Raw genomic sequence first — 43,951 nt, forward strand, 5'->3', positions numbered from 1 at the left:
CTCCACCCTTCCCCTCCCCCCCCCCCCCCCCCCCCCCCCCTCCCCCCCCCCCTCCCCCCCCCCCCCCCCCCCCCCCCCCCCCCACCACGCACCGAGGCCAGCGCCGGTCCGGGGTCGGCCATGACCGTGTATATCTCGCGGTATGCCGCGACCGGTGAACTGTCCCGGGACCTCACGGATCGCGATCAACCGGTGGAACGGCCGGTGGCCGATCTGCCGCTGCTGACGCACGTCTGGCGAATCGTGTTCGAGCAGCAGGCGCGGAAGCGCGACCGCTGATGATCGGCAACGGAGCAAGACCGGCGGAACTGGGCCGGGCAGTACCGACGGAGCATCTGCCGCTGCGTCCGCTCTGGCTGTGCCGCCGTTGCGGGCAGCCGTGGCCCTGCGGACAAGCGCGGCTGGCACTGATCGCCGAGTACCGCGACAACGCTATCGGTCTCTTCCTCCATATGGCCGGCCGGCTCTATGAGGCCATCGACGACCTGCACCGGCTCAACCCGAGCGCTACCGGCGACGCCACGGACCTGTTCGACCGGTTCCTCGGCTGGCCCGTCCGACACCACGGCGGGGCCAGATCCACCACGCCGCCCTGAGCGCGCCCTTCCACACCATTCACCGCTCCTTTCCCGCCGCTGTCACAGGGCTGGCGACGCATGCCCATGCCCAACCCCTGTTCGTCACGGAGGTGTTCCATGCGCGACCTGCTCCCGTCCGTACACGACCGGCTGTTGTACGCCTCAGGGCCAGACTCACCGACATCGGCGCGAAACCCGCCGAGCCCACCCGACAGGTCGACGCCTACTACAACGCCCCGCACCGCGACTTTCTCGCTCCGACGGTGATCTCTGAGTGGCTGCGTATCCGCAACGAAGACCACGGAGCGTCGATCAACTTCAAGCGCTGGCACCCCGTTGATGCCATCGTCAAGACCCATGCCGACGAGTACGAGACCCGTGTCGGGGATGCCGAGGCCGTCCGCCTCCTGCTGGAATCTCTGGACTTCCAACCTCTCGTGACTGTCGACAAGACCCGCGAGGCGTGGACCCTGCCCGACGTGGAGATCGTCCTCGACCACGTGGTGGACGCTGGCGACTTCGTCGAGTTCGAGTTCAAGGGTGAGGCCGTGGACGTCGGCGACGCCACGCAGCGCCTGAACGCGTTCATCGCCTCCCTTGATATCGAACTGGGCCAACCGGTCAACAAGGGCTATCCACACATCCTTCTCGGCCGCGACCACTGACCGCCAGGACCTGCGGTGGCCACCCACGCCGAGCTCGCCGCCCACGCCTTCTTCTGATGAGCCGGTTCGTCGAACGCGCCGCCGCCCTCGCGACCAGCCGGGCTGCTCTTCCGGGGAGCTACGCGGCCGACTCGTTGTGCCTGCGTACCAGCTCGGGCAGCTCGGCTAGCGAGTCGAGATGGAAGAGGCAGCGGCCGCTGATGGTCTGGTCGTCGAGGATATGTGCCCAAGGTCCGCGTCGTACCAGGGCGGTCGCGAGCCCGGCCGCTTGTGCAGGTCGGATGTCGTTGTCCAGCCGGTCGCCGACGTACAGCACCTGGGCGGCGGGGCAGCCGGCCTGCGCGACGATGCGATCGAAGAACGCGGCCGAGGGTTTCTCGACATTCCAGCCGTCCGAGGTGCCGATCACGTCGACCGGCAGGTCCAGCGCGCGCAGGATGGTCTCGGCCCGGGCGGTCTGGTTGCCGGCCAGGCCGACCTGCACGCCCAGCTTCCGAAGAGCCGCCAGGCAGGGCCGGGCATCGGGGTACAGGTTCTCCTCGGAGAAATGCTCCGGCTGCCCGGCATCGGCCCGGCGCTGCCGCTCCTCGGCGAGGTCGAACCCGGGCCGGAACACCTGGAACGTATCCCGGTAGTCCAAACCACGGGCGATGACCGCGCCGAAGACGGCCGAGAAGGTGTGCCGCGGGACGCCGAGCCAGTCCGCCCAGGTCCCGTACTCACGGGACTCGTCGACGATGGTCTCGCCCACATCGAAGAACACGCTCGCGATCACCTGGCGATTGTGCCTGGCGCGTCCAGCCGGATCAACGTGCATCGCGAGTTGGACCAGCAACGCGGCGATAGGGTGCGGTACATGGGAGCCGGTGCTCGGCGGGCGAGTGAGTGGACGATCCACGACGAGCGGGTCATCGACGACACGAGGCGTGCCGTGCTGAGCGTCGCGGACGTCGAGCTACCCGACGGCGTCCGGTTCGAGCAGTACGTACTCAGGGTGCCGTCCGCCGCGATGGTGATCGTGCTGGACGAGGCCGACCGCGTGCTGATGATGTGGCGGCACCGGTTCATCATCGACCGGTGGGTCTGGGAGTTGCCGGGTGGCTACCTTGACCGCGACGAGGACCCCGTCGTCTGTGCGGCGCGGGAGGTCGAGGAGGAGACCGGCTGGCGGCCCAGAAGCATGGAGCCGCTGCTGGGCTTCCAGCCCATGGTCGGCACCATCGACCAGCAGAACATCATCTACCTGTCCCGAGGGGCCGACCCCACGGGCGCCGCGCCTGACATCAACGAGACCGCGCGAATCGGTTGGATCCCGCTGGCCGAGGTAGAGCAACGGATCCACGCCGGGGAGATCGTCGGTGCGGGGTCTGTCGCCGGTCTGCTCGCTGTGCTGCTGGCCAGAGCGACAGGGCGAATTTAGGCGGCTTGGAGTAGCGGCCGTACGCGCGCGGAGACTCCTGCGCCGTCGGCAGCCCGGCGTACGGCGTGAGGCGGTCCGCGAGAGTGGCGAGGTATGCGTGCGCCCGTTCGGAGCTCAGACTCTCAGCGGCTTGTGCTGCCTGCACCCCCACCGCGTCGGCTTGCTCCGGCTCACCGGACTGCACGTGGGCAAGCGCCAACGATGCCAGGTTGAACTGCTTGCCGCGGGCGTGCCTTAGCCGAGCGCGGCGAAGCAGCGTCCGAACTTGGCCGAGAGATTCGCTTCGTGGAAGTAGCCGATCCACTGTGGGTTGCTCGTGTTGTCCGCGCGGTCGAAGGTGCGTCCAGCGCGGGCGAGCGCTGCCGGCCCGGCGTCGGTGCAAGCCGGATGAACTTCGCCGACGAATCGACATCTCACATATTGAGACAAGAGTTCATGCGTGTCAAGACTTTCTCGCCTTTCCGGGCGGCATCTCCGTCCTGGCCAATGCGGATCCGAGTCGCCCGGTCCGGGGGAGTCCTGCCGGGTCCGGAGGGGCCGTGATCTCGGGCTGGCGATGGTGGTTGACGGGGTGCTGCTGGTGGGGCGTACTGGGATGCGTGCGACCGTTCGGTGGTCTGCCTGCCGGGTTCGATCGGCTGGTCTGGTGGTGCTCCTTCGCTGGGCGTCGTCGATCGTTGTGAGCCGGGTGTGGGTAGGCCGTCGATGGTCATGAGCGACAGGGGGACCGTCATGAAGGATCTTCTCCCGGCTGGGTGAGCCGGTGGGTGGCCAGCGCCGTTGGTGACTGACCGCGTCGGTGTTGCCCTGTCTCTGAACTGTGCTCGACCAGTCCCTGCCAAAACCGGCGGCGTGTCGGTTCGGCTGCTCGTCGCGCATGTCTTCCTGCACGTCTGCGTTGCCGCATGGTCGTCCCTGCTTCGGGACGGCTCGTTCCTTGGCATGTCCACAGTGGTGTTCGTGCTGCCTTGCCCTCGGAGTGGGGGCGTTCCGCCGCTACCGCTGCCCGTCGGGAGCCGCCTGCCGCCCGGCGGGCGCGGTCTGCGGCTTTCATCCATCCGGTGCCGGATCCGCTGGCGTCGGTGTCGTCTTCGACAAGGAGTTTCTGTTGTTGTTCCCCCATGATTCCGGCCGCTGCCGTGGCTGGTGGCGGTGACAGTTTCCGGCTTGACCCCCGTTCGGGGGTCGGGCTTGCCGTCCGGGTTGGGGTCGGTCTTGGACCGGTCCCCCGGACGGACGCCTGGTGTGGTCTCACACCGCAGGTCGGGCGGTCTGCCGGCGAGGGCTGGTTGTCCTGCGACAGACCTGTGCTGGTCTCGGGTCTCTCCCCCTGGAGTCGTATGCGTATCGGAGAGGAGGTGATGGTGTATGGATGATCCGGTTCTGCGGGTGCAGTCGCAGTTGACTGCCCGGGATCGGGTGTTGCTGGGCTGGCTCTACGACCACGGGGTGCTGACCACGTTCCAGATCGCGTACGCCCTGTTCCCGTCGCTGGATTTCTGTCAGCGCCGGTTGCTGACGTTGTACCGGTTGCGGCTGGTGGGGCGGTTCCGGCCGCAGCGCGCCGACGGCGGCTCGTACCCGTATCACTACGTCATCGACCAGCTCGGCGCGGAGGTCGTGGCCGCTGGCCGTGATGAGCGGCCACCGCGTCGGGATCATGCCCGGGTGGAGCGGCGCCGGTGGACGTCGAGCCGGACCTTGGAGCACCGGCTCGGCGTGAACGGTTTCTTCACCGACCTCGCCGGCTACGCCCGCATCCACCCTGAGGCCCGTCTGGTGCGGTGGTTGTCGGAGGCGGCGTGCCAACGCTCGGGGGCGTTCACGCGGCCGGAGGATCCGGGTCTGGTGCGCGCCTTTCAGCCTCGGGTACGCCCGGACGGCTACGGCTTGTGGACGGTGCGGGGTGTCGGGGCGCCGTTCTTCGTGGAGTTCGATACTGGTGGTGAGCAGTTGTCGGTGCTGACCCGCAAGCTGGCCGGCTACGAGGAGTTGTTCGGCAGGCTGGGGCGGGTGTGGCCGGTGCTGTTCTGGCTGCACTCCGCCGCCCGGGAACGCAACCTGCGCCTGCTGTTGGCCGACACACCGCCGCTGGTGCCGGTCGCCACCGGAGCCCGCGACCACGCCACCAGCGCGGGCCTGAGCCCCGCCGGGGCGGTGTGGGCCGTGGCCGGCGGCGACGGACAACGACAGACGCTCGCCGACCTGGCGGTGTGGGTCGTTGACGACCGTAAGTATCGACGCTTGGTCACTCTCGGCTGATACCCGAGACCTAAACGGTGGCACATCCGGCTGCTCGGCGCGCGGGAGCCGCTGGACCGGTTGCCCTTCGACGGGACCGTAGCCGCCCCGGTGGACGCCACCGGCGCAGCCCTCGGGGTGGTTCTCACCTTGTCGTCGGCGGGTGGGCGACGATCGCGGCGTCGGGGCGGTGAGCCATGACATGGCCAGACGAGATCAGGGCTCGGCGGCGCCGAGGGAACCCACACAGTTGTCCCGGCGCCGATCTGACGACAACGACGGTTCCCTTGACGGCCGGATCAACGTACGAACTGGAGCGGGCCGACGGCGAACTCGCCGTGGCCAGCCGCATCCGGGTGACGGAGCTGCTCGGACAGTTCGGTAGCCACCTGCTCCGGTTCGGCCAGACAACGCCACGCGGGCACCCGGCGGACGGTGCCGTGGTGGGCGGCGACGTCGAGGCGGGCAAGGACCTTGCGCAGGGCGCGGCCGGACGGATCGCCGGCCGGGTCGTCGACGTACACGGCGATTTCCCGACCGGCCTGCCGGATGACGAGATCGGCGGTCTGCCCGGCCACGGCGATGTCCCGCTGTACGGCGACTCCGGCCTCGCGCAGGGCACGGTGCAGCTGATCGGCGGGCCCTGGGACGGCGTCCGGCAGCGCTGCGGTCGACCTGTGGCCGAGGGCCACGGCGGTGAGCAGGCCCCGTTGGCCCGACCACCACGACCGGTCGCCGACGACGACGAGCTGGGATCGGGCCCGGGTGATGGCGACGTTCCACAGGTTCGTCTGGTGGGCGAGCCAGTCCCGGGTGCGGTCACCGATGCCGTGGGCACCGACCGGTGAAACGACCATGATGTCGCGTTCGCTGCCCTGGAACCGGTGGATGGTCGCGCAGAGCAGGTTCTCGGACAGGCCGGCGGCCTGGAGCGCGGACTTCAGGCCGCGCTGCTGCGCGGCGAGCGGTGTGACCACTCCGATGGACGCCTCCGGGAAGGCCGCGCGAAGTTCGGCCACCTCGGTCACCACCGCCGCGATCTCGACGTCGTTGCGTCCGGATCCGGTCGGTCCGTAGTTGTACGTACCCGGCACGTCGCGCCACCGTACGGCCGGTTCGGCGGGCGCGGTCAGTCGGGCCGGATCGGTCAACACGGTGAGCCGGCCCTGGTACACCTCCCGGTTCGGAGCGTCGACGATGTCCGGGTGGCAGCGGTAGTGCTCGTCGAGCAGATAGGCCGAGCCAGCCGCTGCGGCGAACGCGTCGTACGCCGAATGGCGTGCGTAGCGCAGCCGTCGGGTGTTCAACCATCCGGTGCCGAGCCCGGCCTTGGCCTGCTCGGCGAGATCGTCGGCGTCGGCAAGCTCGACGACGGGTGGCAGCTGCCGGGGGTCACCGATGATCAGTGCCCGTTTGGCGCGGTACAGCATGGGCAGGATCGCCGGCACGGTGCACTGCGCGGCCTCGTCGATCACGACGAGGTCGTACATGGCCGGTTCCCGCCGTATCCATCGCACGGACAGCGCCGTGACGGCCCAGCCCGGCAGCACCCGGAGCAGCTCCGGGAAGTAGGCCCAGCTGTCCGGCTTGGCCTTGGCCATCTCGTCGGCCCGGTTCTGCAGCAGCCGGCCTCCCGACGTCACCCGACGGGCGATCTGGGCGCGCAGCAGGTCGATGCTGCGCCGGGGCCGCTCGACGCCGATGAGTTCGGTCAACCGTTGCCAGGACGTCTCGGCGGCGGGCAGCGCGTCGGCCTGTCGCCGGCAATCCCGCCACCGCAGCTCGATGACGGCACGTTCACCGAGGGCCCGGATGGTGTCCGGGTCGCCGGTGCCGTGCCGACGCAGCCGCCAGCGATACCACCAGCCGAGCCACCGGCTGGTCAGCGCACGGTCGGTGAGTCGGTACAGCCGCGCGAGCGCCGCGTCGTCGTCCGGCAGCCCGGCAGTTGCGGCATCGCGGCCGGCACGGTGTTCGTGGCGCGGCCCCGGTCGGCGCTCGGCCGCGAGGTCGGCCAGATCGCGTTCGAGTAGCCGCTGATCGTCCAGGCTCTGCCGCAGGCCGTTGATCTCGTCGGCGATCAGGCGGAGTTCGTACAGCGGTGTCCGATCGTCGGGCGCCAGGTGGCTTTCGGCCGACGGGTACGCGGCGATCAGGTCGGCGATGTGCTTCGGCTCCTGCAGCCGGTGCTCCTTGTTTCCGGTGCGCAGCACCAGCCCGGGACCGACCAGCTCGCCGACCCGGCCGAACACCGCGTCCACCGCCTGGTTGCTGGTGGAGCCGATCAGCACACTCTGGCCGGCGGCGGTGGCGGTAGCGAGCAGCGCGGTGACCAGTTGACTCTTACCCGTCCCCGGTGGACCCTGCGCGACGGTCAATGGCTGCGACATCGCGGCGCGGATGATCTCCTCCTGCGCCTCGTTGGCCGGAGCCAGCGCGACGGTCGCGATCGGCACCGGAGCCTCCTCGCCCGGGCCCGCCGCGAGGGTTGCCAACGCCGTCCGGTCGATGAGCCGGGGATTCTTGATCATGCCCTGGAGGTCGACGACGAGCTGCTGCTGTGGCGAGGCCTTGGCGTCGACGGAGTAGAGCAGTGCGGCGTTCTGCACCCGGTCCAGTGGCCCGGGACGCGGTGGGCCGACCAGCGCCATCGGGTCGATGTCCGCCACCGGAGTCAGACCGAACGTCTTCATCAGCAGGTCGACGGTGGCGGTGAGGGCCGCCGCGTCACCGGGTACGAAGACCTGTCCGACCCGTTGCAGCAGTTCATCGGACTCCACGTCGGACAGCTGCAGCAGGTCGAGCAGCGCCGGGCCGGGCCGTGGCGGGAAGGAGGCGTGCACGACGTCGTCGGTGCCCACCGTGACGTCGCAGATCAGCAGCGGCGTCAACCGTACCGGCTGCTGCCTGGCGGGTCGGACCGCGACGACCGGATAGCCGTACTGCAACTCCTTGCCGTCGGCGCGGGCCCGGGTGGCCAGCGCGGCGGCCCGGCCGGTCAGCCGGACCGGGGAGGCCGCCGTGAACACCGCCTCGGCACCGGTCGGTGCCGGAGCGTACGTGCTGACCGCCTGTGGGTCGATGAAGGACCGCAGGGCGGCCGAGCGCTCCATGCAGTTGACGTAGTAGGTGACCAGGCGGCGCCACTGGTCGGCGTCGAACGGGGCGTCGTCGGCGGGGCTGGTCGGGCCGGCGTCAGGTCGCGCCCGGGCGGCCGCCGAGTCCGGCGCGGTGACCAGCCGGATGGGTTCGGTCACCCCCTCGCTCGATTCGACCGGCGAGTGCTGCCGACGTCGGGCCATCTCGGTCATCGCGTAACGGGCGAGGTCGTTGGTGGTGACCCAGCCGTCGGCGGACCCGTCGGCTGCGCCGCGCAACCCCTCGAGCAGCACCTCGGTGAACACCGACGGCCGATCGGACCCCTGCGCCTTCGACGCCTTCATGTGCGTGCTGGAGGTCAGGACGAAGGTGCCTCGTTCGCGCTTGCCCCGGCGAGGTTCCTCCCGTACGCCGCCCCGGAACCGGTGCCGTGCGGTGAAGGCTCCGGAGAAGCAACAGTCCAGCAGGACGACCTTCTGACTGGCCTTGGTGCTGTTCAGCAGATGCCGCAGGGTGCCGTCGACATCGAAGGCGGTGGCGTGCAGCTGCCCGGCGTGGGCATCCGTGGCGGTGAGAAACAGCGACTCCCGGTCCTCGTGCAGCACGCCGTGCCCGGAGTAGTACAGCAGGGCCAGGTCGTCTCTGCCGCACCGGCCGTAGAACTCCTCAACGACCTGGCGTAGGTGTGCGACCGGCAGGTCCAGTTTGGCGTCGACGGTGTCGAAGCCGCCGCTGCCGTCGAGTAGCGTCTTGAGCTGGGTGACGTCCTGGCGTACCGAGGGCAGCGCCGGGAGTCGCCGATCGGCGTGGTAGCTGGCTGTGCCGAGCAGCAGCGCGTGCCGACCCATCAGCGGTGGCCCGCTTCGATCGCGACCCGTACCGTCTCGATCAGTTCGGCGGTCTCTCCCCGCGTGGGCTGGTCGATCGTCAACTCGACGTCGCCGACGCGTAGCTGGATGCGGCGGCCGGTGTGGCGTTGCAGGAACGCCACGATCACATCGACCAGCGACTGTACGTATGAGGGGTCGACGCTGGTCAGTACGGTGACGGCTGCCAGGGCCAGCTCCGCGATGCCTTTGCTCGCCGGATCGGGGGCGAGCGGGATGCGCCGTACCTCCCCGACCTCACGAAGATCGCCTGCCAGCTCCTCGGTGAGCTGGTCGAGCACGAAATCGTCATCGCCGGTCAGCGGTGTGAAAGCGACCTCGACACGTACCTGCGACACGCAGCCTCCTCCTGTTTCGCGACGAGAAGGCTACGGAGTCGCCGATGCGGCCGGGCGCGTCTGTCGGCTATCCGATCGTACCGACAAACCAGTCAATGCCCGCCGTCGATGATTTCATCGACCTTGGTCGAATAACTGTTGGTTCAAGGACAGAAGTCTCGCCAGCGAGGAGGAGACGATGAAGATTCACCTATGGGAGTACGTCCGAGTAGAGGCCATCGGACACCCACCTCATCATCGGGAGGTTCCATGGAAAACAGGGCGCGCCGGACGCTCGGTGTCCTCGTCGCGACGGCGGCGTTGGCGCTGGCTGCCGCGGCGACACCCGCCGCGGCCACACCCACCAGCACCGTCGACATGGTCACCCCGGTCTCCGACACGGGCGGAACGATCAACCCGGCGGTCCTCGCCGAGCGGATCGACGAGACGATGGTACGGGCCACCCGTCCTGCGGCGCGGCGCGGCGCTGACGGGACGGACCGAGGGCCCGCCGCTGAGGTCGAAGGCAAGACCGAGCCGGGCGAGATCGGCATCAGCAGCATCATCGGTACGGACAACCGTTACCAGACGACCCCGGCGGACTGGTGGCCGGCGAGCTCCACGGTCCAGATCACCCGTACCTCCGGTGGGGTCACCCGGGGACACTGCACCGGTTGGATGATCGGTGCCGACACGCTGATCACCGCCGGGCACTGCGTCTATCCCCGTAACGGCACCGCGTGGTACCCGCGCAACGAGTTCACCGTCTGGCCGGGACGCGACGGCGGTTCCACGCCGTACGGCTCGTGCAGCGTAGCCAGCCTGCACTCGGTTGCGGGATGGGTGAACAGCTTCATCAACGGCTACGACTACGGTGCGATGAAGCTCAACTGTACGGTCGGCAACAGCACCGGAACCTTCGGGTTCATGTGGACCTCCGCCAGTCAGAATGGCACGTCGACCTACAACCGGGGCTACAGCGGGGACAAGTCCTTCGGCACCCAGTGGGCCAGCTCCGACCAGATCCGGGTGACCCAGTCCACCGAGCTGTTCTACCACCACGACACGGTCGGCGGTAACAGTGGCGGACCCGTCTACACGTACTCCGTGACCGACTGCGGCCCCTGTGCCGTGGCGGTGCACGCGCACGGCCTACACGGCAGCGGTGCGCCGAACAACAACCACAACAGCGGACCGCGGATCACCGAGTCCGCGTTCAACAACTTCATCTACTGGCGGGACCTGTAGTACGAAGTCGACAGCCGTCCGGTGACCGCACAACCCGGTCGCCGGGCGGGGGTCGGCGCGGCGCGACGAGCCGCACCTCACCCAGAGTTCTGATACTCTATGTGATCAAACAATGACGTGATTCGAGGACTGGCCATGAAACGAGGACTGGCCATGAAGTCAGTACGACGTGCGCTTCTGCCGGTGCTGATCGTCAGCTTGCTGGTGGCGGGCTGCGCGACTGAATCATCGAATTCGCCCGGACCGTCGGTGCCGACCGGCCCGGACACCCCCGTCTCCGACCAGCGATCGCCTGAGGGGCCCTCGGCATCGCCGGGTACGGTAGCTGGTCGCGGTACGGCGATCATCGAGGTACGGAACCCGGCGGGGGAACCGTTACCGGTGATCCCGGTGGAGGTCCGTACGGTCGGCTGGCCGATGCCCGCAGAACTGTCCGAGGACATCGCCCGGATGACCGACGCGCGTGGCGAGTACGCCTGGACCGACCTGCCACCGGGGGAGTACGAGTTCACCGTACGGGTTCCGGGCGAGGACGTCGCCGCAGCCCAGCGGGTGGCGGTGGTGGCGGACGAAACCAGCCGGGTGCCGATGACCCTCGGCTGAGCGGGAGCGCGGTGACGCCGTGCCGGGGTGCCCGCCCGTCCCACCCGGCGAGCGGTGCTGTGATCGATAACACCATTGGCCAGCCGGTCCGGCGCGGATGGTGATCACCGGTAGGTTCCTGCCGGTGCCGGCCAGCTGTTCACTAGGAATCTACCTCGATTATCGCTGCCTCCATTCGTCCACACGTATCATGCGAGCGATCCACCATGAGCACTCCGTGCCCTTGCGTCGGGCTCGGACGGTGCCTCTACCTGGTGCTGGCTGAAAGGTGTGGGACCGGTGTCGAACAAGGCGTGCCAATGAGTATCTCGATGAGGAGTCAGGTCCGGGTCCTCGCGGGGGCAGTCATGGGCCTGGTCACGATGGTTGCCCTGACCGCCTCGGTGGCACCCAGCCCGGCCGACGCCGGTGAGCCGCTGCCCGGCACCAGGGTGTCCGACGCGGATCTCCGGCTGCTGACCGAGGCCGCCAAGTCGTGTCCGACCTTGACCCCGGCGCGACTGGCCGGTCAGGTGATGGTCGCGTCCCGGTTCTCGGGGTTGCCGGTCGAGGCGGTGCGCTCGGTCGGCGGGCAGGGCGTCGCCGGGTTGGTGCCGACCGTGTGGCAGAAATGGGCGCCGTGGGAGGAAGCGCTGCCGGCTGACCGGGAAGCCAGCGTCGCCGCCCTCGCCCACCACATGTGCCAGCTGGTCGGCCAGCTTCGGGTGCTGCAGATCGACGGCGACCGGTGGCAGTTGGCGTTGGCGGCACACTGGGTCGGTATCGAGCCGGTCGTCGACGCCGGGGACGTCCCGGCCGGTGCCCAGGAGTACATCGATACCGTGGAGCGGTACGCCACCTGGTACGCGTTGCAGCCGGACTTCGGCGGCAGTGGTGACGCGGCACCCGAGACGTTCATGCCGGCCGTCGTGCGACTCTCCACCGATACCGCGCCGTTGCCGGTGCCCGATGCGTACCTCGAACTGATCCAGACTGCTGGTGCCGTCTGCCCGCAGCTGCCTCCGGCTCGGGTCGCCGCGCAGCTGATGGCGACCTCGGCGTTCGATCCGCAGCGGCTCGGCCCGTTGGGCGAGCAGGGCATCGCGCAGTTCCTCCCCCAGGTGTGGGTGACCTACGTGCGGCCGTCGGCGACGGCGTCGCCGTGGGTCCCGGCCTCGGCCGTTCCTGCTCTCGGCGAGGCCATGTGCGCGCTCCTGGAGGCCATACCCGGAACCGGGTCAGACGACTACCCGCTGGCACTGGCGGCGTTTCTCCGCGGCGACCCGACGGTACGCAACCTGGCCGACGTGCCGGGCGGCGACGGGATTTCAGCCCTCGCCGAGCAGGTGAGCCGATTCGAGACCGAGTACGCCAAGGACTCGCGGCTGACCCCGCCTGCCGGTGCCTCCCCATCGGCGAGCCCGACCACCGAGCCCAAGGCCGAGCCCAAGACCGAGCCGACCACCGGTGCCACGACCGCACCACCTGAGCAGCCGGCGCCGACGAAGCAGCCGACGAAGCCGAGCAGCCCGGCGCCGAGCGCCTCCGACCAGCCACCGGTCAAGGCCAAGGACGCCGACGGGACCAACCGTCCGTACGGCCCGTTCTTCGTCTACAACCTGGGCACCGAGATGTGCCTGGACATCCCGGGGACCGGCCCCGGGCCACGCGACGGAGCGGTTCAGCAGAACCTCTGCTACGTGCACAGCCAGGACAACCAGGAGTACGCCTTCGTCCCGCGCCGGGTCGATTCCGCCGGCAACCAGCTGTACTGGGTCCGTAGCGTCACCTCCCAGTACTGCCTGGACCTGCCCGGCCTCGGCTCGGTTCCGGCGGGAACCAGGGTGTACGAGACCGGCTGCTTCGACGACGAGAACCAGTACTGGCGGCTGCAGCCGACGGTGAAGTCCGGTGACACCCAGTTCTACCGGCTGATCAACACCGCCTCGAACCTCTGCCTCGACGTGCTCGGCACCGCGACAGGTGGACTGGACGAGCGTATCGAAGTGACTGTCTGTAAAGGTAACGACGACCACGACTGGGCACTGATCCGACGGGTGAACTGGTGACCGGGTCACCGGCCCGGGCGGCGAACGCGTTCGCTGTCACCGTTGCCGCAGCTCGCGGCGGGACAGACCGAAGGCGAACGCGGCCAGCAGAGTCGCCCCGCAGGCCAGGAAGACCGCTGTGCTGCCGTACCGGTCGACCACCAGGCCGGCGGTCACCGTGGACAGCGGGAACAGGCTCAGTGCCGCGAAGACGATCGCGCTCATCACCCGGCCCAGCAGGTGCGGCGCGGTGCTCTGCTGCATGGTGGTGATCACCAGTACGTTCGTGACGGTGCTGGCCAGACCGGCCACCACCAGGGCGAGCACGGCGCCGAGGTAACCGGCGAACGGCACGGCCGCGATCGCCAGGCCGAGCACCATGCCGGCGAGCATGGCCGTCGCGCCTCGCCGGGGCAGCCCGGCCAGGCCGGCGGAGAACAGTCCGCCGACCAGGGAGCCGGCGGTGAACGCGGCCAGCAGCCCGCCCAACCCACCCGCGCCGGCGGCCAGCTCGCCGTTGCTGAGCGACGGTAGCCCGATCCGGACCATGCCGCCGACGGTCAGGTTGGCGGCGGCGGTCACCAGCAGCACGGTACGCAGCAGTGCAGACTCGCGTAGCAGCCGCCAGAAACCGACCGGTGGCGCGTCCGCCGCTGGTGGCGGTGGCGGTGGCACGGTGCCCCGTCCGACGCCGCCGATCATCGCCAGGCAGACCGCCGAGACGGCGAACGTCGCCGCGTCCACCCCGAACGCCACCGCCGGGGAGAGCACGGCCACGACGAGCCCGGCGACCCCCGGGCCGATCATCCCGGCGGTGAAACTCGCGGTGCTGTGCAGCCCGTTGCCGGCCTGCAACTGGTCGGCGGGCAGCAGCCGCGGGGTGATCGCGTAGGCGGCCGGCTGGAACAGGCCGGCACCCAGGCCGGTGCCGGCGACCAGGACCGCGATCACCGGTACGGACGGGTCGCCGGCCACGGCGGCCGCGACGATGCCGGCGGTGAAGACGACCCGGCTCAGATCGGAGATCAGCATCACCCGCCACGGGCCGATCCGGTCGGACAGGATCCCGCCCAGTGGTGTCGTCGCCAGGCGGCACACTCCGTACCCGGCGACCAGCATGCCCAGCTCACGCCCACCGCCGCCGAGCTGGTAGACCAGGAACGGCAGGGCGACGGCGTGGAACGCGTCGCCGAACACGGACACCAGTTCGGCGGCGAACAGCAGACGGTAGCCGCGCGAGCGCAGCGGCGCGAAACTGAGCTTCGGCCGGAACCGCCGGGCCGCCGTCGTGGCCGCCGTCCCGCCCGCCGCGGTCTCCGACGTCGAATCAGTCGCCGAGTCGGTCAAGGAGTCAGCCATCGAGGGCCACCGGCAGCGACTCCAGCCCGCGGAGCATGATCGTGTTCCGCCACGGTAGTACGTGCTCGTCGGCGGCGAGGCTCAGGCCGGGGTGTCGGTCCAGCAGGGCGCCGAGCGCCAGCTCGCCTTCGAGTTTGCCGAGGAACGCGCCGAGGCAGCGGTGCAGACCGTGGCCGAACGCCAGGTGCCCGGTGTCGCCCCGGTCCAGGATCAACCGGTCGGGGTCGGGGAACCGGTCCGGATCCCGGTTGGCGCCGCCGAGCGAGACGAGCACGAGCTCACCAGCGGGAATCCGTACACCGTCGATGTCGACCTGCTCGGTGGTGAACCGCAGCGTCGCCATACTGACCGGCGACTCGTAGCGCAGAAACTCGTCGATCGCGGCCGGCAGCGCCGGCCGGTTCGCCAGCAGCCATCGGAGCTGGTCGGGGTGGCGCAGCAGGGCGAGGGTGGCGGTGCCGAGCAGGTTGACGGTGGTCTCGTGGCCGCCGATGAGCAGCAGGAAGACCATCCCGACGATCTCGTCGTCGGTCAGTTCGCCGGCGTCCCGGGCGGCCAGCAGGCCGGTCAGGATGTCGTCACCGGGATGGGACCGCCGGTGTCGCAGCTGCCCGCTGATGTAGTCGGTCATCTCACTGAGCGCGGTGGCGAAGTCCGCCGGGTCGTCGCTGTGCGTGAGGATCGCCGTCGACCAGGCGCGGTAGGCGGCCCGGTCCTCGGCGGGAAAGCCGAGCAGCTCACAGATGATCAGCATCGGCAGCGGGAAGGCGAAGTCCTTCACCAGGTCCACCGTCCGGCGTCCGGCGATGTCGTCGAGCAGCGACGTGGTGATCCGGTCCACCATCGGCCGCATGGCGGCCACCCGCCGGGCGGTGAACGCCGCGTGGATGAGCCGCCGCAGCCGGGTGTGGTCAGGCGGGTCGCTGTTGAGCATGTGGACGACGTCACCACCGAGGGTGACCCCGGCGACCCGGTTGTCGGCGAGCGCCTGGGCGCGGCGGGCGTCCTGCCCGAACCGCGGATCGGCGAGCGCCGCCCGCACGTCCCGGTACCGGGCGATCACCCACATCGGCAGCCCTTCGTCGCTGTGCAGGATCGACACCGGGCCGTTGGACCGGATCCGGGCCAACGTCGGGTACGGGTCGGCGATGTACGGCACCTCGGGCTGCGTCGCCGTACCGGTCACGGTGTCCATGGCCCTCCTCGCGGAGATGGTTGGTGAAGGGAAACCTCGGTGGTGCTCATACGGCCAGCGCCGGGAACGGCCAGCGGTACGCCGGGGTCGGCAGCCACCACAGCTGCCCGGCCTGGGCGGCGATCAGCCGGGCGTCGGCCAGGTCACGGCGCACCGGCGCGGGCACCTGCCTGGCCGGTACCCCTTCGAGCAGCTGTCCGATGGCAGCCAGATGTTCCGGCTCGTCGATGGTGATCAGCTCCAGCGCACCGGCTCGCCGGTCCCGGACCTCGACGAACCCGGGCCCGCGCCGGAACACGCACTTGCCGAGGAAGAACGAGTCCCGCCAACCGCGTATCGCCGGGTCGCCGGCACCGGCGGCGCCGTCGACCCGGTCCGGCGGGTACAGATGGTCGAACAGGCCCTGTCCGGCGCAGCCGTCATGGCAGCGGGCCACCCAGTCGACCGCGACGGCACGGGCGGTGAGTTCCCGGATCAGCACCAGGGCGCGGCCGGCCGCGGCCCCGGTGTCCGGGCACAGGTCGACCGGGTCGGGCAGTCGGGCATGCCGCACGCCGGCCCGGTGCAGCTCCGCCACCAGCGGCCGCCACGCGCCGGTGATCCGCCGGGTGCCGAACGACATCCCGCTGACCTGGGCGGCGTCGGGCAGGTAGTCGCGGGACAGCTCGATCTCGATCGCACACCTGGTCCAGTCGGTCGGGCCGGTGGACCTGGGTGGGCTGCTCGGGCTGAGCTGCGTGGTGACGTCAGCCGACGACGACGGCATGCGGTTCCTCCTCGCTGTGCCGAGCGGCGGTGGTCCGGCGGTGGTCCGTCCGGGCCAGCACCTGGTTGTCGGACTCGACCGCGAGATGCACCTGGTAGCCGTCGTCGTGGAACAGGATGCCCAGCTTCGACCAGCGGTCCAGCAGCGGTCCGACGACCGCCGCCCCGCCGGGCACCTTCGCGGCGAGGGTGGCGGCGGTACGCGGCTGATCGAGCAGCCGGAACAGGGCGATCTCCGGTTCCGTGGTCAGCTGCAGCACTGTCCAGTCGTAGGCCTCGCGTTGGCTGACCAGCACGATGCGGTCCGGCAGTTCCTGGTAGGTGAGTCGGCTGACCGGGTACCGCGCCTGCCAGGTGGCGAGGGCCGCGTCGAGGTCGGCGGCCCCGGTCCGGTCGATGCCCTGCGGCACCGACGTGAAGATGTACGCCAGGTCGGCGAGCTCCGCCTCGGGCAGCCGGTAGATTTCGGTGTACTGCGGGGCCGGTCGCAGGGTGGCGAAACCCAGCTCGGGGCGGTCGAAGTACGGGCTGAACCGTTCGATGGCGATCCGGGCGGCCCCCATCGGCGGCTCCAGGTGATGCAGCGCCGGCAACTGGTCGATGATGCCGGTGTAGTCCTGCGTCGTCTCGCCGGGGAACCCGTACAGGTAGTTCCAGCTGGCTGTCACCCCGGCGCTCTGCGCGTCGCGCAGCGCCCGCACGTTCTGGCAGCCGGTCACCCCTTTGTCCATCAGCCGCAGCACGTGGCTGCTGAGGTTCTCCACGCCCGGCTGGACCTGCACCGCGCCGGAGTCGTTGAGCTGCTGGAAGTGTCGGCGGCGCAGGTTGGCCTTGACCTCGAAGTGCAGGCGGACGTCGTACTCCGATTCGGCCAGGCGCTGCAGCACCGAGTCGAAGTAGGCCATGTCGAGGATGTTGTCGACCACGATGAAGTCGAGCAGCTGATGGCGTCGGGCGAGGTCGAGGACCTCGTCGAGGAAGCGGGCCGGGCTCTTGCTGCGGAACTGCATGAACGATCCGTTGAGTCCGCAGAACGTGCAGTGGTGCTTCTCGCCCCACCAGCAGCCGCGGGAGCCTTCGACGACCAGCCTGGGCGCCACCCAGTCGGCTGCCGTCGATGCGTCCAGCCGGTCCAGGTAGCCGGTGTAGTCGGGGGCGACGATGTCGGCGGGCGGCAGCGGCCGTGACGACATCGGGTTGGCCCGGGCGACGCCGTCGGCGTCGCGCCAGCACAACCCGGAAATGTCGGCGAGCCCCGATGAGCCGATCCGGCCGGACCCGTCGGCCGAGTTGAGGGCAGCGAGCAGCTGCGGGAAGGCGACTTCGCCTTCGCCGCGTACCACGTAGTCGACGTAGCGGAAGTTGCGGTGCAGCGCCGCTCCCTGCGGACCGTCGCAGTTGGCCCCGCCGAACACGATCCGGGTGCCGGGCCGTGCCTGCTTGACCAGACGGGCGACGGCGAGGCTGGCGGCGTTCTGCTGGAACGTGGTGGTGAATCCGACGACGTCCGGCGCGGCGTCAGCCAGTTCGGCGGCGAGTTCGCGGATGAAGCCGGGCACCAGCCGGTGCATCGCCCGGGTCAGCGCGATCTCGGCGTCGGTCGAGCCACCTTCGGTGAGCAGCCGGGCATACGGGTCGAACAGCCGATCCTCGTCGTCCAGCAGCCCGGAGAAGACCCAGTCCCCGGCGCCGAGGAAGTAGGAAGACTCAGAGAAGTAGCGGTAGTCGGCGAGCGTGAAGTTGGTGACCCCGGTCACCCAGTCGACGAAGTCGATGTTGGCGTAGCGGACCTGTACGTCGTGACCGGCCCGGCCGGCCGCCGCGCGCAGGATGCCCAACGCGAGCGACGGCACGTCGATCGACCCCCACGGCATGTGCAGCAGGACGACTTTCACTTCGGCCCCTCTCCGACGGTGGTGGGCGTCGTTCCGGAGCGGCAGGCGCTCTCGCTCCGGAACGACGCCGTCGATCGTGCGGTCAGCACGGACCTGTCACTCGCCGGCGGGTGCCTTGTCGGCCGCCGCCTCGGTCACGTCGTGCCGCCTGGCCGGGACTGCCCGGTCCATGTCGAGGAGCATCTTGACGATGACCGCCCCACGCTCCCGCTCGCTGGTGGTGATCGGGTCGTGACGTACGCTGCGTCGCTTCATGCCATTCACCTCCCTCCCTGGCTGGCTGTCAGGAACGAACGACCGTCCACTTCGGTCGTCCGGCTTCGGTCCGGTCGCGGCACCGTGTCGGCGTGAACACCGTGTCGGCGTACCGGAGCAGTTCGTCGAAGGTCCGGGTCTGCCCAGCGGCGTCGCCGTGGTGGCCGCCGGGCATCCAATGCAGCCGGTGCGGCACCCGCCGGTGCCGCAGCGCGGCGACGTAGCGGCGGATCTGGTCCGGCGGGCAGCGGTCGTCATCGGTGGCGGCGGCGATGAACAGCGGCCCGTGGACCCGGTCCAGGTAGGTCGTCGGGTCTGCGGCGCGGTACCGCTGCGGTACGTGGTCGGGCCCGCCGCCGAACAGTTCGTCGTCGACCTCACGCAGCGCGGCGGTGGCGCCCCGGTGCGCCGCTGGGTAGTCGGCGATCGGGCAGACGGCGAGACCGACCGCCCAGTCGGCCGGCGCGACGCCCATCGCGAGCAGCACCAGGTAGCCGCCCCACGAGTAGCCGCACAGCCCGGTCCGGCCCGGCTCGGCCACGCCGAGGTCGAGCAGCTTGCGGCGTACGGCGGCCAGGTCCTCCAGCTGCGCCAGACCGACCCGGTGGTTGAAGTTTCGCTGCCACCGTGGCCCGTATCCGGTTGATCCCCGGTAGTTGGTACGCGCCACCGCGTAGCCGGCGCGTACCAGCAGCTCCACCCTCGGGTCGTAGGCGTCCCGGTCGTGCAGGTACGGCCCGCCGTGCACCAGGAACAGGGTCGGCCATGGTCCGGTGCCGGTTGGGGTGGCCAGGAAACTGTGGATCCGCCCGTACGGCTGGTCGGTCCACAGTTCGGTGCGTCCGGCGGGGGTGGCGGGGTGGTTGGTGGGTCGGGGCCGGCGGGCCGGCTGCGCGGTGGCCGTACCGGGGTGGGTGACCAACCGGCGGGGTGGCACCGAGTCGCTGGTCCAGATGTAGTGGATCGCGCCGTCGGGGGCGACGGCCAGGTCGAGGATGGTGCCGGATGGGGTGGCGACGGTGATCTGCTCGCCGGTTCCGGGGTCGGCCAGTAGCAGCCGGCTGCGCCCGGCCCGGTCGTGCTGGACGAGGATCCGTCCGTCGTCGCCGTACCAGTGGGCGGTGATCTCCGACTCGTATGACAGGCCGCTGGACAGTTCGATGCCGCGGTCGCGCCGCCAGGTGCCGACCTGGTATCGGTTCGGCGTCTCGACGACGATCAGCAGTTCCGGATCGGGTCGGTCGCCGGGGCGGAACTCCAGGGCCCAGATCCGCTGCTGGTCGCTGCCGGCGACGGTGTCGGTCCGTCCGTCGGTGAGCCGCACGACGCTGACCGCCGTCGTGGCGTCGGCCCGGGCGGCGAGCGCGATGGTGTTTCCGTCGCCGGCCAGGTCGACCAGGGCGGTGTAGCCGGCGCTGACCGCCACCAGGTGACCCGGTCCGCCCGGTTCTCCCACATAGCAGCGGGTCTGCCGGCCGGTGCCGACGCAGACCGCGGCGCGGCGGCCGGTGGCGTCGAAGGCGATGCCGTGCTGCCGGCCGGGCGGTAACCCGGTCAACGCCAGCGGCGGCCGGCCGGCCGTGTCCCGACCGGCTGCGAGTCGACCAGTCTCCGTCTGACCGGGGTCGACCGGCTGGCGGCGCCAGACACCGACGTCGGTCCGGTCCGCGTCGAACCACCAGAAGTGCCGGCCGTCGGGCTCGATGTCGCAGGCGGACACCCCGTTCGGTGCGGCGGTGCGAATTCGACGTCGGTCTGTCTCGACGTTCCAGGTCAGGACCTGGGTAAGGTCACCGTCGTCGTGCAACTCGACGGCCCTGGTCGGCTGGTGCGCAGCGAAGGCAGGTACGTGTGGTGTGTTCACAACCACCCCGATCGGGTCGCGTACCACACCGAGCGTAATTGATCTGCTTCTATTGGTAAAGAAGATGTTCGACTGTCGGCTGAATCACCTGGTCGCCGGCGTGGGTGCGGTGCTGCCCCGGACGACGAGAGTGGTGCCGATCTCCACCCGGTGTTGCGGCAACACGCCACCGTTGGCCAGCGCGAGTACCATCCCGGCGGCGGTCGACGCCATCTCGGTCAGCGGCTGGCGCACGGTGGTCAGCGGCGGGCAGCACCAGCGGGCGTTGTCGATGTCGTCGAAGCCGACCACACTCAGGTCGTCCGGTATGCGCAGGCCGAGCCGCCAGGCTGCACTGTAGACGCCGAGGGCCTGTAGGTCGTTGCCGCAGAGCACCGCCGTCGGCCGATCGGGCCGGTCGAGCAGGTCACGCCCGTGTGTCTCACCGTCCTCGAAGAAGAACCGGCCACTGCGGACCAGGTCGTCTTTCAGCTGTACGCCGACGGAGTCCATCGCCGCCCGGCAGCCCTCCAGCCGCGCGCGGGAACCGAGCATGTCCAGCGGGCCGCTGATCACGGCGATCCGCCGGTGCCCGAGGCCGAGCAGGTGGCGGGTCGCGGTGATGCCGCCGTTCCAGTTGGTGGCGCCGACCGACGGGGTCGGGTGGGCCGGTTCGCCGACCGGATCCAGCGCGACCAGGGGGATGGCGCTGGCGGCGAGTTGGGCGTGCTGCTCCGGAGTGAACGCGGAGTAGACGGCGATCACCCCGACCGGTCGGCGGGCCAGCAGTTGCTCGGCCCAGGACCGGCCCGGTTGGGTGCGGCCCTGCACCTCGGTGAACCCGACGGAGAGCTCGGCGGTCCGGGCGACCAGCTCCACTCCGCGCAGGATCTCGATCGCCAGGTGGCTCTCGAGTTGATAGAAGACGACCTCGATGCCGGCGGTCGGGGAGGCCGAGCCGGGCCGCTGGTAGCCGTGCTCGCGAACCAGTGCCTCGATTCGACGGCGGGTCTCCAGCGCCACTCCGGACCGTCCGTTGAGCACCTTCGAGACGGTGGGTTTCGAGACGCCGGCGAGCTCGGCGATCGTCGCGACGGAAAGGTCGCCACGGCGGCGTCCGCGTCGCTGACCTTCTGGCGGCCTACCGGTCGCCGGTGGGTGGTCCGGGTGGGTGGGGGCGTGGTCCACGACCGATTCGCCAACCTTCCGCTTGATCTGGGGCATCGCCCGGCTCATGCTACGGAGTGTCGAAGCGTTTCTATGCGCATGTCTCGATGTTGGTCCGACGCCGACCTTGAATCTCGAACCGTATCTATCGATACTAGTAACTGTTTCGAGCCGGAGTAAAGCGGGAGCCTGGGCAGCCCCGCGTCGAATCCCATCCTGCGTGCGTTCCGCAGGAACCACATGAGACTCATAGCCAAGATGCTGGCCGCCGCCGCAGCATCCGTCACCGGGGCGGCGGCAGCGACCCGGTCGGCATCCGGTCGATGATCAGCTACGTGGAGCAGCGCTACAACACCGATCCGAACCGGATCTTCGCCACCGGCGTCTCGTCCGGCGCGATGATTACCAACGTGATGCTCGGCGTCTACCCGGACGTCTTCGCCGCCGGCGCGTCCTTCGCCGGGGTGCCGTTCACCTGCTTCGCCACCACCGGCGGTTCCGAGTGGAACAGCCAGTGCTCGGGCGGGCAGATCGTCCGTACCCCCCAGCAGTGGGGCGACGCGGTCCGCAACAGCCTGCCCGGCTACTCGGGCCCGTGGCCCCGGATGCAGATCTGGCACGGCACCAACGACGACACGCTGCGCTACCCGAACTTCGCCGAGCAAATCAAGCAGTGGACCAACGTGCACGGGCTGAGCCAGACCCCGACCTACACCGACAGCCCGCAGGGCAACTACACCCGCACCCGGTACGGCAGCTCAGGCGGGATGGCCCCGGTCGAGGCGATCAGCATGCAGGGCACCGGGCACAACCTGCCGGTCGACGCCGCCCAGGTGATCCGCTTCTTCGGCCTCGACGGCACCGCTCCGCCGACGACGGCTCCGCCCACCACGGCGCCGCCGACGACGGCTCCGCCCACCACGCCGCCGCCGTCCGGGGCCTGCCGGGTCACCTACGGGGTGAACGCGTGGAACAACGGGCTGGTCGCCTCGGTGACCATCGCCAACACCGGCAGCGGCGCGGTCACCGCCCGCAACATGTCCTACAAGGCCACCATCTCGCCGAACGGCTCGCAGAGCATCGGCTTCCAGGCCACCCACTCCGGCAACAGTGGTAGGCCCAGCTCGTTCACCCTGAACGGCACCCCCCCCTGCGCCGTCGCCTGATGTGCGCCACGGTGGTGGGGGGCCGACCGGACGGACGCCCCACCACCCGTACGCGATGGAGGACAGCATGCTCAAGGTGGGAATTATCGGTGCGGGCGGCATAGCCGGTACGCACATCGCCGGTTACCAGGAGTTCGGGGAGGACTGCCGGATCACCGCCGTCTGCGACGTGACCCTGGCGAAGGCGCAGGAGCGCAGAACGACCTTCGATCTCACCGACGCCCGCGTCTACGACGATGCCGGGGCCCTGCTCACCGCCGAAGAGTTGGACCTGGTCAGCATCGCGACACCGCCGTCGACGCACGCCGACATCACCATCGCGGCCCTGCGCGCGGGTGTCAACGTCCTGGTGGAGAAGCCGATGGCTCCGTCGTTGCAGGAGTGCGACGCGATGATCTCCGCCGCCACGGAGTCGGGCAAGCTTCTGTCGGTCGTCGCGCAGAATCGGTTCCGCGACGACATGGCCACCTTGAAGGCGGTGCTGGACTCTGGTCTCATCGGGCCTGTGTCACACGTGCAGGTCAACTCGTCGTGGTGGCGGGGGCGGCCGTACTACGACCTGTGGTGGCGGGGGACCTGGGCGTCCGAGGGCGGCGGCTGCACCCTCAACCACGCCATCCACCACATCGACCTAACCATGTGGATGCTCGGTCGGCCCTCGGCGGTCACCGCGATGCTGGTCAACTCGCAGCACGACAACGCCGAGGTCGAGGACCTGTCCGTCGCGATCCTGCAGTACGACCGGGCGCTGGCCCAGCTCACCAGCTCGGTGGTGCACCACGGCGAAGAACAGGAGATCGTCATTCAGGGCGCGTACGCTCGGGTTTCCCAGCCATGGCGGGCAGCGGCCGAGACCAGTGCACCGAACGGGTTCCCCACCCCGGGTGGCAACCCGGACCTGCTCGCCGACCTCAATGCTCTTGCGCAGGCGCGCCGCCCGTTGGCACATGTCGGGCACACCGGCCAGATCGGCGACGTCCTGCGTGCGGTCCGCGACGGGGTGGCACCTGCGGTGAGCGGCACCGACGGACGCAACGCGGTCGAGCTGGTCACCGCGATCTACGAACCGGGGATCGAACGCCGGCCGGTGGCCCTCCCGCTGTCCCCGGACGATCCCTACTATCAGCGCGGCACCCTGATACGGCGTGCGCCGCGTTTCTTCGAGAAGACTGTTGCGGTGCGGGACCTGCCCGGTGCCATCACCGTCGGCGGCACCGCCGACCACGACAACTGAGGAGACGGACACGTGACGAAGGTCAGTGGGGCGACGTTCGCCCCGGATCCCTTACCGACCCCGGTGGTGGCACCGGGGGAGTTCGTCTTCGCCGCGGTCGGCCTCAACCACGGGCACATCTACGGCATGAGTTCCGGTCTGCTCGGTGCCGGCGCCACCCTCAAATGGGTGTACGACCCCGACCCGGCCAAGGTCGACGCGTACCGTCAGCGGTTCCCGCAGGCGCGGGTGGCGCGTGACGAGGCGGAGATCCTTGACGACGACGCGGTCCACCTGGTGGCTGGTGCCGCCGTCACCTCGCAACGGTGCGCTCTCGGCCTGCGGGTCATCGCGGCCGGCAAGGACTACTTCACCGACAAGGCCCCGCTCACCACCCTGGAACAGCTGGTTGAGGCGCGCGAGGCGACCGCGCGCACCGGACGCAAGTACGCGGTCTACTACTCGGAGCGGATCCACGTCGAGGCGGCGGTGCTGGCGGGTCAGCTCGTCCAGCGGGGTGCCATCGGTCGGGTGGTGCAGGTCATGGGCCTGGGGCCGCACCGCCTGTCCGCCGCCGGCCGCCCGGACTGGTTCTTCGTCAAGGAGAAGTACGGCGGCATTCTCTGCGACATCGGCAGCCACAACGTCGAACAGATGCTGTACTTCACCGGCTCGACCGACGCCGAGATCAGCCATTCCACCGTCGGCAACTTCAACCACCCCCAGTACCCGGAGCTCGACGACTTCGGCGAGCTCAGCCTGGTGCTGAACAGCACCGCGACCGGCTACTGCCGGGTGGACTGGTTCACGCCCGACGGGCTGCGTACCTGGGGTGACGGGCGCACCTTCATCCTCGGCACCGACGGCTACATCGAACTGCGCAAGTACATCAACGTGGCGACCGACGCCGGCCCCGGGCACGTCTTCCTCGTTGACGGCACGGGCGAGCACCATCTGGTCGCCGCCGGTCAGGTCGGCTATCCGTACTTCGGCCAGCTGATCCTCGACTGCCTGCACCGGACCGAGAACGCCATGACCCAGGCCCACGCGTTCAAAGCGGCGGAGCTCAGCGTCCGTGCCCAGCAGCAGGCCAGGGTGATCCGGCACGCCGTGGACCGCTGACTTCTTCGGCGCCGTGTATCGCTCTGGGAGCCCTGACCGGTTCCCGAGCGATGCATCAAGCCGAGGAAGCCTCATAACAGATATTTTTGGATAATAAGTACATATAGGCTTCTGCTTGCTTATGGTCTTGAGCAGTGCGGGACCCCCCAACGCCCGTCGAGGAACTTCTACTGACCTTCGGGACGCTGCGGGAGTAGCTGTGACCAGTGAGCGACGCCTACGTCGACGACTGAAACAAGCCCAAACCCCGGCCAAGGTGGGCTATCTCCTGCTGCTTGCCGCGACGACCGGTAGCTTGACGCCGGTGGTGCAGCCGGCCGCTGCGGCAGAGGTCCGGCAGTTGGAGGATGTGCGTCCCAGCGCGGAGTCATCGCTCGTCACACCTGGGCCGCATGGGCACCGTGCCGTCTGGTATCCCGCAGCGCCGCTGCGCGACGACCCGGCGATTGGCGATCGCGAACGCTGGCAGCCGGGCCTTGGGCCGCAGGGTTGGCAGCGCTCAGAAGACGAATGGCGTCGACACAAGCCGAGCCGTGGCCCTCAAGGACCGCAGGGCGCTCAGGGTGCGCAAGGAGCGCAGGGAGCTCAGGGAGCGCAAGGCGTTCAAGGTGCGCAGGGCTTCCAGGGCGCGCAGGGTGCGCAGGGTACGCAGGGAGCACAGGGTGCGCAGGGTGTGCAGGGTGCTCAAGGTGCGCAGGGTGCGCAGGGAGCACAGGGCGTGCAGGGAGCTCAAGGAGCTCAGGGTGCGCAGGGTGCGCAAGGTGCGCAGGGCGTGCAGGGTGCGCAAGGTGCGCAGGGCGTGCAGGGCTTCCAGGGCGCGCAGGGTGCTCAGGGTGCGCAGGGAGCACAAGGCGTTCAAGGTGCGCAAGGTGCGCAGGGCGTTCAAGGCGTGCAGGGTGCGCAGGGCTTCCAGGGCGTGCAGGGAGCTCAAGGTGCGCAGGGTGCGCAGGGCGCTCAAGGAGCTCAAGGTGCGCAGGGTGCGCAGGGCGCTCAAGGAGCTCAAGGTGCGCAAGGTGCGCAGGGCTTCCAAGGCGTGCAGGGCGTTCAAGGCGTGCAGGGTGCGCAGGGCTTCCAGGGCGTGCAGGGAGCTCAAGGTGCGCAGGGTGCGCAGGGCGCTCAAGGAGCACAAGGCGTGCAGGGTGCGCAGGGTGCGCAGGGAGCACAGGGTGCGCAGGGTGCGCAGGGCGTTCAAGGCGTGCAGGGTGCGCAGGGCTTCCAGGGCGCTCAAGGCGTGCAGGGAGCGCAGGGCTTCCAGGGCGCGCAGGGTGCGCAGGGTACGCAGGGTGCGCAGGGAGCGCAGGGAGCGCAGGGCGTTCAAGGGGCACAGGGCTTCCAGGGTGCGCAGGGTGCGCAGGGTGCGCAGGGAGCACAGGGAGCACAGGGTGCGCAGGGTGTGCAGGGTGCTCAAGGGGCGCAGGGCGTTCAAGGGGCACAGGGCTTCCAGGGTGCGCAGGGTGCGCAGGGTGCGCAGGGTGCGCAGGGAGCACAGGGTGCGCAGGGTGCGCAGGGCGCTCAAGGTGCGCAGGGCTTCCAGGGCGCTCAAGGTGTGCAGGGTGCTCAAGGGGCGCAGGGTGCTCAAGGGGCGCAGGGTTTCCAGGGTGCGCAGGGTGCGCAGGGTGCGCAGGGAGCTCAAGGTGTGCAAGGTGCGCAAGGCGTGCAGGGAGCTCAAGGTGCGCAGGGAGCTCAAGGTGCGCAAGGTGCGCAAGGTGCGCAGGGCGTTCAAGGGGCACAGGGCTTCCAGGGTGCGCAGGGTGCGCAGGGCTTCCAGGGCGTGCAAGGAGCTCAAGGAGCTCAAGGGGCGCAGGGAGCTCAAGGGGCGCAGGGAGCTCAAGGGGCGCAGGGAGCTCAGGGTGCGCAGGGTGTGCAGGGTTTCCAGGGTGCGCAGGGCTTCCAGGGCGCTCAGGGTGCGCAGGGTGCGCAGGGAGCTCAAGGCGTGCAGGGTGCGCAGGGTGCGCAGGGAGCTCAAGGCGTGCAGGGCGCGCAGGGCTTCCAGGGTGTGCAGGGAGCTCAGGGAGCTCAGGGAGCTCAAGGTGCGCAGGGCTTCCAGGGCGCTCAGGGCGCGCAGGGTGCGCAGGGAGCTCAAGGCGTGCAGGGTGCGCAGGGTGCGCAGGGTGCTGATGGCGCTCAGGGCGTGCAGGGTGCGCAGGGCTTCCAGGGTGCGCAGGGTTTCCAGGGTGTGCAGGGTGTGCAGGGAGCTCAGGGAGCTCAAGGTGCGCAGGGCTTCCAGGGCGCTCAGGGCGCTCAGGGCGCGCAGGGTGCGCAGGGAGCTCAAGGCGTGCAGGGTGCGCAGGGTGCGCAGGGTGCGCAGGGAGCTCAAGGCGTGCAGGGCGCGCAGGGCTTCCAGGGTGCGCAGGGTGCTGATGGCGCCCAGGGGGCCCAGGGGGCCCAGGGCGACACCGGTGCTCAGGGCTTCCAAGGTGCCCAAGGCGGACCTGGTGTGCAAGGTGCCCAGGGCGACACCGGCGCTCAAGGCGCGCAGGGGGCCCAGGGTGTTCAGGGCTTCCAGGGCCCGCAGGGTGAGACCGGGGCACAGGGCGCTCAGGGGGATACCGGCCCGCAAGGCTTCCAGGGCGTGCAGGGTCCGCAGGGTCCGCAGGGTCCGCAGGGTCCGCAGGGTCCGCCCGGCGATGATGACCTAGCAGGCCCTCAGGGCGAGCGGGGCGAGGCCGGTCTCCAGGGTCCCCAAGGTCCCCAAGGTGCTTCCGGTGCAGGACTGACCAGTGTCTACGTCAACTCTGTGACGGCCGCCGGGGCCGGTCTCGTGACAGCCCGGTGCGCTGCGGGCGATGTTGCCACCGGCGGAGGCTTCAGCTCACAAGCAGGTGTTGAGACCAGTCGGCCTGTTCCTGCGGTTGGAACACCAAGCGGCTGGCAGGCCGAGCTGGGTGACGGTGGCGGGATGGTCTATGTCGTTTGTGTTGATGTCGAGTAGTACACGTCCGAGTGGACGTCGTGCCAATTCTTAGTATTCGAGTTGCAGGAAGGTTGTCTCATGAAGATGAAGACGATGTTTAGCTCACTCGCGTGTGGTGCCGTGTTGCTTGCAGGGCTGCCGGCGTGTACTGCGGACCAGGGTGGAGGCAAAAAACCCGTCGGTGCAATCGGTGAGGATCCTGTTGCCCTCGTCGAGAAGGGCGTCGAGGAAGGTCAGGCCGGGGATATCGAGAAGGCTAAACAAACGTTCGAGCAGGTTCTTGCTGTCGACGAAAACAACATGTTGGCCTGGTATAATCTGGGCTACATCGCGCAGTCGCAGGACAGGATCGCCCAGGCAATCGATAGCTACGATCAAGCATTGGAAGCTGATCCTTTCTACAAGCCGGCCCTTTTCAACAAGGCCATCGCGCTCGAGAGTCACGATCGATCATCTGCAATTGATCTATATCGACAGATCGTCGAGCTTGATGGCGAAGCTTCCACCGCATACCTGCGGTTGGGGCTGTTGTTGGTGAGCGAGGGTGACGAAGTCGAGGCTCGTGAGGCGTTCGGAGAGGCGGTGCGGCTCGACGGGGCGCTGCTGGAGGGTGTCCCTGAAGAGTACCGCGACGACGCTGATGAGGCTACCCGGGTCAGTGAGTGAGTGAGTGGAATGAGAAAGCCATCTGTGACGGTCTTTACTGGTAGTAATCGGACCCGGTTTCTGGATGAGTGCCATCAGTCGCTGCAAGCGCAGACGTTCGACGACTGGGAGTGGGTCATCGTTCTGAACCAAGGGAACCGCTGGCGGCCCGAGGTGCCGGATCAGCGAATTCGCCTGGTGGTGCAGGATGAGGTGTCGGGCGTTGGTGCGGTCAAGAAGCGGGCCTGTGCGGAGGCGTCGGGCGACATACTCGTCGAGTTGGACCACGACGATCTTCTTGCTAGCGACTGCCTCGAAAAGGTGGTTGATGCCTTCGACGAGAATCCGGAGGTCGGCCTGGTCTACAGCGACACCGCCCAGATCGCTGAGGACGGTAGTCGCGACGACAGTCGTTTCTCTGCTGATCATGGTTGGCGATATCGGGACGTCCGGGTTGATGGCTGCGAAGTGCTGGCCTGCATGGCGCTGCCGCCGACGCCGCACAATGTGAGCTACATCTGGTACGCGCCGAATCACGTGCGAGCATTTCGCCGCGACATCTACGAGAAGTCCGGCGGGTACGACGAGTCGCTTGACGTTGCTGACGATGCCGACCTCATGTGTCGCATGTATCAGCTGGCGGATTTTCATCACATCCCGGAGTGTCTCTACCTTCAACGGATGCATGCAGGAAATACGCAGCGCGTGCCGGAGATGAACGCCCGGATTCAGCAACGGACAGTGGAGGTATATGATCGCAACGTGCAGTTGAATGCGCTGGCGTGGGCCAAGCGGCAGGGTCTGCTTGCGCTCGACCTGGGTGCGGCACACAACAAGGTCGAAGGTTACCAAGGTGTCGATGTCCACGCCGGACCTGAGGTGGACATGATCTGTGACATCACCAAGGGCCTGGATCTGCCGGACAGCAGCGTTGGAGTGATCCGGGCGAGTGACTTTCTGGAGCACATCCCGGACAAGATCGCGTTGTTCAACGAGCTGTACCGCTTGTTGGCGCCTGGCGGGATGCTGTTGTCGTTGACGCCGAGCAGCGACGGCAGGGGCGCGTTCCAGGACCCGACGCATGTTGCCTTCTACAACGAGAACTCGTTCTGGTACTTCACGGACCAGCAGTACGCCAAGTACGTACCGGAGATTACGTGCCGTTTTCAGGTGTCCAGGTTGGTTACCTACTTCCCGACCGACTGGCACCGCGCGCACCACATTCCGTACGTGGCGGCCAACCTGATCGCGATCAAGGACGAGGTGCGAAACGGGGGGCTGTTGGCGGTCTGACGTGGCGGTTGCCGGAGAAGCCGGCCCTGCCCAAGGCGGCCGCGCGAACCCCGGACACAAGCTATCGCGGGAGGAATTGACTCGGTTGGCCCGTCCACGACACATGCAGCGCTTCGCGGGCGCGGGTGCATGCCGGCCTCGGCCAACGCCGCCTGCACCGGGTCCAGCCTGGCCTTGAACCGGGTGCAGCCGGCGACCTCTGCCGGCCGTACGCCCCGGTCGAGCCACTCGCGGGCCCGCTGCACCAGCGCCGCCGCCTCGGCCGGCTCGTCCGGAAACCCGGCTACCGTCGGCCGCCGACCTCGCAGCAGCGACCGGTAGCCGGTCAGGTTGTCGCGGCCGTCCCCGTCGAGCAGCCCGGTCGACCAGGTGAGGATCTCCGCCGTACTGCGGTAGTTGATTCGCAGCCGGAAGCTGCGCCCGGCGGTACGGATCCCGAGCGCGGCCAGCGACACTTTCGCGTCGTTGATCCGCTGATGCGGATCGCCGGTGAGGAAGGTGTCGTCCGGACCGGCCGGCACCGCTGCCCACAGCACCCGCCACTCCGCTGGGTGCAGATCCTGCGCCTCGTCAACCACCACGTGGTCGAACCGCAGAGACGCGTCCTCGGCGGCGCCGGTGTCGCCATCGGCGAGCAGCCGCGCCGCGTCGGCGCACAACTGCAGGTGGGTGGTGGCACCAGCGGCGGCCAACTCGGCGCGCAGCGCCTCCACAGCCTGGCGGTCAGCTCAACTGTTCACCCTCGTCGGCGTCGTCCTCGGCCGGCGGTTGCGCCTGCTGGTAGAACCAGTCGAGCTGCTCGATCAGCAGCTCACGGGCCGCCGGGTCGGCGAGTACCGACAGCCGCAAACCCGGCCGTAGCCCGATCCGGGCCGCCGCGATGGACACCCCGGGGATCTTGTTGAGCCGCTGCCGGAACTCCTCACGCAGCGCCATGTCGTCGAACGGCATCCGGTTCTTGAGATGCTGGAAGACGATCTCGAACTTGCCACTCGGGTAGATCGTCGCCGGCCAGATGCTGCCGAGCCGATGGTCCTTGCCGCGTGCGATGAGAAAGCACGACGTTTCGTCGCCGGTGCCGTAGAGCAGGCGGCCGCCGAGCGCGGTCCAGCCGTCGCGAACAGCCTGCACGGCGGCGACCACCGGCGGGTCCTGCAGCTGGGCCAGCTGAGTGTTGAAGCGTTCGGCGTGCGCCGCGCTGGATCGCGGTGACCGGGGGCGCGGCAGATCATCGGTGCTGAGCCCGGCGAGCTGGGCCAGCTCGTCCAGCGGGATCCGCTGCTCCGGGGCGGCGCGCCCACTGCCATCGAACTCGACCCCTTCGGCCCGCAACAGGTCGAGCGGGTCGTCGGTACGGGCCGGATCGGGCCAGCGGAAGCCCGGTGAGACGGTGCCGCCGGTCTGCAGCACCCGGTGTGCGTTCGGCACCGGATGGTTCGCCAGCCGCGTCCCGACCGGCACCGGGTGGCTGCCGATCAGCGCGGCCACGTCGCCGTACGTGGTCCACGAACCGGCGGGCAGCTCGGCCAGGGCCCGGTTCATCACGTCCCACGGCACGTCGGAGTCGTTGTCGCGGGAGGCCTCGACCGGACCCGGCCAGAGCGAGATGATCTGCTCGGCGAGCGCCTCGCTGCGGGCCTGGATTTCCGGCCGCCCCCACCGCTCCTGCTGGGCGATGTCCCGGTTGAGCACGATCGGGCTCTTCGCCAACGCGGCCTTCTTGGCGTCGAACGGTTTGTTGCCCAGCTCGGAGTTGTATCCGGTGAGGGTCAGGTTGCCGATCGTGTGCACCAGCGACTCGTGCACGTCGGTGAAGTTCTCGTCGGGCCCGAGGTCGTCGTTGAGCATCTGCCGCCACTGCGCGGTCGGCGTCTGCGGCAGCACATGCTCGATGGTGAGCGTGTCGGCTGCCACCGGCTCCTTGCTGCGGTGCGCCTCCTCCAACCACTGAAGTACGAGGTTGCGCTGATGCGCGCGTCCGTTGAGATAGAAGGGGATGGTCCTGGTCGACGAGCGGATCTGCGCGTCGGTTGCGTAGTGCTTACGGCCAGTCGACAAGTACGCCCGGACCGCTTCGTCGACCGGGAGCTTCGCGTCCATCTCGGTGACGATCGACATCAGGATCCGGTTGACGTTGGCGGTCGCCCGACCGATCACCAGGCGGCGGACGAAGAAGCTCTCCACGTACCGCATGGCCGCGATGACCTGCCCGGCGGTGGCGGTGCCCTGCGCACGGCGGTCCAGCAGGTGCAGCAGCAGCGGGTAGACGGTGGTGGCGCCCCAGGCATGCAGCCGGGTCAGCCGCCGCCGGACCTCGGGGTCTGGCTCGCTCTCCGGGTGCAGGATGATCTTCAGCAGCGCGCCGAGGTGGCTGAACCGGCGTACCTCCGCTTCGATCTCCGCTTCGCCGCGCATCGCGTTGAGCCGCAGCTGGTGCGCGGCGTAGATGTCGGTCTGCTTGGCACGGCCGTTGCGCTGCACCAGGTCGAGCCAGAAGAGCAGCTCGAGGTCCTCCCGGTTGAGGGTATCCTGCAGCGGGAACCACAGCGACTTGTAGACGGTCTCGCCCCGGGTCGGCAGCCGCATGAAAAGGTAGTTGCGCAGCAGGTCGGCCTGGGTCAACTGCAGGCCGGTATTGTTCAGCGACTCGAAGATCCGGTAGACGTTGTCGCCGGCCTGCGCGGTGACCGCCACCAGCGCCAACCCGGTGATGACGGCGTTCTCGATCCGCGCGATGTCGAACGGGTCCTCGACGTCGTCGTACTCCCTCAGCCGGCTGGCGAAGAAGCGGTACGCCGAACCGACGTGGTCGCTGCCGCCGACCTGCGGAGTCGACTCCACACAGGCGAGGTAAGCGTCCCGGTCGGCCTGGGTGGGTACGAGTTTGAGCCGGTGCGGATCGGACTCGAACTGGTTGACCAGGTACAGCTGCTCGATCCGCCCCCGGTGCATCGGATCCTCGGTCTCGGCCCGGTGGTCCCGGATGGCGCAGAGCAGGATCGACAGCGTGGTGAGGCGCTGCTGCCCGTCGACGACCAGGAACTCCTGCACCCCGACCGGGCCGATCTCCGGGCTGGGTGCCAGCACCACCGAGCCGATGAAGTGGCTGGCGGCCGGGTCCGCGCGGCGGTCCTCGGCGAGCTTCTTGATGTCCTCCCAGAGCCGCTTGCACTGATGCTCGGACCACGAGTACGTCCGCTGGTACAACGGCACCCGGTACTGCTTGGTGCCTTCGAGCAACTTCTGCAGCGTCGTCTCCTGCGCCGCGACCATCGGCGACTCCCGTCTAGTGTGCACACCCCTCGAACCCGGGCAATGCAACCAGAGTGCGCGTCAATGGACAACGGCCAGCCGTACGAGTTGTCGGGTGTTCGTTCGGCCCGCCGAATGCGGTTATCGGACACCTCGGAGGGCGACTGGCTGTGTCCTCGGGAATTCGAAGCGGGCAACTTGCTGCGCCTGGCTGGCGGCGCTGCGCCAAGCGGGTAGCCTGCTGCCGCGGCCGTCCGACATCCCCCGTACCTGCTCAGGCTCAAGGTGAGCAACTTTCGCAGCCTCCGGGCGGTGGAGGTGCGGCTCGCCGCACTCAACGTACTCGTCGGACCCAACGGCGCCGGTAAGTCCAACCTCCTCGACGTGATCGCCTTCCTCGGCGACGCCACCCGGGAGGACCTCGGGCCCGCGCTGGAGCGACGCGGTGGTTTCGACCGGGTACTGTTCCGGGGCGGTGGCGACCAGCGGCCCAGCATCACCATCGAGGTGGAAGCCGCTGTCACCAAGAACAGCAATCTAAGAGCCACCGACAACTACCAGCTCGGTGTGTCCCGGGGGAAGCTACGCGGCCAGACCGACCGCTACTACCTGCTGCGGTCCGAGACATTCGCCTTCAAACGGACCGCCGGACCGGGCCGGCGTATCGCGGTCTCCGGCAACCAGGTCACCTTCCACGGCCCCGAGGGTGGGGAGCGGAGAGCCAGTCTGCGCGAGGGTTCGCTGGGTTTGTCGACGTTGCCCAAACTCAGTGCCGAGGAGGGCGGCGAGCAGGTCGAAGCGCTCGCTGACATGTTCGCCAGTTTCCGGGTGTTCGACATCGACGTGGCTGCGGCCCGCCTGCCGTCGACGGAGCAGCGCAGTCGGCAGTTGGCCAACGACGCCAGCAACCTGGCGTCGTTCCTCGCCTACCTGGCCGATGAGCACAGCGACCAGTTCGCCGCGCTGCAGCGCGATGCGCGAGCCTTCATCCCGGGTCTGGAGGCACTGCAGTTCCGGCCGATCGGTGGTGCCGGTGAGGGGACCGTACTCACCCTGGTGGAGCGCGGGCTGCCGGGTGCGACGACCTTGCAGGAGGCGTCGTACGGCTCGATCCGGGCTCTTGCGCTGCTCGCTCTGCTCTACGACCCGGCGCCGCCGCGTCGCGTATCCCCGCGATCGACCCGGACACGGTGCGGGCCATGGAACGGGAACTGCATGGCGAGGTCGGGCTCGGCGAGCTGTGGTTCACCGGTGTATTCGGGTTGACAGGTTCTTCCTCGACAAGGTCAGGGTGATCTGAGGTCACCTCCCGGTGGCTCGACCGCTCCGAAGTCGCCCTCCGGCTCCCGGCTGATGATTTCCAGCAGCGCCGGTTCGCGGTAGACCTCCGCCGTGTGCCGCCACTGCGCGAGCAGAGTGGTCGTCGAATCCAGCGCCGACAGCGACCCTACGTCCCGCGTCAGGGCGCTCAACTCCCCAAGTAGTTGCTCGACATCGGAGTCCGGCAGGTACTTCGTCCAGGGCAGCATCTCCGCGAGGTCTCGCCGAGCATCGCCAAGGGGTGTCGGTGTCACCTGCTCGCTCCTTCCCTTGAACGCACCGCGAGTGTGCCGAGCGTCAGCACCACGGTCGCTGCCACGGCGGCCAGCGCCAACGCCATGGCTGGCTGGTCGCGCAGGACCGGGTAGTCGAGCATTGACATGAACGCCTCGTCATAGCCGAGCTGCGTCGTCGCCAGCAACGCAGCCACGGCTGCCAGCAGCACCACCGCCCGGCGGCGTACGGCAACCGGCAGCGCCAGTACCGCGACGAGACTGAACAGCGCCACCACGGCCAGAGCGCCAAACCCGATGCGCGCCACTGGAATGGTGCTGATCGCCACGGTGTTGCCGAAACGATCCGCCACCAGCGGCGCGCCAGCGGCGCTGAGCGATGCACACAGCCCCATCGCGGCCGCTGCGGCCCAGAACCGTCCCGGAAGCGGTCGCTGATCGCAGCCATCACGGGCGGCAAGCAGCAGTGACCCGCACAGCGGGACGGCGACGACCACGGCGAGCAGGAGGTGCCAACCGGGTGCTGCATGGTCGCGTACCCCGGTGGCCAGCACCGCCAGCTCGGCCAGTACGGCGGCGCACGCGCCGAGCGCGGCGGCCGTACGCCAGCCGGCGACCAGTGCCGCGACCAGCAGCGCCCAGCCGGCCAGCCGGGCCACGCCGATCGGGCCGACGATGGTGGTCGGGGCCTGCTCGGCGAAGCGCCACGACCAGGCGGCGGCTTCGACGACGGGGCGCGCCTGGCGGGCCAGCACCAGCACCGCGACCAGGGTGCCGACAGCGGATGCCGCCGCCGGCCATGCTCCGGCAACGGTCGTGGGACGGGCTGCGGCGGCCACCCGTCGCAGGATCGCAGCCTGGCGCATGTCGACCACCTTCCTCCTGCTGGTGTCCGGCCGGGCAGGCTCACCCGGCGGCGGTTCTCCGGATTGGACGGTAGCGGGGCGGCGGCGGGTCCGGGCGGCTGCGGTGCTCGCGTTGGTGTTCGCGTACCTGGTCGTCCCAGGTCGCCTGGTCATAGTCCGGATCGGGCGGGATCCAGCGGTGTGAGCCGTCCTCGTAGTGCATCGGCTCGTCGCCGGGAAGCAGAATCGACATTACAGCCAGCCGAGGAACCGCCAGTAGAGGTCGCCGCGCGACCCGGCGGGCAGGTCGGTCATCGCTTCGACCATGTTGGTGGCGAGGTAGACCGACAGGGAGACGCGGGCGTCGGCGTACTCGATTGTGAGTTGTTGTCGGCTGTCCAGGCACGGCCAGGCGTGGCCGCAGCCGGCGCAGGCCCAGCTGGGCGGACGGGGACGTGCATGCTCATCGGGCATCCTCCGGTTGGTCGGCGGCGACGACCTGGACGCCGAGGTCACGGAGCCGGCTGAGCGCGACCTCGGTGCGCCAGCACCGCCCGGTGGGGGTGAGCGGGTCGCCGCAGGCGCAGCCGCCGACGCGCGGTGCGTGCCGGTCGACCAGCTCCGTCAGGTGGTCGATCTCGACCTGGCGGGGGATGGGGTCAGTCATCGGCCGGCGCGGTGCGGTCGCTGACCGGGTCGCCGCCGGCTGGGTCGGGGTCGAGGTCACCCCATACCCGGGTACGCAGCGACGGGCGGTCGGTGGCCGACAGCGTGGTTTCGGCGAAGTCGACGACGTCGAGGTGGGCCAGCGAGTCGCGCAGCGCGGCGGCGAACCGGGCGGCGGCCTCGATGTCGGTGAGCCGGGTCGGCAGGTGGATGGTCCAGCGCGGTTCGTCGCTCACCAGTGGCCTTCGTTGCCGCCAGTCTGGCGCTGGTGCTCCGAGCGGTAGACGCCGGCGGGCGGGTCGTTGAACCGGCAGCCGACGTGGCGTTGCCGCCACTGCCGCAGCCCTTCGCGCAGCCGGTCGGCTTCGGCCCGGTCGACGGCGGCCTGCCGGGTGAGTCGGTCCAGCTCGTCGGCGAGCTGCCGCAGGTACGCGTACACCGCCGCCGGGTCCAGCCCACGCCACCGGGTGTCGAACTGCATCGCCCTGACCTGCCACGGCTCCACGAGTACGCCCTGCCGAGGCACTACCCGCCCCCGCCTGCTCCGCTGCTCCACGACTTCCTCCCCGAACGTCGATGACAACGACGGCGAGCCTACCAGACCTATAAAGCCTGTAAAGACAGCAAGGGGATGCTGGGGACGGAGGACAGGATGGTTGCTTGGCTGTACCTATGCCGTACGCCCAGCCGCTTTGGCGCCAGATCAGGGATGATCTGCGGGCGAAGATCAGGGCCGGAATCTACCCGCCGGGCAGCAAGCTTCCGTCGGTCCGGCTGCTGGCCGACGAGTACGACACCAGTCACATGACCGTACGCCGTGCCGTCGACTCCATGATCGAGTTGGACGAGCTGATCGGTCGCACCGGTATCGGCGTCTTTGTGGCTGAGCCGCCCGAACAGGACTCGTAGTCAACGATCGAGCTACGGAGACCTGTGTCAGGCGGTAGGTCATCGCGACAGCCACTGGTTCCGGCGTCTGATGCGCCGGCTGCCCGGTGCGTCATCGATCTGTGAAGAGATCCGGTCCGCCGTAGGTGTACGGCTCGTCGACCCAGACCCCGTCAACGCTCTGGCCCTGAGGAAACCCTTTGTCGTAGGTCATCAACGTGTCTGCCTGTCCAACAACGGCCGAGGCCAAGTGGATCGCATCGAAGTTCTTCAGCTTGAAGCGCCGTACCATATCTCTCGCCTTCACAGCGACCTCGCGATCGAACTCGATCATGAGGAAGCGGGGGTTGTCGACGAGGGAGCGTGCCTGCTTGTCCTTGGCCGCGTCGAACGACGCCCTGCCTTGGCCGCGCACTTCCACCAGGCTCAGCGGCGAGATCATGATTGTCAGCTGGCCAGCGTCGGACAACGCCAGGAGGCGTTCGATCGGCTCGTATCCCGGATACCGAGTGAGGACGTAAATCAAGCCGCAGGAATCAAGGTAGACGCTATCTGGCTTATCGGGCCTGCTCACGCACTTCCTCCAGGTAGGCGAGAGGACTGAGCCCACCGGTCAGGTCTGGGTCTGCGCCGACGAGTCCTAGTAGGGGGGGAGCATCGGCCACCGCCGGCAGGATTTCGATGCTGGTGGCCCTCATCCCCAGGATCTGGCCTGCCGCGTTGCGCTTGATCCGGCCACGGACCGCAGCGTTGTGCCCGAGTGCCTGCTTCGCGGCTTCGACGAGCTGCGGTGGCAGGTCAACTTTGATCCGGCCTTCTCCACGGGGCGACCAGAGACCAAGGAATGGCTTTGTGCGCACGCTCATCGAGTCGATCGAGCCAGATACCGAGCCGATCGACTCTCGGCGTACTTTCAGCGCTCGGTCGAGGTTGACCGAAGCGCGCTTGGTCACCGCCACCGACTTGCGGACCTGGCCGTCGACGATGAGGGAGAGTTTCATCCCCGTGTCGGGTGTCGCTCCAAGGCGGCCGGCAAGCCGACGCGCGGTGCGTGCAGCGTTGACGCCCCAACCATCGGGCAGCAGCTCCGCACCTTCGACCTGCTCGAAGCCATCGACAGCGCGAACGTTCAGCGCGTCCAGTTCGTCGAAGGTTGCGCCCGGTCCTGGCTCCAGGGGAGCCAGTGCTGCTCGTACGCTTCCCAGCCCCAGCCGGGCAAAGGTCCAGGTGCTTCTCGGCACCCGCCGCTGACCGACGGGACGTCTCCGGTCGGCGTCTTCCAGGTCTGCGAGCAGGTCAAGTACCTCTTCCAGGCGTACCAGAGCTTGCCGAGCGTCCATCCCCCCCACGGGGCCGCTCAGCGTCACGTCCAGCTCCGTGCGCATGCGCCTAGCTTCGCACATCAGATCGGCTTGCGTGGTGACCGACATCCGGTAGAAAGTAGACCGGCACGCGCCGAAAGCCACTAATGCCCTTTAGGGGGCCTGTGTCGGTTCTACGCAGTCACTTGCCGACTTCGGAAGTATGCGGCGCAGCGGTGTGACGGGGGCCGTAGCCGGGTGGAGGGGTCAAGGTCGAGGTGTAGTTCTCGCCGTCGACGAGCGGATGTTCCAGGCTCGGTCCGGCGGGTGACATGCGGTCGTACTCGGCAAGCACTAGGTCCTTGGTGCGGTAGGTGCCGTACTTGGCGATCTCGTTGTTCTTGAGGCCGCCGGTCTCAGACTGGAAGGTCTCGAGTATGTAGTCGACGTCGTCGCGAGCGATCCCGTAAAGGTGAAAGAAGAAGGCGTCTAGCTCGGCACGAATCCGTGCACGTCGGTCCTCGTTCCAGTGGAATGGCTCCATCGACACCGAGCTGCGCTGGCAGTGCGGGTCGGCGAGCCTGACGCTGCCGCCGACCGGTTGCTGTGGCGCGGCTGCATCCGACCGATGCGCATCTCCAAGTACGCGACCGGCCTGGCCGCGCTGCGGCCGGACCTGCCGGACGGCCCGTGGCGACGCGCCCTGCGTCGGCACTTCTGCGGCATCCCTGTGCCGTCGAATCGGCCGTCGGGCCCGGCGACGCACCTGACGCCGACCGTCGTACGCCACATCGAACAGGAGGCATCGTGCGTCTAACCGTCCCTAGTACCGGGGCCGCGCCGGCGGCCGTCCGCGCCGTGGGAGTCGCGTTCGCGGCCACTCTGGTCGCCGGGCTGCTCGTCTCCCACTCACCGCCGGCCGGCGCCGAACCCGTCGCCGGCAGCGACCGGGGTACCGGCGTCGACCAAACCGGCGTTGACAAGACCGGTAGCGGCCAGTCTGGCAGCGGTCCGCTCGCTGCGGCCGACCAGATCGCGGCCGCTGACGCGGCCGAGGACCTGGTCGGCGACATCCAGTTCTCGGTGCACAGTGGCACCTTCCAGGGTGAGGTCGCGGTGTCGCTGAGTACCACGGTCAGCGGCGCACAGATCCGCTACACCACCAACGGTCAGCTGCCGACAGCACAGGCCACGCTCTACTCCGGGGCCTGCGCTGCGCTTCACCCGCTCCACCCAGCTGCGGGCCCGGGCGTTTGTCGGCGGGACGGCGGCCGGGGCGCCCGGTACCGCGATGTACTTCGCCCGACCGTCACGGCGCGCAACGTCGACTACAACGGTCGGCTCGCTGCCGGTGCCAGCACCAGTTTCGGCTTCATCGCCACCTGGAACGGCACGAGCACTTCGTCGGCGGTGACCTGCACCGCGTACTGATCGGGTCAGTCCATCGTGTCCCCGGTTTCGGCCTTCGACGACAGTTGTGGCCGGATCCGGGGCCGCCTGCTTGTCGCGTCTGTTCGCCTCGTCGGGCGATGAAGGCGATTCAGGTACGCGCGACGCCGCAGGCCAGGCGTCTGCTCGACGTCAGCCGGAACATCCATCGATGGGCAAGCCGGTCACGTCTGCGATCCGCCGGCTGACATTCAGTTACTGGTCGATTCCCGAGGCTGGTGTCGATCGGCGCTGATGATATCGATGTCATTCAGGTGTTCGCGACGCCGCCGGTCAGGCGGGTGTGACATGTCCGTCTGAATTCTCCCCGTCGGTGCCCAGGTTTGCGGGTGGCGGGCTGAGTCGGCAGGCCTCGCCCACGGCGCGGCACGGTCCCTCCTGCAGGGGTCGACGGGGACCGGGGACTGGTTCGCGCTGTTCGCCGGCTGGGCGGCGGACCGTGGCCCGGCCGTGGCCCGGCCGTGGCCCGGGCCGGCGCCGGACGTCGACATATACAGTTTAGCTGCACCTAGCGGATAAACCAGGCATCAACTTTCGCAGTACGGTCGGTGATTTGTCAGATGCGCCGACCCTGCCGTTGTCCACTTACTGTGGGTGACGATTCTTGTGCTGATCGGAGTTGTGACGCGGCTTGTCGGTGACTCAGGCTATTCCCTGTGTGGGGTTGCGGCGGCATTTGTCGAATCTGACCGGTGGCAAACCCCTCGGTCGGCGGCGTCGTGGGTGGGGTATTCGATCTGGGACATATGCGGATATGCGGCCGTAATAGGGTGCTGGTGCCTGAAAGGTAGCGCGTGTATGGTGTGATGTGCGAAGGGTGCTCGACTGCGGGGGTTCGTCGCGATATGCATGTCAAACTTCTCGGCACACTGGAGTTGATAGGCGGCCGTCGATCACTGGATATTGGTGGGCCGCGGCAGCGTGCCATTCTGGCAATGCTGGCGCTCAGCGTGAACCGTGTGACCACCGTCGAGCAACTTGTCGAGGCAGTGTGGGATACCGACCCGCCGTCGACCGCCCGCGGCCAGGTGCAGACCTGCATTTCCTTGTTGCGGAAGTTGTTCGGTACCGCCGGGCGGCCGGACGTCATCCGGACCCATCCGCACGGCTACCTGCTCACCCTGTCCGGGGACGAACTGGACAGCGAGCTGTTCGCCGACCTCGTCGCGCAGGCGCGCCAGCAGACCGAACACGGACGGATCGCCGCCGCGGCCACGACGTTGCGTAAGGCACTCGACCTGTGGCGGGGGCCGGCGCTCGCCGACATCCACAGCGGGCTGGTTCGCCGGGGGGCCGTGCTGCTGGACGACCAGCGGCTGTCAACCCTTGAGGAGCGGGTCCGGCTCGACCTCGCCCTTGGCCGCCACGGGGAGGTCGTCAACGAGTTGACCGCGCTGGTGCACGAGTATCCGCTCCGGGAACGGCTGTACGGCTACCTGATGCTCGCCAAGTACCGCTCGGGGCGCCCCGCTGAGGCGCTGGAGGTCCGCCGGCACGCGCGCGCCGTGCTTGTGAAGGAACTCGGCATCGAGCCGGGGCAGGAACTGCAGGACCTGGAACGGGCGATTCTGAATCGTGACCCGGCGCTGGATCAACAGCCCATCGTGCCCCGGCCGGTGATAGATGCCGGAGTCGACGGGAAATCGTCGTCGATTCAGCCGATCGTGCCGCACGAGGTGCCATTCAGCATCGCCGACTTCACTGGGCGTGATTCGCTGATAGGACGGATAAAGGAGGCGCTGACCGGCGAGTCGTCGAATGAGTTGGCGCCGTACTCGATGCGGATCGTCGCTATCTCCGGTGTGGGCGGTGTGGGAAAGTCGAGTCTCGCTTTCCGGGTGGCACACGAGATTGCCGATCAGTTTCCCGACGGCCATCTGTACGGCGAGTTCCAGAACCCGCAGGGCAGCGACGCGGGTGCGGTGCTGGCCAGATTCCTCCGGGCGATGGGGGTGAGTGGTTCCACGATCCCCGACGATCTCCAGGAACGCGCGACGCTGTACCGCAGCACGCTGGCGGGCAGCCGGGTGCTGGTCGTGCTCGACGACGTCACCTGCGAAGAGCAGATCCTTCCGCTGCTCCCCGGCAGCCCCACCTGCGCGGTCATCGTGACCAGCCGCCGACGGCTGGCCTGGCTTCCCGGGGCGCTGCGCGTCGATGTCGCACCCTTCGACGCCGCCCGGTCGATGGAACTGTTACACAAGATCGTCGGTGATGACCGGGCCCGCGCCGAGGAGCCGGCGGCGCTGGAGCTGATCCGCTTCTGCAACGGCCTGCCCCTGGCGCTGCGGATCGCCGGCGCACGGCTGGCGTCACGCCCGCACTGGCGGATCGCCGATCTGGTCCGCCGGCTGGGCAACGAGGCGCGCCGGCTGGACGAGTTCTCGCACGGAGGACTGGAGCTGCGGGCCAGCATCGCCCTCACCTACCGGAGCCTGGCGGCGCGGGCGCAGCGGCTGTTCCGCCTCGTCGCCCTGGTCCAGGTACGCGACTTTCCGGCCTGGATGGCGGCGGCGTTGCTGGACACCGACCTGCTGGACGCGGTCGACCTGCTGGAGAGCCTGGTCGACGCCCGCATGCTCGACACCGTCGAGTACGCCGGCAACCGGGTCCGCTACAGCTGCCACGACCTGATCCGGGTCTACGCCCAGGAGATGCTCAGCGCCACCGATAGTCCGGCGCAGCGGGACGCCGCCGTCGCCCGCGTTCTCGGTGCCTGGCTCACCCTCTCCGACGAGGCGCACCGCAAGGAGTACGGCGGCGACTTCACCCTGCTGCACGGAGGCGCCCCTCGGTGGCGTCCGTCGTGCCAGGGTCCGTCGTCCAGGTCCGCACTGGACTGGTGGGGCGCCGAGCGGGACTGGTGGGACAACGAGCGGTTCGCGATCGTCGCGGCCATCCGACAGGCCGCCGCGTACGGGATGCACGACCACTGCTGGGATCTGGCCCTCACCTCGGTGACCCTGTTCGAGAGCAAGGGCTACTACGAGTTGTGGCGGGAGAGCGCGGAAATCGGGCTGGCGGCGACCACCCAGGCCGGCAACCGCAACGGGCAGGCAGCCATGCTCTACTCGTTGGGCACGCTGCACATGTTCCAGAAGCGGCTCGCCACCGCCGGGGAGTACTTCGCCGCGGCGCTGTCGATCTTCCGAAGTGAGCAGAACACCCACGGCTGCGGGCTGGTGCTGCGCAACGTGGCGTTGATCGAAGGGCTGCGCGGGGACACCTCGGCGATGCTGAGCAACTACGAGCGATCTCTCACCGCGCTGCGCGCCGTCGGTGACGAGATGGGCGAGGCGCAGATCCTGCGCAGCGTCGCCAAGTTCTGGATCGACGAGGGGGAGACCGAGCGTGGCCGGTCACTGCTGGAGGAGGCGCTGACCATCTGCCTCAAGGTGCGGTGTCTGCGCGGCGAGGCCCAGGTGGTGCACCAGTTCGCCCATCTTCATCTGAGCACCGGGCAGATCAAGCTGAGCCGGCAGGCGCTGCACCGGGTCCTGCTGATCGTACGCAACATCGGTGACCGGATCGGCGAGGTGTACGCGCTCTACGGCCTCGGTATCGTCGACACCCGCGACGGACGGCCGGAGCGGGCCGAGCAGACCCTGCTGCACGCTCTGGACCTGGCCCGGCGGGTCGGGGAACGGCTCGTCGAAGGGGAGGCGCTGTACGCGTTGGGCGAGCTGTGCCTGGCCGCCGGGAGGACCGTCGCCGCGGCGAAGTACCTGGCCGGCGCGAGCCGGCTGTTCGAGGACCTCGGCTCGGTGCTCTGGCAGGCGCGGACATTGAGCGTGCTCAGTGACCTGCACGCGATGAACGACAACCTCTCCGAGGCGGCGGACAGTCTGGAACGGGCCGCGCGACTGCTGGCCGAGCTGGACTCCAAACAGGCCGCGCGCTGGTTGGACCAGATCCGGTCCAGCCGGTCGGCCTTGGAACTCGCCGCACCGCAGCGGGCCGGCCGCCGGTGACGGTGTGGGTTTTGTCTGTACAGGGCGACCCACCTCGTCGTTCTCGGCGAAGGTAGTCCTTCCCCCCTCTCCCCTGTAGCAGAACAGAAACAAGGCGATTGGGGGCGAG

At 68.9% G+C, this 43,951-nt stretch carries 40 protein-coding genes and 1 pseudogene; 17 read left to right on the forward strand and 24 right to left on the reverse strand.

The window, feature by feature from the left end; genetic code table 11:
• The first annotated feature begins 120 nt into the window (after positions 1 to 120).
• The 3 genes from amcA (at position 121) to cyaB (ending at position 1,243) form a co-directional block, all read left to right on the forward strand.
• Entirely contained in the window at positions 121 to 279 is a 159-nt protein-coding gene (amcA, locus tag ACXAHD_RS11850; protein ID WP_475050408.1) for a multiple cyclophane-containing RiPP AmcA, read from the forward strand.
• On the forward strand, positions 279 to 596 hold the full coding sequence (locus tag ACXAHD_RS11855) for a hypothetical protein (RefSeq protein WP_281553630.1): 318 nt from the start codon (positions 279 to 281) through the stop codon (positions 594 to 596). The genes amcA and ACXAHD_RS11855 overlap by 1 nt, the downstream gene beginning before the upstream one ends.
• Positions 597 to 688: 92 nt before the next feature.
• Positions 689 to 1,243 carry a class IV adenylate cyclase gene (gene cyaB / locus ACXAHD_RS11860; RefSeq protein WP_281553631.1) on the forward strand — a complete coding sequence of 185 codons (555 nt, stop codon included), beginning with the start codon at positions 689 to 691 and terminating at the stop codon, positions 1,241 to 1,243.
• A 118-nt stretch (positions 1,244 to 1,361) separates the two neighbouring features.
• Here the strand turns inward: cyaB and ACXAHD_RS11865 are convergent, their stop codons facing one another.
• A complete protein-coding gene (locus tag ACXAHD_RS11865; RefSeq protein WP_475050412.1) occupies positions 1,362 to 2,018 on the reverse strand; it encodes an HAD family hydrolase in 657 nt (218 codons plus the stop codon).
• 81 nt (positions 2,019 to 2,099) lie between these two features.
• Here ACXAHD_RS11865 and ACXAHD_RS11870 point away from each other — a divergent pair, with 81 nt between their 5' ends.
• Positions 2,100 to 2,663: an NUDIX hydrolase gene (locus ACXAHD_RS11870; RefSeq protein WP_475050414.1), complete on the forward strand. Its 564-nt coding sequence runs from the start codon at positions 2,100 to 2,102 to the stop codon at positions 2,661 to 2,663.
• A 234-nt stretch (positions 2,664 to 2,897) separates the two neighbouring features.
• On the opposite strand, the gene ACXAHD_RS11875 is transcribed toward ACXAHD_RS11870, so the two are convergent.
• Positions 2,898 to 3,080: a hypothetical protein gene (locus ACXAHD_RS11875; RefSeq protein ID WP_475050417.1), complete on the reverse strand. Its 183-nt coding sequence runs from the start codon at positions 3,078 to 3,080 to the stop codon at positions 2,898 to 2,900.
• Between the two features lie 951 nt (positions 3,081 to 4,031).
• Here ACXAHD_RS11875 and ACXAHD_RS11880 point away from each other — a divergent pair.
• The gene (locus ACXAHD_RS11880) at positions 4,032 to 4,925 is read left to right on the forward strand and encodes a replication-relaxation family protein (protein WP_281553635.1); all 894 of its coding nucleotides are present in this window, start codon (positions 4,032 to 4,034) and stop codon (positions 4,923 to 4,925) included.
• Positions 4,926 to 5,203: 278 nt separating this feature from the next.
• Here the strand turns inward: ACXAHD_RS11880 and ACXAHD_RS11885 are convergent, their stop codons facing one another.
• The gene (locus tag ACXAHD_RS11885) at positions 5,204 to 8,851 is read right to left on the reverse strand and encodes a caspase, EACC1-associated type (protein WP_475050421.1); all 3,648 of its coding nucleotides are present in this window, start codon (positions 8,849 to 8,851) and stop codon (positions 5,204 to 5,206) included.
• Complete coding sequence (locus ACXAHD_RS11890) at positions 8,851 to 9,228, reverse strand: hypothetical protein (protein WP_281553637.1); 378 nt, start codon at positions 9,226 to 9,228, stop codon at positions 8,851 to 8,853. The genes ACXAHD_RS11885 and ACXAHD_RS11890 overlap by 1 nt, the downstream gene beginning before the upstream one ends.
• A gap of 249 nt (positions 9,229 to 9,477) precedes the next feature.
• Between ACXAHD_RS11890 and ACXAHD_RS11895 the strand changes: the two genes are divergently transcribed.
• The 3 genes from ACXAHD_RS11895 (at position 9,478) to ACXAHD_RS11905 (ending at position 13,106) form a co-directional block, all read left to right on the forward strand.
• Positions 9,478 to 10,455: a trypsin-like serine peptidase gene (locus tag ACXAHD_RS11895; protein WP_281553638.1), complete on the forward strand. Its 978-nt coding sequence runs from the start codon at positions 9,478 to 9,480 to the stop codon at positions 10,453 to 10,455.
• Between the two features lie 153 nt (positions 10,456 to 10,608).
• The gene (locus ACXAHD_RS11900; protein WP_281553639.1) at positions 10,609 to 11,058 is read left to right on the forward strand and encodes a carboxypeptidase-like regulatory domain-containing protein; all 450 of its coding nucleotides are present in this window, start codon (positions 10,609 to 10,611) and stop codon (positions 11,056 to 11,058) included.
• Between the two features lie 299 nt (positions 11,059 to 11,357).
• Positions 11,358 to 13,106 (forward strand): RICIN domain-containing protein, encoded by a 1,749-nt coding sequence (locus ACXAHD_RS11905; protein ID WP_475050426.1) that lies wholly within the window; start codon positions 11,358 to 11,360, stop codon positions 13,104 to 13,106.
• A 36-nt stretch (positions 13,107 to 13,142) separates the two neighbouring features.
• Here ACXAHD_RS11905 and ACXAHD_RS11910 read toward each other — a convergent pair whose 3' ends face one another.
• The 7 genes from ACXAHD_RS11910 to ACXAHD_RS11940 all read right to left on the reverse strand — a co-directional run bounded on the left by ACXAHD_RS11910 (position 13,143) and on the right by ACXAHD_RS11940 (position 21,633).
• Positions 13,143 to 14,444: an MFS transporter gene (locus ACXAHD_RS11910; protein WP_475050429.1), complete on the reverse strand. Its 1,302-nt coding sequence runs from the start codon at positions 14,442 to 14,444 to the stop codon at positions 13,143 to 13,145.
• Positions 14,437 to 15,639 carry a cytochrome P450 family protein gene (locus ACXAHD_RS11915; protein ID WP_281553642.1) on the reverse strand — a complete coding sequence of 401 codons (1,203 nt, stop codon included), beginning with the start codon at positions 15,637 to 15,639 and terminating at the stop codon, positions 14,437 to 14,439. Before ACXAHD_RS11915 ends, ACXAHD_RS11910 begins: the two co-directional genes overlap by 8 nt.
• A 46-nt stretch (positions 15,640 to 15,685) precedes the next feature.
• Positions 15,686 to 16,405: a DUF5825 family protein gene (locus tag ACXAHD_RS11920; protein WP_289212352.1), complete on the reverse strand. Its 720-nt coding sequence runs from the start codon at positions 16,403 to 16,405 to the stop codon at positions 15,686 to 15,688.
• On the reverse strand, positions 16,386 to 18,299 hold the full coding sequence (locus ACXAHD_RS11925) for a RiPP maturation radical SAM C-methyltransferase (protein ID WP_475050434.1): 1,914 nt from the start codon (positions 18,297 to 18,299) through the stop codon (positions 16,386 to 16,388). The genes ACXAHD_RS11920 and ACXAHD_RS11925 overlap by 20 nt, the downstream gene beginning before the upstream one ends.
• Before the next feature lie 96 nt (positions 18,300 to 18,395).
• Complete coding sequence (locus tag ACXAHD_RS11930) at positions 18,396 to 18,554, reverse strand: hypothetical protein (RefSeq protein WP_281553645.1); 159 nt, start codon at positions 18,552 to 18,554, stop codon at positions 18,396 to 18,398.
• 28 nt (positions 18,555 to 18,582) lie between these two features.
• A complete protein-coding gene (locus tag ACXAHD_RS11935; RefSeq protein WP_475050437.1) occupies positions 18,583 to 20,445 on the reverse strand; it encodes a prolyl oligopeptidase family serine peptidase in 1,863 nt (620 codons plus the stop codon).
• Positions 20,446 to 20,502: 57 nt separating this feature from the next.
• The gene (locus tag ACXAHD_RS11940) at positions 20,503 to 21,633 is read right to left on the reverse strand and encodes a LacI family DNA-binding transcriptional regulator (RefSeq protein ID WP_281553647.1); all 1,131 of its coding nucleotides are present in this window, start codon (positions 21,631 to 21,633) and stop codon (positions 20,503 to 20,505) included.
• 158 nt (positions 21,634 to 21,791) lie between these two features.
• Between ACXAHD_RS11940 and ACXAHD_RS11945 the strand changes: the two are divergent.
• The 3 genes and pseudogenes from ACXAHD_RS11945 to ACXAHD_RS11955 form a co-directional block, all read left to right on the forward strand.
• Positions 21,792 to 22,730: pseudogene (locus tag ACXAHD_RS11945) on the forward strand (extracellular catalytic domain type 1 short-chain-length polyhydroxyalkanoate depolymerase); the annotation flags it as partial.
• 55 nt (positions 22,731 to 22,785) lie between these two features.
• On the forward strand, positions 22,786 to 23,964 hold the full coding sequence (locus tag ACXAHD_RS11950; RefSeq protein ID WP_475050440.1) for a Gfo/Idh/MocA family protein: 1,179 nt from the start codon (positions 22,786 to 22,788) through the stop codon (positions 23,962 to 23,964).
• Between the two features lie 12 nt (positions 23,965 to 23,976).
• Complete coding sequence (locus tag ACXAHD_RS11955; protein ID WP_475050443.1) at positions 23,977 to 25,065, forward strand: Gfo/Idh/MocA family protein; 1,089 nt, start codon at positions 23,977 to 23,979, stop codon at positions 25,063 to 25,065.
• Positions 25,066 to 25,564: 499 nt separating this feature from the next.
• On the opposite strand, the gene ACXAHD_RS11960 is transcribed toward ACXAHD_RS11955, so the two are convergent.
• Complete coding sequence (locus ACXAHD_RS11960; protein ID WP_475050446.1) at positions 25,565 to 27,535, reverse strand: hypothetical protein; 1,971 nt, start codon at positions 27,533 to 27,535, stop codon at positions 25,565 to 25,567.
• A 522-nt stretch (positions 27,536 to 28,057) separates the two neighbouring features.
• On the opposite strand from ACXAHD_RS11960, the gene ACXAHD_RS11965 reads away from it, so the two are divergent.
• A complete protein-coding gene (locus ACXAHD_RS11965; protein WP_281553650.1) occupies positions 28,058 to 28,645 on the forward strand; it encodes a tetratricopeptide repeat protein in 588 nt (195 codons plus the stop codon).
• Between the two features lie 24 nt (positions 28,646 to 28,669).
• Positions 28,670 to 29,917 (forward strand): glycosyltransferase, encoded by a 1,248-nt coding sequence (locus tag ACXAHD_RS11970; protein WP_281553651.1) that lies wholly within the window; start codon positions 28,670 to 28,672, stop codon positions 29,915 to 29,917.
• On the opposite strand, the gene ACXAHD_RS11975 is transcribed toward ACXAHD_RS11970, so the two are convergent.
• Both ACXAHD_RS11975 and ACXAHD_RS11980 read right to left on the reverse strand, forming a co-directional pair.
• Positions 29,812 to 30,630, reverse strand: coding sequence for a UvrD-helicase domain-containing protein (locus ACXAHD_RS11975; protein WP_281553652.1), 819 nt, complete (start codon positions 30,628 to 30,630; stop codon positions 29,812 to 29,814). The genes ACXAHD_RS11970 and ACXAHD_RS11975 overlap by 106 nt on opposite strands.
• A gap of 10 nt (positions 30,631 to 30,640) precedes the next feature.
• Positions 30,641 to 33,190 carry a GmrSD restriction endonuclease domain-containing protein gene (locus ACXAHD_RS11980; protein WP_475050450.1) on the reverse strand — a complete coding sequence of 850 codons (2,550 nt, stop codon included), beginning with the start codon at positions 33,188 to 33,190 and terminating at the stop codon, positions 30,641 to 30,643.
• Positions 33,191 to 33,439: 249 nt separating this feature from the next.
• On the opposite strand from ACXAHD_RS11980, the gene ACXAHD_RS11985 reads away from it, so the two are divergent.
• The gene (locus ACXAHD_RS11985) at positions 33,440 to 34,435 is read left to right on the forward strand and encodes an AAA family ATPase (protein WP_475050471.1); all 996 of its coding nucleotides are present in this window, start codon (positions 33,440 to 33,442) and stop codon (positions 34,433 to 34,435) included.
• Positions 34,436 to 34,455: 20 nt separating this feature from the next.
• On the opposite strand, the gene ACXAHD_RS11990 is transcribed toward ACXAHD_RS11985, so the two are convergent.
• The 7 genes from ACXAHD_RS11990 to ACXAHD_RS12020 are packed head-to-tail and all read right to left on the reverse strand — an operon-like array spanning position 34,456 to position 36,759.
• Positions 34,456 to 34,743 (reverse strand): hypothetical protein, encoded by a 288-nt coding sequence (locus ACXAHD_RS11990; protein WP_281553654.1) that lies wholly within the window; start codon positions 34,741 to 34,743, stop codon positions 34,456 to 34,458.
• Complete coding sequence (locus ACXAHD_RS11995) at positions 34,740 to 35,588, reverse strand: hypothetical protein (RefSeq protein WP_475050454.1); 849 nt, start codon at positions 35,586 to 35,588, stop codon at positions 34,740 to 34,742. The genes ACXAHD_RS11990 and ACXAHD_RS11995 overlap by 4 nt, the downstream gene beginning before the upstream one ends.
• A 40-nt stretch (positions 35,589 to 35,628) precedes the next feature.
• Complete coding sequence (locus ACXAHD_RS12000) at positions 35,629 to 35,820, reverse strand: hypothetical protein (RefSeq protein WP_475050456.1); 192 nt, start codon at positions 35,818 to 35,820, stop codon at positions 35,629 to 35,631.
• Positions 35,820 to 36,041 carry a hypothetical protein gene (locus ACXAHD_RS12005; RefSeq protein WP_475050459.1) on the reverse strand — a complete coding sequence of 74 codons (222 nt, stop codon included), beginning with the start codon at positions 36,039 to 36,041 and terminating at the stop codon, positions 35,820 to 35,822. The genes ACXAHD_RS12000 and ACXAHD_RS12005 overlap by 1 nt, the downstream gene beginning before the upstream one ends.
• Positions 36,031 to 36,234: a hypothetical protein gene (locus ACXAHD_RS12010; RefSeq protein WP_281553657.1), complete on the reverse strand. Its 204-nt coding sequence runs from the start codon at positions 36,232 to 36,234 to the stop codon at positions 36,031 to 36,033. Before ACXAHD_RS12010 ends, ACXAHD_RS12005 begins: the two co-directional genes overlap by 11 nt.
• Positions 36,227 to 36,469, reverse strand: coding sequence for a hypothetical protein (locus tag ACXAHD_RS12015; RefSeq protein WP_475050461.1), 243 nt, complete (start codon positions 36,467 to 36,469; stop codon positions 36,227 to 36,229). Before ACXAHD_RS12015 ends, ACXAHD_RS12010 begins: the two co-directional genes overlap by 8 nt.
• Positions 36,466 to 36,759: a DivIVA domain-containing protein gene (locus ACXAHD_RS12020; protein ID WP_475050474.1), complete on the reverse strand. Its 294-nt coding sequence runs from the start codon at positions 36,757 to 36,759 to the stop codon at positions 36,466 to 36,468. The genes ACXAHD_RS12015 and ACXAHD_RS12020 overlap by 4 nt, the downstream gene beginning before the upstream one ends.
• 146 nt (positions 36,760 to 36,905) lie before the next feature.
• On the opposite strand from ACXAHD_RS12020, the gene ACXAHD_RS12025 reads away from it, so the two are divergent.
• On the forward strand, positions 36,906 to 37,142 hold the full coding sequence (locus ACXAHD_RS12025) for a GntR family transcriptional regulator (RefSeq protein WP_281555475.1): 237 nt from the start codon (positions 36,906 to 36,908) through the stop codon (positions 37,140 to 37,142).
• 91 nt (positions 37,143 to 37,233) lie between these two features.
• Here ACXAHD_RS12025 and ACXAHD_RS12030 read toward each other — a convergent pair whose 3' ends face one another.
• The 3 genes from ACXAHD_RS12030 to ACXAHD_RS12040 all read right to left on the reverse strand — a co-directional run bounded on the left by ACXAHD_RS12030 (position 37,234) and on the right by ACXAHD_RS12040 (position 39,137).
• Entirely contained in the window at positions 37,234 to 37,695 is a 462-nt protein-coding gene (locus ACXAHD_RS12030) for a type II toxin-antitoxin system VapC family toxin (protein ID WP_281553659.1), read from the reverse strand.
• The gene (locus ACXAHD_RS12035) at positions 37,679 to 38,551 is read right to left on the reverse strand and encodes a hypothetical protein (RefSeq protein WP_475050467.1); all 873 of its coding nucleotides are present in this window, start codon (positions 38,549 to 38,551) and stop codon (positions 37,679 to 37,681) included. The genes ACXAHD_RS12030 and ACXAHD_RS12035 overlap by 17 nt, the downstream gene beginning before the upstream one ends.
• Positions 38,552 to 38,624: 73 nt before the next feature.
• Complete coding sequence (locus ACXAHD_RS12040) at positions 38,625 to 39,137, reverse strand: hypothetical protein (protein ID WP_281553661.1); 513 nt, start codon at positions 39,135 to 39,137, stop codon at positions 38,625 to 38,627.
• A 92-nt stretch (positions 39,138 to 39,229) separates the two neighbouring features.
• Between ACXAHD_RS12040 and ACXAHD_RS12045 the strand changes: the two genes are divergently transcribed.
• A complete protein-coding gene (locus ACXAHD_RS12045) occupies positions 39,230 to 39,853 on the forward strand; it encodes a chitobiase/beta-hexosaminidase C-terminal domain-containing protein (protein WP_281567402.1) in 624 nt (207 codons plus the stop codon).
• Between the two features lie 863 nt (positions 39,854 to 40,716).
• Positions 40,717 to 43,842, forward strand: a complete 3,126-nt coding sequence (locus tag ACXAHD_RS12050; protein ID WP_281553662.1) for an AfsR/SARP family transcriptional regulator — start codon at positions 40,717 to 40,719, stop codon at positions 43,840 to 43,842.
• The last annotated feature ends 109 nt before the right edge of the window (positions 43,843 to 43,951 follow it).

It is taken from the genome of Micromonospora sp. ABR4_055, assembly GCF_056160425.1.

Excerpts from the sequence above, each read along its gene's own strand:
- ACXAHD_RS11940 (WP_281553647.1), bottom strand. The coding sequence starts at position 21,633 with ATGAGCCGGGCGATGCCCCAGATCAAGCGGAAGGTTGGCGAATCGGTC.
- ACXAHD_RS11900 (WP_281553639.1), top strand. The coding sequence starts at position 10,609 with ATGAAGTCAGTACGACGTGCGCTTCTGCCGGTGCTGATCGTCAGCTTG.
- ACXAHD_RS12000 (WP_475050456.1), bottom strand. The coding sequence starts at position 35,820 with ATGTCGATTCTGCTTCCCGGCGACGAGCCGATGCACTACGAGGACGGC.
- ACXAHD_RS11980 (WP_475050450.1), bottom strand. The coding sequence starts at position 33,190 with ATGGTCGCGGCGCAGGAGACGACGCTGCAGAAGTTGCTCGAAGGCACC.
- ACXAHD_RS12010 (WP_281553657.1), bottom strand. The coding sequence starts at position 36,234 with ATGACTGACCCCATCCCCCGCCAGGTCGAGATCGACCACCTGACGGAG.
- ACXAHD_RS11885 (WP_475050421.1), bottom strand. The coding sequence starts at position 8,851 with ATGGGTCGGCACGCGCTGCTGCTCGGCACAGCCAGCTACCACGCCGAT.
- ACXAHD_RS11950 (WP_475050440.1), top strand. The coding sequence starts at position 22,786 with ATGGAGGACAGCATGCTCAAGGTGGGAATTATCGGTGCGGGCGGCATA.
- ACXAHD_RS12050 (WP_281553662.1), top strand. The coding sequence starts at position 40,717 with ATGCATGTCAAACTTCTCGGCACACTGGAGTTGATAGGCGGCCGTCGA.
- ACXAHD_RS11910 (WP_475050429.1), bottom strand. The coding sequence starts at position 14,444 with ATGGCTGACTCCTTGACCGACTCGGCGACTGATTCGACGTCGGAGACC.
- ACXAHD_RS11880 (WP_281553635.1), top strand. The coding sequence starts at position 4,032 with ATGGATGATCCGGTTCTGCGGGTGCAGTCGCAGTTGACTGCCCGGGAT.
- ACXAHD_RS11915 (WP_281553642.1), bottom strand. The coding sequence starts at position 15,639 with ATGGACACCGTGACCGGTACGGCGACGCAGCCCGAGGTGCCGTACATC.
- ACXAHD_RS11855 (WP_281553630.1), top strand. The coding sequence starts at position 279 with ATGATCGGCAACGGAGCAAGACCGGCGGAACTGGGCCGGGCAGTACCG.
- ACXAHD_RS11870 (WP_475050414.1), top strand. The coding sequence starts at position 2,100 with ATGGGAGCCGGTGCTCGGCGGGCGAGTGAGTGGACGATCCACGACGAG.
- ACXAHD_RS12005 (WP_475050459.1), bottom strand. The coding sequence starts at position 36,041 with ATGCCCGATGAGCATGCACGTCCCCGTCCGCCCAGCTGGGCCTGCGCC.
- ACXAHD_RS11905 (WP_475050426.1), top strand. The coding sequence starts at position 11,358 with ATGAGTATCTCGATGAGGAGTCAGGTCCGGGTCCTCGCGGGGGCAGTC.
- amcA (WP_475050408.1), top strand. The coding sequence starts at position 121 with ATGACCGTGTATATCTCGCGGTATGCCGCGACCGGTGAACTGTCCCGG.
- ACXAHD_RS12025 (WP_281555475.1), top strand. The coding sequence starts at position 36,906 with ATGCCGTACGCCCAGCCGCTTTGGCGCCAGATCAGGGATGATCTGCGG.
- ACXAHD_RS11930 (WP_281553645.1), bottom strand. The coding sequence starts at position 18,554 with ATGAAGCGACGCAGCGTACGTCACGACCCGATCACCACCAGCGAGCGG.
- ACXAHD_RS11895 (WP_281553638.1), top strand. The coding sequence starts at position 9,478 with ATGGAAAACAGGGCGCGCCGGACGCTCGGTGTCCTCGTCGCGACGGCG.
- ACXAHD_RS11965 (WP_281553650.1), top strand. The coding sequence starts at position 28,058 with ATGAAGATGAAGACGATGTTTAGCTCACTCGCGTGTGGTGCCGTGTTG.
- ACXAHD_RS11995 (WP_475050454.1), bottom strand. The coding sequence starts at position 35,588 with ATGCGCCAGGCTGCGATCCTGCGACGGGTGGCCGCCGCAGCCCGTCCC.
- ACXAHD_RS11920 (WP_289212352.1), bottom strand. The coding sequence starts at position 16,405 with ATGCCGTCGTCGTCGGCTGACGTCACCACGCAGCTCAGCCCGAGCAGC.
- ACXAHD_RS12035 (WP_475050467.1), bottom strand. The coding sequence starts at position 38,551 with ATGTCGGTCACCACGCAAGCCGATCTGATGTGCGAAGCTAGGCGCATG.